Consider the following 51392-nt stretch of genomic DNA (forward strand, 5'->3'; position numbering starts at 1 on the left):
GTCTCCTCACCGAGGGAATTTCGTCAATCTGACGATAACGCCTCCCGAGGAGTGACCCGGCGGCGGGGTGGGCCCTTTGGGGGGGGTGGGCCCTTCGCGGAGGGTGGGCCCTTCAGGGGTGGGCGCCCGGGACCGGGTGCCAGGGACGGGTTAGCCGGGCAACGTGAGGTGGAGTGCCCGGAACCCCGGGCAGCCGTTGGGGGTTGACCGGGGCCGGGGTGTCGCCCAGGAATCCTGATTGGTCAGGAGAGGCGGAGGACGGCGTTGTCGATGAGGCGCGTGGTGCCGACCTTGGCCGCTACCGCGAGGATGGCCTCGCCCTGGTGGGACTCGCCCACCTCGGTGAAGGTCGCCGGGTCCACGAGGACGAGGTAGTCGAGGGCCAGGTCGGCCCCTTGGAGTTCGGCCAGGGCCGCCGCCCTGATCCGGGACGGGGTGGACTCGAGCGCGCCGGCGAACAGCGCCCGGGACAGGGCCAGGGCGGTGCGGCGGTCGGCGGGTGACAGGTAGCGGTTGCGGCTGGACAGCGCCAGGCCGTCGTCCTCGCGCACGGTCGGCACGCCGGCGATCTCGATGGGCAGGTCGAGGTCGCTCACCATGCGCCGGATGAGCGCCAGTTGCTGGGCGTCCTTCTGGCCGAAGACCGCGACGTCCGGCTGGACCAGGTTGAACAGCTTGAGCACCACGGTCAGCACGCCGTCGAAGTGGCCGGGCCGTACCGCGCCCTCGACGATCGCGCCCATGCGCCCGGACGCGACGCTCACCTGGCGGTCGGGCGGGTACATCTCGGCGGCCGACGGGGTGAAGACGACCGCGACGCCCTCCTCGCGGCAGGCGTCGAGGTCGGCCTCGAGTGTGCGGGGGTAGCGGGAGAAGTCCTCCGCGGGCCCGAACTGCAGGGGGTTGACGAAGATGCTGACGACCACCCGGGATGCCAGCGCCTTGGCCTCGCGCATGAGCGCGCGGTGTCCTTCGTGCAGGGCGCCCATGGTGGGCACCAGGGCCACCCGGCCCTCTCCTCGTGATTTGACCAGGTCTGCGCGATTGCGCGCGACGATCAGCTCCACGCCTCAGCCTCCTGTGCCGTGATCAGGGCCGCCTTCGGGTCCCTGTCAGGTCCATATGTTGCCTCCCAGCGCGTCGAGCAACCGCTCGGCCTCCTCCGGTTTGAGCAGTCCGGCGGCCAGCGCGCGGTCGGCGGTCAGGCGGGCCAGGGCGATGTAGGCGTCGGCGGCCTCGGGGGCGGCCAGGATGAGCGCGTCCACGTGTTTGCGCACGGTTCCGGCGTCGCCGCGCACCACGGGCCCGGTCAGCCCGGCCATGCCGAGCCGCAGGACGTTGTCGAGGGCGGCGCTGAGCAGCGGGGCGAGCATGCGGCCCGGGTGTTCGACGCCGATGCGGCCCAGGAGCTCGGCGGATTCGGCGATCAGCGTCACCATGTGGTTGGCCGCCCCGGCCAGCGCGGCGTGGTAGAGCGCCCGGTCGGCGTCGGCGATCCAGACCGGCTCGCCGCCCATCTCGATGACCAGCGCCTCGGCGATCGGGCGCAGGGGTTCCGGCGAGGTGACGCCGTAGGAGATGCCGGTCAGCCGGTTGAGGTCGTCGTCACGGCCGGTGAACGTCATGACGGGGTGGAGCGCCAGCGGGAGTGCCCCGGCCCGCGCCGCGGGGTCGAGCACGGACAGCCCGAAGGCGCCACTGGCGTGCGCCACGAGTTTGCCGCGCAGGTCGGCGCCGGTGGCGGCCAGGCCGGCGACCAGGTCGGGCAGGGCGTCGTCGGGGACCGTGACCAGGATCAGTTCGGCGGCGGCCACCACGGCTTCCGGCGGCGAGGTCTGCACGCCGAGGCGTTCGGCGGCCCGGCGCTGGGACCGGTCGGAGACCCCGCTGGCGGCCACGATGCGATGGCCGGCCTGGGCCAGTGCGGCGCCGAGCGCGGAGCCCACTCTGCCCGCCCCCAGCACGCCGACGGCCAGCCGCGCCGGGCGGTCACCTGCGTCCATGTCATCCCGTCCTGTCAACCCGTTTGGCACTGCCGACCAGCGTAACCGCAGCTCTGCCGGACACAGGTGACCGGCCCTTTACCGCACGTTGCGTTAACGACAAAAAGGACAAGGGCATACAAACCTACGCACCCCCTGTCGGGAGAGATGAGGAGAGGGGAATTTTCATCGCATGGCAGCGGGCGCCGAGCCCACAGTGGACCCGACGCCCGCAATGACGATGTGCTGCCCCCTTAGGAGGTGCACCACTGGCCGGCCATCCGCCGACTGGCCGGCCAGAAAAGAGCTCGGACCGGTTTAGCGATAAATCGGTCCGGGCTCTTCGCCTTCTCATCAGGTGTGGGCCGTGCCCTTGCACCCTGCGACCGCGACGCCGATGACGGCCACCGCGTTGCCGCAGATGACGATCGGGATGTCGATCGGCGCGAACACCTGGTTGCCGCCGAGGACGCTGTTGTTGCCACTGGTGTTGAGGTCGGCGTGGGCGGGGGCGGCCATGGACAGCATGGCGAGCACACCGGCGGCGGCAAGAGTCTTCTTCAACATGAGGGGGCTCCTCTCCCTCGATGGGGGCGTGTGGTGACCGTCTGTAACGGTACCGCAAAGCGAGCACAATGAGTAGTTGTGTAATCACTAAGTGTGTCGGCATGTCGCCGTGAGATAGTCCGAGACATGTGGCTCACCTGGCGTGCCGCGATGGAACACGCCCTCTACGGAGACAGGGGTTTTTACCTTCGCGAACGCCCTTCGGGCCACTTCCGCACCTCGGTCAGCGCCGGCGACGCCTTCGCCGGCGCGATCCTCACCCTGCTGCGCCGGGTGGACGCCGATCTCGGCCATCCCGCCCACCTCGACCTCGTGGACATCGGCGCCGGCGAGGGCGCCCTGGTCAGCCGCGTGCTCAGCACCGCCCCGCCCGAGCTGCGCGAACGCCTCAACGTCACCGCCGTGGACCTCTCGCCCAGGCCGGACCGGCTGCCCGAGCACATCACCTGGGCGACGCGGATCCCCGACGAGATCACCGGCCTGGCCGTCGCCAACGAGTGGCTCGACAACATCCCGCTCGACGTGGCCGAGCAGACCGCCGACGGCCCCCGGCTGGTCATGGTCGACACCGGGTCCGGCGAGGAGCGCCTCGGCGAGCCCCCGCAGCCCGCCGACGCCCAGTGGCTGGCACGCTGGTGGCCCCTGCCGCGCGTGGGCGCCCGCGCGGAGATCGGCCGCGCCCGCGACGCCGCCTGGACCGCGGTCCTGGTACGGCTGGCCCGCGGCCTGGCGGTGGCCATCGATTATGCACATCCTGTGGATAACCGCCCGCTCTGCGGCACGCTCACCGGATACCGCGACGGCTCGGTCGTTCCCCCCATACCCGACGGGACCTGCGACATCACCGCACACGTGGCACTCGACGCCTGTGCGGCAGCAGGCGAACAAGCGGGCGCGATATCCACAAGGTTGTCCACACAGCGCGACGCCCTGCGTGCGCTCGGCATCACCGGCGCCCGCCCGCCGATCGACCTGGCGAGCACCGATCCAGCCGGCTACCTGAGGGCGCTGGCCCGCTGCACCCAGGAGGCCGAGCTCATCGCTCCCCACGGCCTGGGCGGCTTCGGCTGGCTCGAGCAGGGCACCCGATGACCGCCATGGCCGATCACTCTCCGTTATGAGACGATCGCGCTCATGGATCTGCTCCCTGTGGCTCCCACCCCCTGGAACCTCGCCGTCACCCACCACCCCGCCGGCACCGTCGTGGCCACGTCGGCCGCGCACGTCCAGGAGGCGGTCCGCCACGCCGCCGCGCACGGCCTGCGCGTCCGCGTGCACAACACCGGCCACGGCGCCCTGCGCCCGGCCACCGGCGACGATCTGCTCGTCGTCACCTCGGAGCTGACCGGCGTCGAGATCGACCCGGTCGCGGGCCTCGCCACGGTCGGCGCCGGCGTCAGGTGGAGGGACGTCATCGCCGCCGCCGACCCGCACGGCCTGACGCCGCTCACCGGCTCCAGCACCGGCGTCGGCGCCGTCGGCAACAGCCTCGGCGGCGGACTCGGCTTCCTGTCCCGTCAGTACGGCCTGGCCTGCGACGCCATCACCGCGGCCCAGATCGTCACCGCCGACGGCACCCTGCGCCGCGTCGACGACGCCAGTGAGCCGGATCTGCTGTGGGCGCTGCGCGGCGGCGGCCCCAACCTCGGCGTCGTCGTCGAGCTGCGGATCAAGCTGGTCCGCGAGCCCCGGGTGTACGGCGGCGCCCTGCTCTGGCCGGTCGAGCTGGCCAGGCAGGTGCTGACCGCCTACCGCGACTGGACGGCGGACCTGCCGGTCTCGGTCACCTCGGCCGCCGGTGTCCTGCACTGCCCCGACGCGCCCTTCGTGCCCGAGCCGATGCGCGGGCGGTCGTTCGCGCGGGTGTGCCTGTGCGCCACGGGCTCTGACGCGGAGGCCCTGGTCGCGCCGATGCGGGCGGTGCCGGGGCTGGTCGGGGACACCGCCGGGCCGATCCCGTTCACCGCGATCGACGTGGTGACCCAGGATCCCGTCGAGCCGCTGCCCATCACGATCAGGGGCGAGATGGTGGCGGAGCTGTCGGACTCGGTGATCGACTACCTGGTGGAGGTGGCGCCGCGCGGGGCCGAGCCGTACGTCTTCACTCTGGCCAGGCACGTGGCCGGGATGCCGCACGCCGACGATGCCGGGCTGGGCTACTGGCAGGGCGGCTTCGCCGTGGGCGCCGTGTGCCTGGTGCCGGACGAGACGGCGATGGAGGCGGTGACGGGCTTCGGCCGGCGGTTCTCGGCCGGGCTGGCGGGCAGCGCGACGGGGTTCGTGCCGCTCAACTTCATGGGCGATCCCGAACAGGCGGCCCGGGCCTTCACGCCCGAGCACCTGCGGCGGCTGACCGAGGTCAAGAGGCGCTACGACCCGGACGGCATGTTCGGCGGCGACCGGTCGATCCCGGCTAAACGGTGACCTCCAGCTCGATCCCGGTCAGACGGTGACCTCCAGCGACTCCAGGCCGCGGATGACGTAGCCGGGGTTCCACACCGGCTCGCGCACCAGCTCCATCGCGGGCGCCTTGTCCAGCAGGGCGCCGAAGGACTCCAGGAGCTCGATCCTGGCCAGGGGCGCGCCGAGGCAGAAGTGGATGCCGGCGCCGAAGGAGATGTGCGGGTTGTCGGCCCGGCCCACGTCCAGACGGTCGGGGTCGGCGAAGACCTCGGGGTCGCGGTTGGCCGAGCCGAACAGCAGCGCCACCTCCACGCCCTTCGGGATGGCCACGCCGTTCACCTCGATGTCCTCCAGCACCCAGCGCTCGAACATCTGCAGCGGCGTGTCCCAGCGCATCAGCTCCTCGATCGCCGTGGGCAGCAGGGAGCGGTCGGCGCGCAGGCGCTCCAGCTCGGCCGGGTTGCGGAACAACGACCACCAGCCGTTGCCCGTGACGTTCACGGTGGCCTCGTGGCCGGCGTTGAGCAGCAGCACGCAGGTGCCGACGAGTTCGTCCTCGGTCAGCTCCTCGATCTGGGCCAGCGCGCTGACGAGGTCCTCGCCGGGGTTTCGCCTGCGCTCGCGGGCCAGGTCCTTCAGGTAGGCGGCGAACTCCGACGCCGCGCGGACCGCGGTGTGCTGGGCCTCGCTCGAGGGGTTCAGCTCGTACATGCCGCAGATCTCCGCCGACCAGGGGCGCAGCAGGTGCCGGTCGGACTCGGGCACGCCGAGCATCTCGGCGATCACCGTCACCGGCAGCGGCTCGGCCACCTCGGCCAGCAGGTCGCCGCCGCCTTTGGCGACGAAGGCGTCCACCAGGCCGGCCGCGATCGCCGCCACGCGCGGGCGCAGCGACTCGACCATGCGCGGGGTGAACGCCTTGGAGACCAGGCGCCGCAGGCGGGTGTGGACGGGCGGCTCGACGTCGAGCATGCCCGCGTTGACCACCCGCCAGAACGGCTCCTGGAAGTCCGGCGGCGCCGGCTGGCCGAACTCCTCGTGCGTGGCGGCGTGCAGGTAGGAGCGGCCGAGCCGGCGGTCGCGCAGCAGCGCGTTGACGTCGGCGTGCCGGGCGACGAGCCACTGGCCGGTCGGCTCGAAGAAGCTGACCGGGGCCTCGCGCCTCAGCTCGGCGTAGACGTCGTACGGGTGAGCGACGAAATCCGGATTCCAGGGGTCAAAGCGCACCAACTCATCCTACGAGGTGGTGTCCTTCTCGCTTTCCTTGGCGACCTGCTTGGCATGCCTGCCGCGCATCCGGATGTTGAGCAGTTCCACGATGACCGAGAAGGCCATCGCGAAGTAGATGTAGCCCTTGGAGATGTGCTGGCCGAAGCCCTCGGCGATGAGCACCACGCCGATCAGCACCAGGAAGGCCAGCGCCAGCATCTTGATGCTCGGGTGCTTGTCCACGAACCGGCTGATCGGGCCCGAGGCGAACAGCATGACCAGCACGGACACGACCACCGCCGCGACCATCACGCCGAGCTCGTTCACCATGCCCACGGCGGTGATGACCGAGTCGAGCGAGAAGACGATGTCCAGGATCATGATCTGGACGATCACCGAGGCGAACGAGGTGACCTTGCGCTGCTTGCCGTCCTCGCTCTTCAGCTCCATGCTGTGGCCGATCTCGGTGACGCTCTTGGCCAGCAGGAAGAGGCCACCGAGGATGAGGATCAGGTCGCGTCCCGATATCGGATGCCCGAAGATCGAGAACAGCGGTTCGGTCAGCCTCACCACCCACGACAGCGCGAACAACAGCAGCAGGCGGCTGATGAGCGCGGCCGCCAGGCCCAGGACCCGGGCTCTGTCGCGTTGGTGTTCGGGGAGTTTCCCCGCGAGGATCGAGATGAAGATGATGTTGTCGATCCCCAGGACGATCTCCAGGGCGACCAGGGTGAAGAACCCGATCCATATTTCCGGGCTGCTTACCCAATCCCACATCTCGGCACCTCCATACGTTGGGGGAACTATCTCCGGGTACCAACGACCTAACCCCCGCAGAAGTTCACGATCTCGCTTAGTAGTGAAACCTCCCGCCCCACCAGCGGATCGATCATCGAGACAGCCGCGCACCACGGAGGCGTCCGAATACCGGCTTGCGAAAACCGCCCAGGTGTCGCTTATAGTGCTGGCTGTAGGTCATGAGTGCCAGCGTCAAGCCCCGGCTTGCTGGCCGGCAACCCTCGCGTCCGCGGCGGGGTGCCCCGGGTGAAGACCAGGCCTGTCACGCAGGGTGACAGGCAAGCGCGGGCTCCGAGGGCGAACCAAGGGGTCCCGATGACCCTGGAGGGTTCCGCCGTGTCCACGCTGACCATCTTCAACTCCGTCCCCGCCCAGGCCCCGGCCGAGCAGCCCCAGCAGAACCCGGCGCAGGCCGTCCCCGCCGTGCTCGGCGCCGACCTGCAGGTCCCGGTCAAGGGCGGCAGGCTGGTCGGGTACGCCAACCTCGACTACGCCGCCAGCGCCCCCTGTCTCGAGCCGGTCAGCGCCGCCGTCACCGCCGCGCTCCCGGCCTACTCCAGCGTGCACCGCGGCGCCGGCTACGCCTCCCAGCTCACCACCGCCCGCTACGAGCAGGCCCGCCACACCGTCCGCGCCTTCGCCGGCGCCCGCTCCGACGACGCGGTCGTCTTCACCCGCAACACCACCGACGCCACCAACCTCCTGGCCGGCGTCCTGCCCGCGGGCACGACCACCGTCGTCTTCGACAGCGAGCACCACGCCTCCCTGCTCCCCTGGCAGAAGACGGTACGGCTGGCGCCGCCCGCCTTCCCCGGCGAGGCCGTACGGCAGGCCGACGAGGCCCTGGCCGCCATCGACGGCCCCAAGCTGCTGGTCGTGACCGCCGCCTCCAACGTCACCGGCGAGCTGTGGCCCATCGCCGCCCTGGCCCACATCGCCCACCGGCACGGCGCCCGCATCCTCGTCGACGCCGCCCAGCTCGTCCCCCACCGCCAGCTCAACCTCACCGCCCTGGACCTCGACTACGTCGTCTTCTCCGGGCACAAGCTGTACGCCCCCTTCGGCGCCGGGGTGCTGATCGGCCGCCGTGACTGGCTGTCGTCCGGCGAGCCGTACCTGAAGGGCGGCGGCGCGGTGAAGTCGGTCGGCGACGACGGCGCCGAGTGGCACGAGGACGCCGAGCCCCGGCACGAGGCCGGCACCCCGAACGTGATCGGCGCCATCGCCCTGGCCGCGGCCTGCGACGCGCTCAGCGCGACCGGGTGGGCGCCGCTGGTCGTCGAGGAGGAGCGGCTGATCGCGCGGCTGCGCGACGGGCTGGCCGCGATCGACGGCGTGCACGAGCTGTCACTGTGGGGCCCCGACCACCCGCGGGTCGGGATCGTCTCCTTCGTCGTGGACGGCTACACCGCCCGCGAGGTCGCCGAGGCGCTGTCCGGCGACTACGGGATCGGGGTGCGGGACGGCAAGTTCTGCGCGCACCCGTTCGTCCGGCACCTGCTCGGCACGCCGGAGCGCAGGAGCTCGGGAGAGAGCGAGGAACGAGCCAACGACGAGCGAAGCGGGCGCGACCATAAGCACGCCGGCGGCTGCGAGGACGGCACGGCCTCGGCGGTGCGCGCCTCCATCGGCATCGGGACCACCGACGAGCACATCGACCGGCTCATCGGCGCTCTGCGCGAGCTGGCCGGCCGTTAGTCAGGCCCGGTTGTCCGGCGGGTTCTTGCGAGGCTGGTCGTCGGACATCAGGGCGTCGATCGCCTTCATGTCGTCGTCGCTCAGCCTCGGGTTCCCGGGGTTGCCCGGGTTGCCGGGGTTCTGCGGCGGCTGCGGGGGCGTGCTCCCGCCCGCCGGTGGCGGCGGTGCGGGCTGGCGCGGCACGTCGGTCACCGTGCGGACGTTCGGCGAGACCGTCGACGACGGGGCCGCCACGGGCGCCTCCGGCAGGCTCAGCTCAGCCGTCCTGCGCCGCCGGAAGAAGGCGTTGACGATCCCGTCCACGCCGATCCGGCCACCCCCGGTGGCCAGCAGGAGCAGGCAGCACGCACCCAGCGCGCCCACGAGCTCCCAGCCCATGTCGGCGACGAAGATGCCGTTCTTGGCGTGCACGAAGATGATCGCCCCCGCCGACACCGCCAGCAGGGCCAGCGCGGCCACGCGCACCAGCATGCCCAGGATGAGGAAACTGCCGCCGACCAGCTCGGCGATGGTCGTGAACCCGGCCGCGAGCTCCGGGTACGGCACTCCGGACTGGGTGAACATCTGCGCGATCGAGCCCGGTCCTGCCTGCCACTTCTGCCACCCGTGGGCCACGAAGATCACGCCGATCGTCACACGCGCGATCAGGGCAGCTAGATCGAAGACTAGCCTCATGGTGGTTCTCCCCCCGTTGCGGCAATTGTCGCACCCCTTCTGACCTGCGAATCTTTCCCCTACCGTCTCTTGACCACCCCGTGGGGCAGGGTGGGCCGTTGCGGCGGGTCATGTGTCCGACGTGAGAAGCGACCCCCACGATCGGCGCCCGCCCACGGCGGCGGGTGGCGTGGGGGCGGCCTGCCGTACGGGAAGGGAGAAACGGAGAGCGGCGGGCGTGCGGAAGGGGGAGAAACGGAGAGCGGCGGGCGTGCGAGGTGGATCAGGAGGACGTGCGGTGGGAGCATGAAGGTTATGACTGAGCGCATTGTGGGGATTGGCGCCGGGGCGAAAGAGCTGGCGACCGAGGACATGATCCTCAACATCGGCCCCCAGCACCCCTCCACCCACGGCGTGCTCCGCCTGCGGCTCACCCTCGACGGCGAGCGCATCTCCAGCGCCGAGCCCATCATCGGCTACATGCACCGCGGCGCCGAGAAGCTGTTCGAGGTCCGCGACTACCGGCAGATCATCATGCTGGCCAACCGGCACGACTGGCTGTCCGGCTTCGCCAACGAGCTCGGCGTCGTCCTAGCCGCCGAGCGCATGCTGGGCATGGAGGTGCCGGCCCGCGCCGTGTGGGCGCGCACGCTCCTGGCCGAGCTGAACCGGGTGCTCAACCACCTGATGTTCCTCGGCTCGTACCCGCTCGAGCTCGGCGCGATCACCCCGCTCTTCTACGCCTTCAACGAGCGCGAGCGCATCCAGGCCGTCATGGAGGAGATCTCCGGCGGCCGCATGCACTACATGTTCAACCGGGTCGGCGGGCTCAAGGAAGAACTGCCGTACGGCTGGCTGGACCGCGTGGCCGAGACCGTGGCCGAGACCCGCAAGAAGGTGCCCGACATCGAGGACCTCATCCTGCACAACGAGATCTTCATGGCCCGCACCAAGGGCGTCGGCGTGCTCGACCGCGAGACGATCATGCAGTACGGCGTGAGCGGCCCCATAGCCCGAGCCTCCGGAGTCGACCTCGACCTGCGCCGCGACCAGCCGTACCTGGCCTACCCCGAGCTGCCGGTCAAGGTCGTCACGCGGACCGCCGGAGACTGCTACGCCCGCTTCGAAGTCCTGCTGGACCAGGTGAAGGTCGCCCTCGACCTGGCCGACGCCTGCGTCGACAAGCTGCGCTCCCTGCCGCCCGGCCCCATCAACCAGCGCCTGCCCAAGGTGCTGAAGGTGCCCGAGGGCCACGCCTACGCCTGGACCGAGAACCCGCTCGGCATCAACGGGTACTACCTTGTCTCCAAGGGCGACAAGACGCCATGGCGGATGAAGCTGCGCTCCGCCTCTTACAGCAACATCCAGGTTCTTCGCGAGATGCTGCCCGGCCACCTGGTGGCCGACATGGTGGCGATTCTCGGGTCCATGTTCTTCGTTGTGGGTGACATCGACAAGTGACGCGTGACAAGTACGTCGACTGGCTCCGGGCGGTCAGTCTGATCGTGGTCGTGGTATGGCATTGGGCGTTCACCATCCTCGAATGGGGGCCCGACGGCCCCTCACCCACCAGCCCTCTCGGCTTCACCTCCGGTCTCTGGATCCTCACCTGGCTGCTGCAGGTGCTGCCGTTGTTCTTCTACGTGGGCGGGCACGTCCACCTGATGTCCTGGAACCGCGCCTGCGAGCGGGGCGTCGGCATCGGCGCCTTCGTCTGGCGCCGCATCCGCGCCCTGGCCCTGCCCGCGCTCGGGCTGTCGGCCGTGTGGATCGGCATCGGGGTCGTCGTCGCCACGGTCTTCGACGCGCCCTGGATGGGGCGGGTCGTGCTCCTGGTGCTCAGCCCGCTGTGGTTCCTCGGCGTGTACCTGGTGCTGATCGCCCTGCTGCCCGTCGCCCTGTGGATGCACCAGCGCTTCGACGTGCTCGCCCTCATCTGGCTGGGCGGCGCGGCCCTGGTCGTGGACGTCCTCCGCTTCCGCTACGACGTGGAGTGGATCGGCTGGCTCAACATGATCATCGTGTGGGGCCTGGCCCATCAGGCCGGATTCTTCTACGACCGCCTGGTCGCCCTGCCCCGGCGCTACGACGTCGGCGTCCTGTGGACGGGGCTGTTCATGCTGATCGGCCTGGTGTACTCCGGCATCTACCCGGGGTCCATGGTCGGGGTGCCCGGGGACAAGTGGTCCAACATGGCCCCGCCCACCTTCGTCATCGTGGCCCTCCTGATCTTCCAGATCGGGCTGGTCGAGGTACTGCGGCCCGCGATGGAACGCGTGCTGGAGAAGCCCGGCTGGGCCCGGGTCAACGACACGATCAACCGGTTCGCGCTGCCGTTGTTCCTCTTCCACACCACCGGGATGGCCATCGCGCTCGGCCTGGCCTGGTGGCTGTTCGGCACCCTCGGAGGCAAGATCCCACCGGACCTCATCTGGTGGCTGGAGCGCCCCCTGGCCATCCTCGGGCCGCTGATCTGCACGCTTCCGGTCATCTACCTCTTCGGCCGGCGCCGCCGTACACCCAAGGAGGAAACCCCCGTCACCACGTGACCCGCTACTTGGGGGTCTGAGGGGGGTTGTCGGGGTCCTTCGGGATGCGGCAGGCGTGTTCCAGGAACAAGGCGGCGGCGATCAGCACGACGAAGGACAGGAACGAGCCCGTGGCGATGAAGAACTCCGTCCGCGGCGTCGCCTTCGTCAGCATGGACATCGTGTGCAGCGCGAACCCCGCGAACACCCCCGCGAACAACGCGCCCGCGTACGACGAAGCCTTGGCCAGGGCGGCCAGACGGGCCACGGCCAGCGGTTCCACCGGCTTGGTGCCCTCCTTGCGGGCGATGCGGGCGCGGGTCATCCACCCGCTGTACGCCTCCCCGACGGCCAGGAGCAGGACCGTGGGGATCGCGGTCCACGGGACCGTGGGCAGGGTGGCGTAGAACTGGCGGACCAGGATCCAGGTGAGCAGCGCCACCACGACGAGGACGCCCACCAGGACACCGGGTTTGGTGGGCTTCAAGCCGGCCCCTGCAGCTTCAGGTCGTCACGCAGCCAGACGCCGGCCCGGTCGAGACCGGCCAGCAGGTCGGCCACGCGGCCCCTGCCCGGGATCTCGCCGTCGGGGTCCACCTGCGACCACGGCACCAGGACGAAGGCCCGCTCGTGCGCCCGCGGGTGCGGCAGGGTCAGCTCCGGGTCATCGCTGACCACGTCCCCGACCACGAGCAGGTCGACGTCGAGGGTGCGTGCCCCCCATCGTTCCTCCCGGACCCGGCCGAAGGCGTTCTCGACGCTCTGCGCCCGGTCCAGCAGCATGCGCGGCTGCAGCTTGGTCTCGGCGACCACGACCGCGTTCAGGTACGGCTTCTGCCCGGCGGGCCCGCCCACCGGGTCGGTCTCGTACACCGGGGACGCCCCCACGAACTGCAGCCCCGGGGCGTCGAACAACGTGTCCACCGCCCCCTGCAACGTGTCGAAGCGCCGCCCCAGATTGCTGCCCAGCGCGAGGACCACCTTCATAGACGGCTCCGCTCGATCGTCACGACCACGTCGTCGAAGGGCACCGGCACCGGCGCCGCCGGCTTGTGCACGCTGACCTCGACCCGGTCCACCAGGCCGTGGGCCAGGCAGACGTCCGCCAGCCGCTGGGCCAGCGTCTCGATCAGGTTAACCGGCTCGCCCTCGACGACCTTCACCAGCGCCTCGGCCAGCTCGCCGTAGTGCACCGTCCGGGTGAGGTCGTCCCCCGCCGCCGCGTGGACGGTCTCGAGGAACAGCGTCACATCGACCACGAACTCCTGGCCCAGCTCCCGCTCGGCGGCCAGCACACCGTGCCGGCCCCGGGCGCGCAGGCCCTTCAGCGTGATGCGGTCAGTGGTCAAGCTCGCCTTCTTCCTCGTCGTCGTCGCCCTGCAGCACCGGCGAACCGTGGTGCATCCACAGCCGCCAGCCCTGCGGGGTGCGGATGTAGACGTTGCTGGCCACGACCTTCCCGGCGGCGAAGCTGGCCTCGCCCTCCTCGCCCGCCGTGAGAATGTTCTCCACGCAGGTCAGCACCGCCACATCACCCAGCACCACCGTGCTCACGTCGGTGAGCACGAACTGGATGTAGGTGGTGTTCGCCATGATCAACGCCCAGGAGCGCAGCACCTCCGAGCGCCCGCTCAGCAGCGACCACCCCGGATGCACGCAGCTCACCTGCTCGCTGAGGGTGTCCTCGGCCCAGATCTCCGTCATCTTGTCGAGGTCGGCGTTCTCGATCGAGGTGTAGAACGCCTGGTTGACCGTCTCGATGGCCGCGGTGTCGACGCTCATGCTCCGGCTCTCTTCCATGCGGCGGCCACGCGCACGGCGTCCGCGTTGGGCCCTACCTCGTGCACCCGCACACACCATGCCCCCGCATGAGCGGCCAGCGCCGTCACGGCGAGCGTGGCGTCGTCAGAACCGCTGAACGGCCGCGGCCTCCCCTCGGCGTCAGCCAGCAACCTGCCGAGGAAGCGCTTGCGCGAAGCCCCGATCAGCAGCGGGTAGCCGAGCTCGGCCAACCGTCCGATCCCGGCCAGCACCGCCCAGTTGTGCTCGGCGTTCTTCGCGAACCCCAGCCCGGGATCGAGCACCACCTGCTCCGGCCGGACTCCCTCGGCCAGCACGTAGTCCACCCGCTTGGCCAGCTCCTCGCTCACCTCGGTGACCACGTCCTCGTAGAGGGCCCGCCGATCCATGTCGTGCGAGTGCCCCCGCCAGTGCATGACGACGTACGGCACCCCGGTCGCCGCCACGACCTGCGGCATGTCCGGATCCGCCATCCCGCCGCTCACGTCGTTGACCAGCCGCGCCCCGGCCTCCACCGCCGCCCGCGCCACCTCGGCCCGCATCGTGTCCACGCTGACCGCGACACCCTCACCCGCCAGCGCCCGGATCACCGGGACCACCCTGGCCAGCTCCTCCTCCAGCGACACCCTGGCCGCCCCCGGGCGCGTGGACTCCCCGCCCACGTCGACGAGATCGGCCCCCTCGGCCACGAGCTCCAGCCCGCGCCGGATCGCCGTCCCCTCGTCGAACCACTGCCCGCCATCGGAAAAGGAATCGGGCGTGACATTGACGACACCCATGACGAGGCACCGATCCTCGGCAGGCAGTCCCGGCACCCTCATCATGCTCCCAAGCCTAGGCGTCTGCGCGCCCATCTTTTACGGCGGGGCCAGCGTAACGCCATCCGCCGTCCCGCCTTTCCGGCCTCCGGGGAAACGCACCGCTACGGCGGGCACGGAGTTTTACGGCGGGCAAGGCGGGCTCGCGTGCCCGGTAAAGCAGGCGCACGTAACGGCGGGTCAGCGGTGCGGCGGAGGAGCGTTTCCCTGGAGGGCCGGAAAGGGCGGGCGGCGGGTGGGGTTATCCGGGCTCCGCCGTAAAAGCTGGAAAGTCAGCGGCAGAGAATCAGCGACATCGCCTCGGCGCGGGTTTTGTCGCTGGTGCGGAAGTCGCCGCGGACCGCGGAGGTCAGGGTCTTGGCGCCCGGCTTGCGCACCCCGCGCATCGTCATGCACAGGTGTTCCGCCTCGATCACCACGATGACGCCGCGTGGCTCCAGCACCCGCATCAGGGCGTCGGCGATCTGCGAGGTCATGCGCTCCTGGACCTGCGGGCGGCGGGCGTACACGTCCACCAGGCGAGCGAGCTTGGACAGACCCGTCACCTGGCCCTTGTCGTTGGGGATGTAGCCGACGTGCGCCACCCCGTGGAAGGGCACGAGGTGGTGTTCGCAGGTGGAGTACACCTCGATGTCGCGCACGAGCACCATCTCGTCGTGGTCTACGTCGAAGACCTTGGTGAGCACGTCCTCCGGCTCCTGGTGCAGGCCGGAGAACTGCTCGGCGTACGCCCTGGCCACGCGGGCCGGGGTGTCGAGAAGGCCGTCGCGGTCGGGGTCCTCACCGATGGCGATGAGGATCTCCCGGACGGCCTTCTCGATCCGTGCTTGATCGATGTTCACGCACTGTCCCCGGACGGCAGGGCGTCCTGGTGGCCCGCGGTGAGCGAGCCGTTGGCCGACTGCTCCTTCGGGGTCAGGATGGGCGGGCGGTCGGAGGGCAGCCGCTTGCCGTACCCGGCGTAGGACGGGCGGTGCTCCTTGACGACCACCGGGGCGAAGATCTGGAGCACCATCTCTCGGGAGAGGGTCTCCTTCTCCATCAGCTCCAGCACCAGGTTGTCGAGGACGTCGCGGTACTCGACCAGGATGTCCCACGCCTGGTCGTGCGCCGTCTCGATCATCCGGCGGACTTCCTCGTCGATCGTCGAGGCGATCTTCTCGGAGTAGTCGCGCTCGTGGCCCATCTCGCGGCCGAGGAACACCTCAGCCTGGCCGGAGCCGAACTTACGGGCGCCGAGCTGCTCGCTCATGCCGTACTCGGTGACCATGCGGCGGGCGACGGCGGTGGCCTTCTCGATGTCGTTGGAGGCGCCGGTGGTGGGCTCGTGGAAGACGAGCTCCTCCGCCGCGCGGCCGCCGAGCAGCATCGCGAGCTGGTCCATCATCTCCGAGCGCGTGGCGAGGAACTTGTCCTCCATCGGCAGCGTCATCGTGTAGCCGAGCGCGCGGCCGCGGGAGAGGATCGTGATCTTGTGCACGGGGTCGCTGTTGGGCAGCGCGTGCGCCACGAGCGCGTGACCGCCCTCGTGGTAGGCGATCATCTTCTTCTCCTTGTCGGACATGACCCGCGTCTTGCGCTCGGGCCCTGCCATGACGCGGTCGATGGACTCCTCGAGGGTGTCCATGGTGATCAGCTTCTGGTCGGCGCGGGCCGTGAGCAGCGCCGCCTCGTTGATCACGTTCGCCAGGTCCGCACCGGTGAAGCCGGGGGTACGGCGGGCGATGACGTCCAGATCGACCTCCGGCGCGAACGGCTTGCCGCGGCCGTGGACCTTGAGGATGCCCTTGCGGCCCTCCAGGTCGGGGCGGTCCACCGTGACCTGGCGGTCGAAGCGGCCCGGGCGCAGCAGCGCCGGGTCGAGGATGTCGGGCCGGTTCGTCGCGGCGATGAGGATCACGCCGCCCTTGACGTCGAAGCCGTCCATCTCGACGAGCAGCTGGTTGAGCGTCTGCTCGCGCTCGTCGTGACCGCCGCCCAGACCGGCGCCGCGGTGCCGGCCGACGGCGTCGATCTCGTCGATGAAGATGATCGCCGGGGCGTTCGCCTTCGCCTGCTCGAACAGGTCGCGCACGCGGGAGGCGCCGACGCCGACGAACATCTCGACGAAGTCGGAGCCGGAGATCGAATAGAACGGCACCCCGGCCTCACCGGCGACCGCGCGGGCGAGCAGGGTCTTGCCGGTGCCGGGCGGGCCGTACAGGAGCACGCCCTTGGGGATCTTGGCGCCGATCGCCTGGAACTTGGCCGGGGCCTGCAGGAACTCCTTGATCTCCTGGAGTTCCTCGATGGCCTCGTCGGCGCCCGCGACGTCGGCGAAGGTGGTCTTGGGGGTGTCCTTGGTGATCAGCTTCGCCTTGGACTTGCCGAAGCTCATCACCCGCGAGCCGCCGCCCTGCATCTGGTTCATGATGAACAGGAAGATCAGGACGATGATGACGATCGGCAAGAAGCTCACCAGGAGGCCGACGAGGAAGTTCTCCTGCGGCACCTCGGTGTTGAAGCTCTTGGTCTTGCCGGCGGTCACCTGCTTCTGCAGCTCTTCGGTGAGGGTCGGGCCGTAGCCGGTGACCCAGTCCGTCTGGATCATGTTCGTCGCCGGGTCGCCCGGCTTCACAGTGATCTTGTTGTGGAGGGTCAGCTCGATCCGGTTTTCCTTGTCAACAATCTTGGCGTTGCTGACGTTGCCGGTGCGGATCTGCTCGAGGACCGTGGACGTGTCGGCCTGCTTGAAGTTGCCCCCGCCGCTCCAGAGCTGAGTGACGAGCAGGAGCAGCACGACGATGCCCAGGATCCACAGCAGTGGCCCACGTGTAAATCGCTTGAGATCCATCCGATGCGGAACCCCTTGCGGGCCCGTCCCTTCCTGACCATGGCCTGGAACCCCGGGCAGAGCCCGGGGCCGCGGCATCCGACGCCGCGACTACTGACTACCCGAAGGGGACACGCGGTCACCCTCCCGTCGTCAGAAGGTACACCGGACAGCGCGCGGTGGCATCGCCCGCTAGACCGGCCTTGCCCTACCAACGTACGTCAGGTAGAGCGATGTTCCCGGCCCCTGCCGACAATGTCGGATTCGCTACTTGTAGACGTGCGGCGCCAACGTCCCGATGAACGGGAGGTTGCGGTACTTCTCCGAATAGTCCAGCCCGTAGCCGATCACGAATTCGTTGGGGATATCGAACCCGACATACCGCACATCGATCGGCACCTTGACGGCATCCGGCTTCCGCAGCGCGGTGCAGATCTCCAGCGAGGCGGGGTTGCGCGACTTCAGGTTCTCCAGCAGCCAGTGCAGGGTGAGCCCGGAGTCGATGATGTCCTCGACGATCAGCACGTGGCGGCCCATGATGTCGTTGTCCAGGTCCTTCAGCACCCGGACCACACCGGAGGACTTGGTGCCCGCGCCGTACGACGAAACCGCCATCCAGTCCATCTGCATCGGCGTGTGCAGGGCCCTGGCCAGGTCCGCCATCACCATGACCGCGCCCTTGAGCACGCCCACGAGCAGCAGTTCCTTGCCCGCGTAGTCGTCGTCGATCCGGCCGGCGAGCTCTTTGATCTTGGCCTGGAGCTCGTCCTCGGGAATGAGGACCTTCTCGAGGTCATTGCCCATGTCGGCTGCGTCCACCTGGGGTTCCTTACGGGATGGGGCTGATGGCGAGTATCAGCCTGCCATATCGCCGTATGGCGATCAGACCCCCGGGCAGGTCAACGCCCTTCTGCCCGTGCCAGGCGGTGATCAGCCGCTCCACGGCCAGCACGTGCGCGGCCGACAACGCCGAAGCCGGGGCTCCAGCTTCGAGCGCCGCCTTCTTGATCACACGCCTGCGCACCGCTCCCGGCAGCTCCTCAAGAGGCGGTACGGCCAGCGTGACGCGACCCGGAATATCGCTAAGAGCGCAATCCAGGAACGCCTTCTCCGCCCACGCCTGAAGCGCGTCCGCGTCCTCCCGCGCCAATCCGGCCGTCCGAGCCAGCGCCTGCGCCACCCCCGGCCCCAGCTCCCTCTCCAGCACCGGCAACACCGCCCTCCGCACCCGCACCCGGGAAAACCGGTGATCCTCGTTGTGCGGATCGTCCCAAGGCGTCAGCCCCATGCGTTCACACGCGGCCACCGTGGTCTCCCGCCCCAGCCCCAGAAACGGCCGCCGGTAAATCCCCTGCACCGCCGCCATCCCCGACAACGACCGCAGCCCACTGCCCCGCGCCAGCCCGAGCAGCACCGTCTCGGCCTGATCGTCCCTGGTGTGCCCAAGCAGCACCACGGCCGCCCCCAGCCTGCCGGCCGCCCGCCCGAGCGCCTGGTACCGCGCCTCCCTGGCCGCCGCCTCCGGCCCACCCCGCCTGCCGACCTCAACGGTCAGCACCTCGGCCGGCTCCAGCCCCAGCGCCATCCCCGCCACCTGGCGCGCCCGCTCCGCCGACCCCTCCTGCAACTGGTGATCCACGGTCACCAGCCCACCCCGCAACCCCATCCGCGGCGCCACGAACCCCAGAGCGGCGGCCAACGCCAGGGAGTCGGCGCCCCCACTGCAGGCCGCCAGAACCAGGTCGCCTCCGGCCAGGTCACCAAGCGCCTCTCGAACCGCCCGCCGTACGTCGGCGACCGCGGGATGTGGACCCATGCCCGCCATTCTCCCGGACCGGCCCGGATGAGGACCTCAGTCACGCCGCGACCCGATGGGCCACACCACGTGGACAGGTACGCCGCGCCGCCCGGCCTCTGCCACCACGTCGGCGGTGCCGGCGTATCCACGGGCGGCAAGGCCGTCCCAGACGGCGAGAAGGCCGTCGGCGCCGTCGAGCATGCGGGCGCTCGCGACCATGTGGGACTCGGACGTGGACTCGATGTAGTCCAGTCGGTGGACCACGGCTGCCCGGCCGAGGAGTTCGTCGTATCTCGCACGGGAATCGCCGGGCAGGGCATCGCGATACCGCTGCGCAGGGATCACCGCTTCCAGGGCGCCGCCGAGATCCAAGACCGCTTGAGCGAAGATCTGGTCCGCGCCGTCGGCCAGGCACGAGAGCCCGACGAGAGGGGGCGCATGGGCTCTGAGCGTCTCGCGTATGGCCTCGTCAATGAGCGTCACAGTCCGAGGCGGCAGACCCCGATGCCCGGACACGGCGATTCGGGTCATGATCCTCCTACAACACCGGTGCCGACCCGCTCGTCGAAGGAGCGGCTTTGGCCGTAGCGATCTCCGTCATGGGCGAGCACTGCTGCTTGGCTTCAGCACGATCATCCCTCGTATGCCTGAGCAACACGACCGCCCCCAGCCGGCCTTCGACGGAGGCGCCACAGGCCATCAAGCAACGCGGCCTACGAGCAGCGATCGCCGGTGACGGGGCATGTCGCGAGTGTGTACTCCCGTGGAGTCAGCACGCGCCGCGCGACGTCCTCCACGAAGGGGAGTTGGTTCCGGGGGTCGATACGGCGAGCGATCACTACCACGGTGACCTCAGCCGCCCCTGCCTGGCGAAGAGCGGCGGCCACGGATTGGGCGTGCCCCCCTTTCACCCACGTGTCATCGAACACGACCACGTGCCGACCCGCGACATCCCTGGGAGATGGCAGCGAAAAGTGACGGGCGCGGATCTTGCGGCGCTCAGATTCAGGAACCCCTGGAGCAGCGGCGACTTCTACCCTGCGCCAATGCTCGGGCAGAACCGACGAGATGCGGTTGAGCGGATGCGCGCCCGCACGCCCGCTGAGCGATGGAACAGTCGCCAGGCAAGAGACCGGGGAAGTCGAGACGCGATCCAGGCAAGGTGCGTGTGTTACGGAAAAGCCTAAGGCGAGCAGCAGCACACGCTGAAACGAAGGATTCTGAGCCCGCAGATGCTCGCCCATCGCATCCTTGTAGCGATACATGTCACTGTCGGACTGGGCGCCCACCACCGAATAGGTCAGTGGGACGACCAACCGTGCGATGGCCGTACCGAACTCTCGCTGATCCCTGTTGCACTGGTAACACCATTCATACTGTGCACCGATCGGGTGCGTGCAGGTCGCACAGGTCACAGACGGAACCCTCCAGGGGTTCAGCATGATAGCTGCCAGCCGGTCGCGGACCGTTGCTTCGAACCCTGGTATCGGCTCCGGCACGACCATCAGCCAATGCCGGACAGCAAACGCTCAATCTGCTTCGGACGCTCGAGCACATCGTCGACGATCGTCATGGCCGCTTCGACGTCCCCGGCCACGTGCACGTCGGGCTTTCCCGCGTACTCTCTGCCCCACTGAGTACGCTCGACGACCGATCGCATCAGGATCACCGGCCGACCGTGCTCAACGGCTTTCCGGGCCTGTATTCGTGTGCCGCTTCGCTCGTTGGCCTCAACGATGATCGTCGCCAACGCATATCCCGACATTGTCCCGTTACGCAGGGGGAAGGTGGTTTTGTCGGGCGTTCGATCGGGCCAGAACTGGGAGACCACCGCCCCGCGCTCCGCGATCAGCGCTTGGAGCTCACGATTGGCTGCGGGGTAGGTTCTCTGGATCCCCGTGCCGATGACCGCTACCGTCCGCCCTCCCGCATCGAGAGCCGACGTGTGCGCCACGGTGTCCACACCCTGGGCCAGACCGGAAACGACCGTGAGATGACGCTCCACGAGGCGGGCGGCCAGCTCAGCGGCATCCGAGCACCCGCGAGGTGAGACGGAGCGTGAACCGACGACCGCGATCCCCGAGTCGCCGGCGACCACCTCACCACGAGCGAAGAGCACGGCGGGTCTGTCGAAGACGTCCCTCAGCCGATGAGGGTAGTTTCGATCCCCCATGGCGAGAACCTGGATTCCCTGGTCCTCCCATGCGGCGATCTCGGCCTGTGCTTGCGCCAGCGCTTCTTCCAGGGGGTCGGAGAACAAGTCGACAGGGTCAAGCCGCTCCCGAAGCACCACCGAGGCGGACCCGGTCTCGGTGATTCGCTGAACGAGGGCACGCTCGTCCTTCTCGGTGGGCGTGCGCCGGAGCAGGGCTACTACAGCGGCCCGCTCGGTCGCATCCCAGCGCATCATGAGGTCACACTACTGTCTTGCCCGCTACGCCGTCACTAGCCAATGTCGAACGTTTGTACCAATTGTGTGTAATGCAATGCTTCGCTGTGCCGCGTCGGTGGAGTCGGTTTCACCCGGGCGCGAGCGGATAAAGAAGGCAGCCTCGCGAAGCGAGACCTCCAGGGGCCGGGCCCTTGGCCCGGCTGGGAGGCGGCGCGAAGCACCTTGCTTTTGTGGCCTTTGTGGCGGCGTTTGCCTGGAAGCTCCTTGCCGTTGCTGGGTTTAGGACTCCAGGGCGGGCTGGCCGACGACGCGGTTGATCCAGGTGTCCGGGTCGGCTATCTCCGCGATCGTGGGCAGGGTTTCCGGGGAGGTCCAGACCTTGTTGAAGTTGTCCATGCCCACCTTGCCGACCACGTGCCGGACGAACGCGGACCCCTCGGCGTACTGCTTCATCTTCAGCTCGATGCCCAGCAACTTGCGGACAGTCCGGTCGAACTTGGAGGTGCTCTCGCGGCGGGCGGCGAACTTGGCGCGGATGTCGGCCACCGACGGGACCACCGAGGGCCCCACCGCGTCCATCACGTAGTCCCCGTGGCCCTCGACCAGGGTCATCACGGCCGTCAGGCGGTCGAGGATCTCCTTCTGGGCCGGGGACTGGATGACGTCGATCAGGTTGCCCTCGCCGCCGCGGACCACGTCGGCCACGGTGTCGGCGGCGCTGCGCAGCCGTTCCAGGATCGTGGGCAGGTCGAGGTCGGAGGCCAGGAGGAACTCGGTCATCTGCGAGCGCACGTACTCCCGCAGCCACGGCACCCCGGTGAACTGGACCCGGTGCGTCTCCTCGTGCAGGCAGACCCAGAGGCGGAAATCGCGCGGGTGCACGTTCATCTCGCGCTCGGCGTTGACGATGTTCGGCGCGACCAGGGTCAGGCGGCCCGTGGGCTCCTGGCCGGTGGGGTCGGGCGGGAGGAACAGCTCGTACTGGCCCAGCACCCTGGAGGCCAGGAACGCCAGGACGGCGCCCACTTCGACGCCGGTGATGCGGGAGCCGACCGCGGTCACGATGGCCGGAGGCGGGTTGTCGTTGTTGCCCATCCGCTCGGTCAGCGGTTCGAGGACGACGCGGAAGCCCTCGACGTTGGCCCGGATCCAGCCGGGACGGTCGACGATGGTCGCCGGCTGCGGCGGGGCCTCCGTGTGGATCTTGGTGAACTCGCGCACGTGGCCCTCGGCTTCACGGGAGAGCGTGCGGAGTTCCGTGACCGCCTGTCTGGCCTCCTCACGGCTTACCTGCGGACCGGGGCGCACGAGGCGCGTGCCGGTCGATACGGCCAGATCCCAGTCGATCACCTGCATGCCTCCACCGTACGTGGTCGGGCGGACATGTGCGCTAGGAGCGTGCGACTATCGCGGCCAGCCGGTCGAGCACCGGCTCGGCCGAGGCCGGCACCTTGTCGGCCATGAAGGCGAAGGTGACCAGGCGGCCGTCCTTCGTGGTGGCGAAGCCGGCCAGGGTGTTGACGTTGTTGAGGGTGCCGGTTTTGGCGCGGACCAGGCCGACCTGGCCCTTGCTGTCGGAGGTGGTGAAGCGGCGGCCGTTGCCGAGGGTGCCGGAGAATCCGGCCACGGGCATGCCCGAGGCCACGGCGTGGAGTTCCGGGTGCTGCGGGGAGCCGGCCAGCGCGACGAGGCGGGCGAGGGCGTCGGCGCTGATGCGGTTCCTGGTGGACAGCCCGCTGCCGTCGGAGATCTGGATGCCGCGGGTGACGCCCAGGCGTTTGAGTACGGCGAGCACCGCCTGGGACCCGCCCTCGAAGGAGGCGGGCCGGCCTTCCTTGACGGCGACCTGCCTGGCCAGCGCCTCGGACAGGTCGTTGTCGCTGAAGGTCAGCGCGTGCTCGACCAGGGCGTAGACGGGCGGGGAGTCGACTTTGCCGAGTTCGGCGGCGCCCTGGGGGGCCTTGGCCGGGGCGATGGACTTCGAGACGGCTATGCCGTACTTGCCGAGCAGTTTGGCGAACGCGGCGGCGGCGACCTGCGGCGGGTTGGAGACGCGGGGCTGAGAGCGCGCCGGGTTCTGCTTGGCCTCGTCGATGGTCAGCGCGTGGATGGGCGCGACGTTGCCGTCGGGGATGTAGCTGGGCTTCCAGCCGGGGGCGACGGGTGAGCCGGTGTACAGGGAGGTGTCGTAGCCGAGGGTGACCTTTTTGACGCCCTTCGCCTTCAGGGCTTCTGCGGTACGGCCGGCCAGCGTGGCCAGGGAGGCGGGTTTGGGGTAGGTCGTCGGCTTGGCCGAAGGGCCCGCCAGTGTGGGGTCGCCGCCGCCCACGAGGATGACCGATCCCGGCGTCTTGCCCTGCACGACCCTCGTGGACAGGCGGGCGTCGGGGCCGAGCGAGGCCAGGGCGGCCACGGTGGTGACGACCTTGGTCGTGGAGGCGGGGACGATGCCGGCGTCGGCGTTCGCGGCGAAGATGCGCTGGCCGGACCGGGCGTCGAGGACGACCGCGCCGACGCTGCCGCCGAGCGCTTTGTCACCCAGCGCATCGGTGAGTAGTTCCGCCAAAGTACCCTTAGTCGGGAGAGGTCCGTCTCCACCCGAGGCCAGCACAGGTCCTGCGGTGATCACCGGGACGGAAGGAGACGCGGTCGGCCGCTCGGCTGGGTGCGGGGCCTGCCTCGTCAGGGCCGCCAGGCTGAATTCGGTCTGCACCGCGTAGACGCCGGTGATGATCGTCATGGCCTGGAGCAGGGCGAGAGTGGTCACCACCACCCACCGCTCACGCCGTGCCACGTCGCCTGACCCTCTCTCGCTAGTTCACCTACGAGACATTAACGCCCAGCCGGGGGTGCCCGGGGGCCTGAGCGGAGGAACCGCGGTGGAGTTCGACGTTGTCGTTGAGATTCCCAAGGGGCAACGGAACAAGTACGAGGTGGACCACGAGACCGGGAAGATCCGGCTCGACCGGCTCCTGTTCACCTCCACGCAGTACCCCGCAGACTACGGCTTCATCGAGAACACCCTCGGTGAGGACGGCGACCCCCTCGACGCGCTGGTGCTGCTGCAGGAGCCGACGTTCCCCGGCTGCTACATCACCTGCCGGGCGGTCGGGATGTTCCGCATGACCGACGAGAAGGGCGGGGACGACAAGGTCCTCTGCGTCCCCGCGACCGACCCCCGGATGGAGCACATCCGCGACATCCACCACGTCCCCGAGTTCGACCGGCTGGAGATCCAGCACTTCTTCGAGGTCTACAAGGACCTGGAGCCGGGCAAGTCGGTCGAGGGCGCCAACTGGGTCGGCCGCGTGGAGGCGGAGGCCGAGATCACGCGCTCCTTCCAGCGCCTCAAGGACCAGGGCCACCACTGACCCCCAGAACACCCACCCTTTTCGGTAGCAGGATCGGTGGTTGCCTAAAGAGGGGTGGGGCGTTTTGGTGGCCGAATCGGTGGTTGCCTAAAGAGGGGTGGGGCGTTTTGGTGGCCGAATCGGTGGTTGCTAAAGAGGGGTGGGGGGTTTGGTAGCCGAATCGGTGGATGCCCAAAGCAGGCGGCCGGTAGCCGAATCGGTGGGTGCCCCATAGCAAAGGGTGAGTGTCAGGTGGGGCGGGTGGCGCCGACCAGGTCGCGGCGCCACATGGAGGCGATCCTGACCACGTCCCCCGTCTGGGGGGCGTGCACCATGAGGCCCCGGCCGATGTACATGCCGACGTGGTGAATGTCACCGGGATTGCTGGTGATCCGGCCGAAGAACAGCAGGTCGCCGCGGCGTAGCTGGTTCAGCGGGACGTGGGGCCCCGAGGTCCATTGGGTGCCGGTCCAGTGGTCGATGCGGACCCCGGCCCGCTCCCACGCCCGCATGGTCAGCCCCGAGCAGTCGTAACTGTCCGGCCCGTCGGCCGCCCACACGTAGGGTTTGCCCAGCTGTGTCAGCACCCAGTTGGCGGCGAGGTCGCCGTTGGTCGACCCCGTTCCGACGTACGGCCTGGCCCCCGCGCTGAAGCCGGCCCGTTCGACGGCCGCGGCGCGTTCCCTGGCCAGCCGGTCGGCCAGGCTGCGCGCCGCGTCGACCTGGTCCTGAAGCTTGCTCTCCCGGACCCGCAGCGCCTTGGTCTGCCGTGTCTGCTCGGCGACGGCGGTCTCGGCGGCGGCCTTGGCCTTGGCGGCGTTCTCCATGGCGGCCTGCTGGACGGTGAAGGCGTCGTCGGCCTGGGCGCGCAGGATCTCGGCCACCTTCTGCGCGGCCCGCATCCGGTCGAGGATGATGGTGCGCTCGCCGCCCATCTGCTCGAGCACCGAGGCTCGGTGCAGGAACCCCTCGCTGTTGTCGGTCATGAGGGTGAGCATCGGCCCGCTGATGGTGAAGCCGCCGTAGGCTTCGGCGGCGATGGCCGCCACGGCCGATCTGGCCTGCTCGAAGTGCGCCTCGGCGCTGAGCAGCCGGGCGCGGGCGTCGACTGCGGCGGCCTTGGCCGCGGTGAGCTTCACCAGTTCCCCGTTGTACGCCTCGATCAGCCGTTCGGCGGTCGCGGCCAGTTCGTCGAGCCTGCCTTGGGCGGCCGCCAGCTTGGCGGTCGCCGCCCCGAGCGCCTTGTTCTTGTCCCGTACGGCGTCGCGAGCCTCGGCCACGTCGTCCGCGGATGGTCGCGGCTCGGCGTGGGCAGGCGGGCACAGGGTGGCGATCAGGCAGGCGACCACGAGTCCAGCTCTGACGGAGTGCATAGATCCCCCTCGCTCATGGTCACTCTATGCACACAGTTCCCAGTCGCTACTCGCTGCACACATGAACCACACGCAACGTAGTCATCGCAGGCGAAACAGGCGTTCTATCCAGGGCCGGACACCAATGGGGGGAGGTGTCGCAGCACGGGGGTAGGTGAAGACAGGTGTCTGGCTTCCGTACGCAGCGTGAAGTTCGGCGGCTTTACACCAGTCGGCCCCGACCCGGGCGGCGGCCCAGGCGGCGGCGATGGCCGGGCGTGACTCCTGGTGCCGGGCGTAGGTCTGGTAGAGGGTCATCGTGGCGGCGGCGGCGAGGTGGCCGTCGCCGGGGTAGGCGGTTCCGGCCAGGTAGGGGGCGGTGACCCGGCCGCCGTGGCCGGTGTCGAGTGCCCAGGTCCAGTTGGCCAGGACGAGGCCGAGCACGGCGTCGGGGACGGTGGCGGCCGCGCCGTACATGCGCTCCTGACGTGAGCCGGTGAGGCGGCGGGAGGTCCACAGCCAGTCGAGCTCGGCGGGCGGCTGGCCGCCGGCCAGCCAGGACAGGACGGCCAGGCCGCGGGCGGTGCGCAACCGGCACAGTTCGAGCAGGTCGCGCTGCATGCGAGGGCCGGTGTCGAGCCAGGTGGGCCAGGCGATGCGGTGGCCCTTGTCGACCAGGGCGAGCAGGTCGTCGCGCACGGGCAGCGGGCAGACGCGGCACCCGCGCAGCTCGAACGCCTCCACCTGGCTCAGCTCGCGGACGGGTCTGGGGCGGCGGGCGGCGTGTCGGCGGTTCGGGGCGGGGTGGGTTCCGGGCTGGCGCTCGGCGTCACCGGGCTGGGGGTGGCCGGGGGCGGGGTCGTGGGGCAGGGGGTGCGGGTGGGGCGGCCTTGAGGGTCCCGGGTGGGGCGGCCATGGGGGTCGCGGGTGGCCTGGCCGCCGCCGGGGATGCCCGGCTCGGCGCCACCGGGCGATGACGGGGCAGGGGTGGGCGCGGCGGATGAGGTCGGAGAGCGGGTGGTCCGGGAGGGGGACGGAGCGGGTGAGGAAGGGGTGCGGGTCGCGGGCGGGGCGGTGACGGGTGGCGTCACGGCCGGGAGGTCGGTCGCGGCGATCCCCTGGATCGGGCGGGTGGTGGCGTTGTCGGGGATGGGTTCGACCCGGATCGTGGTGTCCTGCGGGTCGGGGGCCCAGGGGAGTCTGATGCCGGGTGGCTCCCCGGTGGCGGGGAAGGCGCTGGTGGCCAGGCCGGACAGGTCACCGCTCCCGGTGCCGAACTGGTAGAAGACGATCCCGATGGCGATCACTGTGACCACGGCCGCCAGCGCGCCAGCCAGCGCACGATGGCGCTTACCGCCCTTCTTCTCCCCCGGGCGGGGAAAGCCGGCGGCGTCCAGGATGCCGGCGCGCCGGGCGACGTAGCGGCGGTAGGGCACGAGTTCGGGATCGACGAAGCAGCTCATCACCCGGACCCGCAGCGATTCCGGCAAGGGGGCGGCGGGCAGCAGTTCGAAGACCTTCGCGGCCGAGATCGCCCGGGTGTGGTGCGGCGCGCACAGCTCGCAGTGGGCGACGTGCCTGACGAGGTGCCGGCGCATCTCGACGGTGAGCTCGCCGGCGAAGCCCGTCAGGATGCGGGCGCGGCGCGGGCAGTCGTAGGGGCCCTTCCTGGCCAGGAACTCCGCGGTCACGGCCTCGCGCAGCCGCTCGCGGGCGGCCTCCTCGGCCAGTTCGACCTGCCGGGGCGCGAGGCCGAGGATGACGGCGAGGTCGGCGGTGGGCAGTTCGTGGCGGGTGCTCAGCTCCAGCAGCTCGCGGTCGCCGGCGGGCAGGCTGTGCGTGGCGTTCCACGCCATGATCCGCAGGTCCGCGTCGCCCGGGTCGGCGGGCTCCGGCGCCTCGGTCGGCGCCGGGGAGGCGTCGGGCGGGGCCGACAGCCGGCGGACCGCGCAGGCGCCGCGGGCCAGCGCGTACAGCCAGGGGCGCAGCCGTTCCGGCTCGGCCAGCGCGAAGATGTGCGCTTCCGCGGCGATAAGCGTGTCGCGAAGCGCCACCTGCGCGCTGTCGGAGCTGAGAAGAAGGGACCAGCAGTATTGGTAGATGCCCTCGGCGTACGTGTCGTAGAGCGCGGCCAGAGCACCCGGGTCGTCGGCACGGAGGGCCTCGACCAGCAGGCGGTCATTCATGTAGCCGAAGGTAATGGATTGGTAACTAGCAGTTCTACCGATTCAGCGCTAATGACAGAAAGGCCCCTGGATCATTTCCGATATTCCCGAGAGTTTTGACATCTGGGGCGTGAGTAATATTTATCGTAAATCGGTCAGGGCTTGTCGCCCGGCAGCACGGTCCGGCCCCGGTCCACGGCGAACGGCTCGGTCGTGGGCAGCACCGTGTGCACCGGCACCGCGCCGCCAAGCGCCAGTTCCTCGTACGGCCGGCCGGTCGAACCCCAGGTGCGGGCGACGACCTCGGTCCTGGCCACCCGCGCCCCCTCGGGCAGGCCCTCGACCGTGAGGATGAAGCGCGGCGGCTCGCCCGCCCGCACGTCGTCCACGAACGCGTATCCACCGCCGACCAGCTTGCCCGCCGCATCGCGCAGCAGCGCGTTCACGACCAGGCTGCTCGCGGGCAGCGAGTAGGGATTGTCCACATACCCGGTGATCAGGTAGGAGCCGTCCTTCTGCTTGAGCGTCTGCACGCCCGAGACCGGGAACTGCCGGAAGGCCGAGGCGATCCGGGCCGCCGGCCGCCACTGGGCCGGACGGTACTCGATCGTCACCTTGGCCGGCTTCTCCGACGCGCTCGCCTGCCCGGAGAAGGGCAGCGACCCGCCCGGCGGGACGGCGTCCAGCGGCTGATCCATCCGCACGACCTCGGCGCCCGCGGCGTCGCGGCCCACCACCGTGGCCACCACGTGCTCGCCGAAGTGCCACGGGTTGGCGTTGGTGAGCACGCCGGCCCAGGCCACGGCGTAGCCCGAGGCGGTCTTGACGGTGGTCGAGACCTGCTCCTTGAGCGTGAGCGGCTTGAGCTGGGTCGGCTCCGCTTCGGTTGAGCACCCGGTCAAGAAGATCGCGCCGAGTGCGAGGACAGTGACGGTTCGGCTACGCAGGATCACTTTGCCGTGATAGCCGGTGCATGGGTAGGTCATGCGCGGGACACGCGCAGGACCTACCCATTCTTTAAGAAGGGCCCCTTATCGAGGACGTACGACCCGCGTCTCGTCCCAGACCGGTTCCGCGGCCTCGTACACGCTCCCGTCGGCGCCGAAGACCAGGTAGCGGTCGAAGTCGGCGGCGAACCAGCGGTCGTGGGTGACCGCCAGGACCGTGCCGTCGAAGGCGTCCAGGCCCACCTGGAGCGCTTCCGCGCTGGCCAGGTCCAGGTTGTCGGTCGGCTCGTCGAGCAGCAGCAATGTGGCGCCGGACAACTCCAGCAGCAGGATCTGCAGCCGCGCCTGCTGCCCGCCGGAGAGCGTCTCGAACCGCTGGTCGGCGATGAGCCCGGCCAGCTCGTAGCGGGCCAGGATCTTCATGGCCTCGTTCTTGAGCCTGGCGTGCTCGGTCATGACGATCTCGACCGAGCTGCGGCCGTGCAGGTCGGGCCGGGCGTGGGTCTGGGCGAACAACCCGGGCACGACGCGGGCGCCGAGCCTGGCCCCGCCGGTGTGGCGCACGTCCTCGCCGGAGATCAGGCGCAGGAAGTGCGACTTGCCGGACCCGTTGGAGCCGAGGACCGCGACCCGCTCGCCGTACCAGATCTCGGTGGAGAAGGGCTTCATCAGCCCGGTCAGCTCGAGCTCCTCGCAGATGACCGCGCGCTTTCCGGTGCGCCCGCCCTTGAGCCGCATGCGGATGTTCTGCTCGCTGGGCGTCTGCTCCGGCGGCCCGGCCTCCTCGAACCTGCGCAGCCGCGTCTGCGCCGCGTGGTAGGCGGGGGCCATGCCGTCGTTGTAGCGCGCCTTGTTCTTGAGCATGATGACCAGGGCCTTGAGCTTGGCGTGCTCCTCGTCCCAGCGCCGCCGCAGCTCTTCGAGCCGCTCGTTGCGGGCCCGCCGGGCGTCGGCGTAGGTGGCGAAACTTCCGCCATGGATCCAGATATTTCCGGACTCGACGGTCACGATGCGGTCGGCCGCGTTGGCCAGCAACTGCCGGTCGTGGCTGACCAGCAGCACCGTCTTGGGCGTTTCCCGAAGCTGCCGCTCCAGCCACTCCTTGCCCGGGACGTCCAGGTAGTTGTCCGGCTCGTCCAGCAGCAGCGTCTGATCCGGCCCGCGCAGGAGCGCTTCAAGCACCAGCCGCTTCTGCTCGCCACCGGACAAGGTGGCCACATCACGATATTTCACGCTGTCGTACGGCATGCCGAGCGCGGCCACCGTACACGTGTCCCAGAGCACCTCGATGTCATAACCACCGGCATCGGTGTAGTCGGTAATCGCCTGGGCATACCGCAGCTGCGTCTTCTCGTCCTCGCGCTCCATCATGGCCAGCTCGGCCTTCTCCAGCCGCGCCGCCGCCTCCCGCACCGCCGGAGGCGCCACGCTGAGCAGCAGATCATGCACACTGGACCCGTCGCGCACGCTCCCGACGAACTGCCGCATCACGCCCAGCCCACCGGAACTGGCCACACTGCCCTCGACCGGCTGCGCATCCCCCGCGATCAAGCGCATGAGCGTGGTCTTCCCCGCCCCGTTGGGCCCGACCAGCGCGGCCTTGACACCGTCCCCGATCCTGAAGGACACATCGTTCAGCAACGGCCGCCCGTCCGGCAGCACGTACGTCAGGTGTCCGACCTCGACGTGTCCCACGACGATTCCCCTCCCTAGGCTCTCGCGCAGGCTACATGCCGCTCCAGCCGGGAGGCATTCCGTTTTTCAGCCCATACGCCCAGCCACACCGCCGCTAGCGGAGCCTCAGAAGCCAGGCAAAAGAGTGAGCGCCGGCACGTGAGACGGGCGGACGACAGAGAAATCCCTCGTGTCCAGTGTGAGCACGTCGGCGATGTGGAAGCGCTCGGCCACAGCCACGACCGAGGCGTCGGCGGCACCGAGCGGGAGGTCGCTATAGCGCTCCACCAGCGCCGCGATCCGCGCCAGGTCTCCCCATCAATGTTCTTGCCCGTACCCTTCGCGAAGGATTTCTTCCGTGGCCTGAGCGGCATCCGTACGACCCGCTCGGTAGCGGCCGAACCACGAGGGAAGGTCACTGTCATCGGCTTCCGTCTGAGACCGGACCAGACTGAGGACTTGCGCGTGCGCGACCCGCACCTGGTCTGGTGTCAGTTCGTCGACCAACCGGTGCAAGTCCTCATAGTCCGAAGCAGCGGTCATGGGTCCGAGTGTACGTGCCGCTCCATGATCAGAACGGGTCAACCGTTATCGGAGGGGTAGACAGTAAGTCATTTGATGACTAGAACTGTACCCAGCTCACCTCCTCCCCCCTGGATGTGTGATGAAACGACTGCGTCTGGCCATCGTCCCGCTCCTTCTCGCGTTCCTCCTGCCCCAGCAGGCCATGGCGGCAGGCACGGCCGCCTGTGCCCCCGAGTTCCAAGGGTCTTCGGTCAACTCCCGGCTGACCAGCCTGTTCACCAACTACGGCAACGACAACTCCCGCTTCGACGACTGGACCGGTGCCGACGGCACGTACTCGGTCCGCCTGCCCAGTGGCAAGGAGCTCTGGGTCTTCTCCGACACCTTCCTCGGCCAGGTCAACGCCGACGGCAGCCGCCCGCCGGTGGTTGAGGAGGGCGGGACGACCGTGTTCCTCAACAACACGTTCGCCCTGGAGCGCGACGGCCGGCTGCGGACCATCACCGGCGGCACGCCCCGCCGGCCGAAGGCGATCATGCCGCCCCGCGACAAGCAGCACTGGTTCTGGGCCGGGGACGCCACGCTGGCCGGTGGGCTGGTGGAGGTGACCTACCAGGAGTACGAGAAGTTCGGGCCCGGCCAGTGGGACTGGCGGTGGCACCGCAACGTGGTGGCTGCCTTCCCGCAGGGCCGCCTGGAACGGCCGATCCGCGTGCGCGACCTGCCCTCGGGCAACGGCGTGGCCTGGGCCTCGGGCATTCTCAAGGACGGGCGGTACACCTACGTCTACGGCGTGGAGGACAAGGACGCCACCAAGTACATGCATCTGGCCAGGGTCCGCGGGCAGAGCCTGCTGGGGCGCTGGGAGTTCCTCACCGCCGGTGGCACCTGGTCCTGGAACGAGAAGGACTCGGCCCGCCTGATGGACGGCGTCGCCAACGAGTACAGCGTGACCCGTGTCGGCGACGGGTACGTGCTGATCACCCACGACACCACCGAGCCGCTGAGCGCCAAGATCGTGGCGTACTCCTCCTGCTCCCCGTCCGGCCCGTTCACCGGCAAGCAGGTGCTGTACACGACACCCGAGACCAGCGGGAACATCTTCACCTACAACGCCCACGCCCATCCCGGCGTGGCCGGCGACGGCCTGGTCGTCTCCTACAACGTCAACAGCTTCGAGAACACCGACCACTACCGCGACGTGTCGATCTACCGCCCGAGGTTCATCGACGTGAGGTTCGGGTGAGGCGTAACTGGGCTGCCCGGCTGCGCCGGTTCACGCTCGACGGCATGGCGGCGGTGACGCTGGAGAACGAGGTTCTCCGCGTCACCGTCCTGCCCGGCAAGGGCGGCGATGTCGTGGAATTTCTGTACAAGCCCACCGACACCGATTTCGTCTGGCTCTCCCCGCAGGGCCTGCGCAACCCGGCACACCATCTCCACGGCGCCGCCGACGACGTGGCCCGGTTCGTCGACCACTACGAGGGCGGGTGGCAGGAGATCTTCCCCAGCGGCGGCACCCCCAGCGCGTACCGCGGCGCCCGGCTGGCCCAGCACGGGGAGGTGGCCGGGCTGCCGTGGGAGTGCGAGGTGGTCGCCGACTCCCCCGAGCTGGTGTCGGTACGGCTGAGCGTGCGCACCCGGCGCCTGCCGTACCGGCTGGAAAGGACGCTCACGCTCGCGGCCGGGACACCCGCGCTGGAGGTGGAGGGACGCGCGAGCAACGACAGCGGCCTGCCGCTGCACGCGATGTGGGGGCAGCATCTGGTGTACGGCCGGCCGTTCCTCAAGCCGGGGCACCGGATCAGGCTGCCGGAGGGCGTCAGGGTGGTGCCGCACCACAGTCCGATCAACGACGCCGGGCGGCGGGTCAGGGCGGGCGGGCCGTGGGAGTGGCCGGTGGTGCCCGCCGACGACGGCGGCACGACGGATCTCAGCATGGTGCCACCCCAAGGCGCGCCGAGCGACGTGGTGTACATCACGGGCTTTCCCGAAGGGTGGTATGAAATTTCGGGGGAAATCGGTGTGCGGATCCACTGGGATGCCACGCTCCTGCCGTACCTGTGGATGTGGCAGGAGTTCGGCGCCTCCACCGCGTACCCGTGGTGGGGGCGAGCCTATGTGCTGGGGCTGGAACCGTTCGCCGGCATGCCGACCGACGGGCTGGCGGCCGCCGTGGCCAACGGGACGGCGCTGACGCTGGAGCCGTACGAGAGCAAGGTGCTGAGATGGCGCGCGGAGGTGCTGGCATGAGTGACTTCGAGGGCAAGGTGGCCATGGTGACCGGCGGGTCGGCCGGCATCGGCGGGGCGGTCGTGGAGCGGCTGGCCGCCGGCGGCGCCTCGGTGGTGTTCTGCGGCGTCGGCACGGGCGTGCCGGTGGACGGCGAGCGGGTCACGGGAGTGGAGGCGGACGTGCGCGACGGCGCCCGGATGCGCGAGCTGGCCGAGCTGGCCGTCTCCCGGTACGGCGGCCTGGACGTCCTCGTCACCTGCGCCGGAATCCAGCGCTACGGCACGGTCGAGGACACGCCCGAGGAGACCTGGGACGAGGTCATGGACGTCAACGTCAAGGGCGTCTACCTGGCCTGCCAGGCCGCCGTCCCACACATGCGGGCGAGGGGCGGCGGCTCGATCGTGGTGGTGGCCTCGGTGCAGTCGTTCGCCTCCCAGACGAAGGTGGCCGCCTACGCCGCCAGCAAGGCCGCGCTGCTGGGGCTGACCCGCTCGATGGCGCTCGACCACGCCGCCGACGGCATCCGCGCCAACGTCGTCTGCCCCGGCTCGGTGGACACGCCGATGCTGCGCGGGGCCGCCGACCTCTGGCGGGGCGAGCGCACCCAGGAGGAGACGGTGGCCGAGTGGGGCCGCTCCCACCCCCTCGGCCGGGTGGCCAGACCGGCGGAGGTGGCCGAGCTGGTGGCGTTCCTGGCCGGTGAGCGGGCCTCGTTCGTCACCGGCTCCGAGCACCGCGTGGACGGCGGCCTGCTGGCCGGCGTCCCGGTGGCGCTACCGGAGTGACCTCCTGACGAACGCGGCCAGGTCCGCCGACTGCCGCAGGCGGCTCGGCTCGTGCACGTACATCATGTGACCGGCCTCGTAGTACTTGAACTCGACGTTGCCGGCCAGCTCCTTCGGGATGCGCAGCTGGGCGAAGGTGTGCTCGGCGGCGAAGTACGGCGTGGCGCCGTCGTGGTAGCCGCAGGCCACGTGCACGCGCAGGTGGTGGTTGTCGCGCATGGCCGCGCTCAGCTTGCTGGTGACGTGCACGTGCGCGCCCTCGAACTCCTTGTACGACCAGGGGTGGACCCGGCCGGTGAGGATCTCGTAGGGCAGGTCGCTGGTGAAGCCGAGCTCGGCGCGCAGGTAGTGGTTGAGCGCGGCGCTGTAGGGGCCGACGATCGCGCTCATGCTGGGGTCGCGCTCGAACTGCTCGCGCCCGCTGTCGGCGTCCCAGCCGGTGAAGCGGCCGTCGAGGCGGCCGACGATCTGGCGGCGCGAGCGCAGCAGCTCGGTGAAGAACCGGATGTGCTCCAGGCGCAGGTCCACCTGGTCCACGTACTCCTCGCTGAGGCCGGTGAGCGCGGCGACCTTGGCCACGGCCGCGGCACGCTCCTCGGCGGTCAGCCGGTTGCCCCTGGCCAGCGCCCACAGGTAGTCGCGCCCGGCGTACTCCTCGGCCTCGCGCAGCACCTCGGCCAGCGGCCGGTCGCCGTGCAGCCCGTGGTGGTGGGCGATGGCGGCGTAGGTCGGCAGGTAGAGGGCGTAGGCCAGGTCGTTGCCCGGGTTGAAGTCGCCGGTGATGAAGTCGAGCACCGAGGAGATCAGCATGAGCCCGTTGAGGTACATGCCGTAGCGGGTCTGCAGGTGGTCGGCGAGCGCGGCGGCCCGGAGCGTGCCGTAGGACTCGCCGGCCAGGAACTTGGGCGACATCCACCGCCCGTTGCGGGTGGTCCAGAGCCGGATGATCTCCCCGACGGACTCCACGTCACCGGTGAAGCCGTGGTAGGCGTCGGGCTTCTCCCCCTCCGCCGCCCGCGAGTAGCCGGTGGAGACCGGGTCGATGAAGACCAGGTCGCTGTCGTTGAGCAACGTCTCGGCGTTGTCGGCCAGGCCGTACGGCGGAGGCAGGAGCGCGCCCGCGTCACCCATGACCACGCGGCGGGGGCCGAGCACGCCGAGGTGGAGCCAGACGCTCGACGAGCCGGGGCCGCCGTTGAAGGCGAAGGTGACCGGCCGGGTCAGGGGGTCGGCGCCGTCGAGCGTGTAGGCGGTGACGAACATCTCGGCCTTGGCCTTGTGCCCGTCGAAGGCTCCGTCGGTGAACGTCTCCTCCCGCAGCACCATCGTTCCGGCCTTGGTGGTGTACGGCTGGCCCGAGGGAAGGGCGTGCCAGGTGGTGACGAGGTTGTCGGCGGGAGTGTCGTTCGTCATGGGAAGAGATTATGTCCGGACTTGAACTGAAATGGCGGGGTCGGCGAAGCGCTCATTCGGCACCCGGGCGTACCAGTCCGGCCGTCCCGGATCCCGGTCGTAGGGGTAGCCGCCCACCTCCCGGTAGAACTCGGCGTACCGCTCGACCTTCTCCTTGTCCAGCCGCACCCCGAGCCCCGGACCCGACGGCACCGCGATCGCCCCGCCCGAGTAGCCCAGCTTGCCGCCCTCGATGACGTCGTCGCGCACCTGGTGGTAGTGGGCGTCGGCCGCGTAGGTGAGGTTCGGCAGCACGGCCCCGAGGTGCAGCATCGTCGCCAGCTGGATGCCGAGCTCGCCCGAGGAGTGCACCGCCACCCCGAGCTGGAACGTCTCGCACACCCCCGCCGCCTTCACGCACGGCCGGATGCCGCCCCAGAACGTGGTGTCCAGGAGCACCACGTCCGCGCTGCGCCGCAGCACGTTCGAGGCGAGCTGCTCGAAGTTGACCACCACGGTGTTGGTGGCCACCGGCACCCGGACCTGCTCGCGCACCAGCCGCAGGCCCTCCAGACCGAAGACCGGATCCTCCAGGTAGTCGTTGTTCAGCCCTTCGATGGCCCGGCCGAACCGCAGCCCCTCCCCCAGCGACAGCACGGCGTTCGGGTCGTAGCGCAGCCGGTCGCCGGGGAAGGCGGCGGCCAGCGCCTGGTAGCACTCCAGCTCGTAGTCCGGCGGGAAGACCCCGCCCTTGAGCTTGTGCACGGTGAACCCGTGCGCCCGCTTCAGCTCCCGCGCGTGCTCGACCAGTTGCCCGGGCGTCCTGATCTCTTCCTGCCCCTCTCCGGCGTAGCGGAAGAACAGGTACGAGGCGAAGGGCACCTCGTCACGCAACCGCCCGCCGAGCAGGTCGTGCACCGGGACCCCGAGGTGCTGCCCGACCAGGTCGAGACAGGCGAACTCGATGGCCGCCAGGAGCTGGGTGCGGTTGTTGTAGAGCGAGGCCGTCGGATTGGCGATCTTGAACCGCAGCGCTTCGAGCTGGAAGGGATCGTGCCCGGCCAAGTAGGGCACCAGCGCCTTGAAGGCCGCCTCGGCGCTCTCGCCGCCGCCGCCCATCTCCCCCAGCCCGACGAGCCCGTTGTCCGCCTCGACCTCGACGATCGTGCGGATGAAGCGCCCCCAGTGGGCGCCGTTGCTGTGCCGCAGCGGTGCCTCCAGCGGCACGGCGACCGTGGTCGCCCGGATGTCAACGATCTTCAAGGGTCCCCCAAACGGCCGCCACCCCGCACGCGGGCAGCACGACCTTGACCGACTCTCCGTCAACCTCACCCGGCACCAGGCCGGTGCGCAACCCCGGGCTGACCCGGGCCGCACGCAGTCCGGGCACCGTCACCCGGACCTCCACCGGCTCGGGCGCGAGCGACTGCAGGCGCACCACCAGGCCGTCCTCCGAGCGGCCCAGCGAGGTCACCAGCACGTCGGGATGATCCACCCGCACATAGTCCCGTACGGCGGAGCCGCCGCCCAGAATCCCGATGAACGGCTCGGTCAGCCCTGCCGCGGCCCGCGCGCCCAGCCGCCTGGCCTCGACCCCGGCCGCGGAGGTGACCGCGTACCGGAACGTGGTCTCGCCCTGCTGCTGGGCCGGGAAATTGGTGTCCCAGATGTTGTTGAGCGCCCACGAGTACACGGTCCCCGGCTCGTCCTCCAGGGTCGGCGGGAACGGCGCGTAGGGCATGTGGATGGTCCCGAGCTGCACCAGCGGGGCCTCCAGCGTGGCCCAGGCGATGGTCAGCTCCGGGTCCTCGTAGCCGATCCAGTGCCGGATCGGCAGCATGTACTCCGCCGACCCCGGCACCCTCGGCACCCCCGGCCCGCCGACGCCGCCGGTCAGCTCCCAGGCCGCCGGGGCGCCCGCGGCGAACGGGAAGGCCAGGAAGACGGCTTCCTTGGCCGGGGTGCCCTGCTTGGCCAGCTGGTAGGTGAGGTCGAGGCGGGGCACGCCCCGGTGCAGCTCGATCGTGGTGCGCAGCCAGTCCACGCCCTTGCCCTGCAGCTCCACGACCAGTTTCTCGCCCACGGCGGTCCGCTCGGCCTTGACGAGGGCGGCGTTCCTCGCGATGGCCCGGTCGCCGAGGAGTGTGCGGTCATGCGCCCCCACATGTCCCGACATGTGGTTGAAATGCGGGGCGGTGGCATAGCGGTCATACACGTACTGCCCGAACCCGGCCGCCGCATCGGCGTTGACCAGCTCCCGCCCGGCCACCTTGTCGAAGATCGACCGGATGTACCCCTCGCGCAGGTCATAGGCCACCCGGTAGAACTCGTTCTCGATCACCGGCTCCGGCCCCAGCTCGACCGGCTCCGGCGCCTGCGTCCCGGCCGGCACCACCTCGACCCGGGCATAGCCGTACCCGGGAACGTCCGGCACGACCGCCCGCAGGTGGCGCCCGATCGGCCGCGTCGGCCAGTCGTCCGGATGCACCACCTCCTCGTGGTGCGGCAGGATCGCGCCGGTGCGCGCGTCCCTCAGCGCGATCGGCCGCTCGATCGGCACGATGTCACGCGGCAGGAACGCCTTCACCACGTCGGTCCTGGCGTGCGTGCCCGGGTTGAAGACCGCGAACGCGGGCGCATCCTGATCACCGAGCGTCGCGCCGAACCGGCGGATGCCCGCGTGCAGCAGATCCGCCGCGTCGTCCTGGGCGTCGTAGGCGCCGGCCGACTTCCTCGTCCACTGCAACCCGCCCGAGTCACCCGCCTCCTCGGCGTCCTCCCACGGGTTGGCCGCACCCCAGGTGTGCTCGTTGAACAGCGCCACCTTGTCGTAGGCGGCCGAGATCTGCTCGGTGGCGTCCACCCCGGCCAGCGTGTGCAGGGTCTCGGCCGCCCTGAGCGACGACTGCGCCCGCCGTACATAACCCAGCGGACGCGCGCCCGAGCCCAGCCCGTCGGCCCACCAGTCGGTCCAGTCGCCTTCGTGTACGGCCAGCCGATCGCCGTACCGCTCCTCCACGTGCTCGAAGAAGTCGCTGTTGACCGCCGAGCGCAGCCTCGGCCAGGCCCACTGCTCGTTCCAGCGCCGCGCGATCGACGCCGGCACGATCGACGGCCCCGCGTTGTCCGCGTGCGCGCCCTGCACCCGCAGGTGCAGAACGTCCAGCTCGTACGGCTCGCGCGGCGCGTCAGGCCCTTGCCAGCCGAACGTGCCCGGCCCGTACGGGTAGCCGCGCGTGGCCAGCGCCGACAGGTAGCGGGGCAGCAGGTCGTCGGCGAGCTCGTAGGAGTCGGTCAGCCCGACCGTGTTGCCCTCCATGTACGCCATGCCGTGCGGGGTGTCGGTGAACCAGACCAGCACCCGCCTGCCCGACGGCGCCTGCCACCAGAACGGCCTGGTCAGCTTGTCGCCGCCGTGCAGATAAGGCACCGAGCGGCCGGCCCAGTTGTGCGCCGCGGCCAGATAGAGCACCCCGGCCGCGTTCAACGCGTCCACCAGCCCGACCACCGCGCCGGGCACGTCGGTGTGCATCGCCGAGCGCACCGGGAAGTCGAAGACCTGGCGAAGCTGCCGGTACAGCTCCTCGGTCGAGCACGCCTCGGTGTGCAGCTGAACCGGGAACGCGGTGACCTCGATGATCCCCTCGCGCGCCGCCTGGTTGAAACGCTCCACCTGCTCCTTGGGGCGGGCCGCGAGCCACTTCGCCGCCGGCATCGAGGACTCGACCGTCCAGCGGAACCTCGCGTCGTCCGGCCACGAGGCGGTCTCGCCGGCCAGCCGTACCGCCGCGTCGAGGTACTCCAGATGATGGCGCAGGACCGTGCCCTGCGGGTCGGTGTAGCCGATGTCCAGATGCGAGTGGTGCACGACGAACACGCTCCACTTGCGCTGCGGCGTCACCGTGACCTCGGCGGTCCCGATCACCCCCTCGGCGTCACGCACCTCCAGCGTGAACGTCCGCGGCTCGTGGACCTCCGGCACCAGCAGGGTGACGTCGGTGCCGGTCTGGGAATCGACGTCCTTCAGGGAGATCTCCAGATCGGAGCCGATCAATCCGGTGCACGACACCCTCACCGCCTGCCGTCCGTCATGGGTGAACAACGGCAGTACGGCCAGCCGTACCTCCAAGCCGCGCACGCTGATCACCGGGATCGAGGTGTCGTGCCGCAGAGCCTGCCTGATCCCGTCGTAGTCCGGGGAGCCCAGGCTCCGCTGCAGCAACCGGCTCGTCATCACACACTCCCTAGAGAAAGGCCCCTGGCGAAGAGGCGCTGAGTGGCCAGGAACAACACGACCGTCGGCAGCGAGACCATCAGGCCCACGGCCAGGCCCACGGGGACCGGGGTCCCGGCGTAGACGTCGGTGATCAGGCCGGACAACGCGACCATGACCGGCCGCACCGTCGCGGTCTGCGTCAGCACCAGGCCGAAGATCAGGTCGTTCCAGATGAAGGTGAACTCGAGGATGAACACCGCCGCCAGCGCGCTCACCGACAGCGGCAGGTAGATGCGGAAGAAGATGCGCAGCGTCGAGGCGCCGTCCATGCGGGCGGCCTCGAAGATGGAGAACGCCACGCCGGAGTAGAAGTTGCGCAGCACGAACGCGGCCAGGGGCACGTTGATCGCCGTGTAGAGCAGCAGCATGCCGAGGCGGTCGTCGTAGAGGCCGGTGTCGCTGTAGCCGATGAACAGCGGCACCAGCAGCATCTGCGACGGGAAGATCGTGCCGCCGAAGATGAGCATGAACCAGAAGAAACCGTGGCGGAGCCTGAGCACCACGATCGCGTACCCCGCCATGGCGCCGACGAGCACGCCGAGCAGCGGCGAGACGACGGCGTACAGCGCGGTGCTGGCCAGGCTGCTGGTGAGATCCGCCTTCTCCATGGCGGCGGCCACGTTGGCGAACAGGGAGAAGTCCAGCGACGGCACCCACGCCTTCGCCGGGTCATAGGCGTCCGCCGGACGAGAGGCGTTGACCAGGAGCAGGTAGGTCGGGCCAAGCCAGATCAGACCCAACACGACGAGAACTGTGCGGCGGATCATCGCACCTGCCTCCTCAGATACCACCAGGAGGCCAGTCCCGCGACCACGGTCAGCAGCACCGCGGTGGCCGAGCCGTAGCCGTACTTGGTGGCCACGAACGTCTCGCGATACATCATCACCGCCAGCGTCTCGGAGTTGCGGCCCGGCCCGCCCTGGGTCATCACCCAGACGATGTCGAACGTCTTCAGGCTCGCCACCAGCGCCAGCCCGACCACGACCGCGGTCAGCGGGCGCATCAACGGCCAGATCACGTACCGGAACAACGACCAGCCGGAGGCGCCGTCCAGCCGCGCGGCCTCGATCGGGGCCTTCGGGATCGACTGCAGGCCCACCACGAACAGCAGCGTGTTGACGCCGAGCTGCTGCCACGTCCACACCAGCAGCATCGCGACCGTGTTGTACGGCGCCACCTGCATGTACGCGGTGTCGGTGCCGAGCAGCAGGTTGGCGATGCCGTCATGGGACAGGATCGGGCTCCACACCATGCCGAGCCCGGCGCCGCTGAGCGCGTACGGGAGCATGAACGGGACCCGGAACCACGCGCCCCCCTTGATGTCGTAGGACAGCACCGCCACCAGCAGGCCCAGGCCGACCGGCAGCACCATCGTGCCGGCCACCCAGAGCAGCGTGTTGCGCGTCGAGGTGAGCAGCGCCGGGTCCGCGAAGAGCCTGGCGAAGTTGCGCAGGCCGGTGAACTCGGGGTCGGCCAGGCCGTCGTAGCTGGTCAGGCTGAGGTAGGCCGTCCACAGGAAAGGCGCGTACAGCAGCCCGGCGACCAGGAGGACCGCCGGGGCCACGTAGCCGTACCTGAACCGCCCGAGGATGGGGGCGCTTCTCACTGGTGCGTGCTCCAGTACTCGTCGGCGGCCTTCTGGATCGTCTCCAGCACCTCCTTGCCGGTGCTCGGGTCGGAGACGAACTTGCCGAAGCCGTCGAGCGCGGCCGTCAGGATCGGCGGCGGCGTCGCCTCGAAGTAGCGGTTGACCAGGCGGTACTTGCCGCTGCCCGCGTCCTTGGTGATCGCGTCGAGCGCCGCGTCCTTGACCGTGACCTTGGGGTTGGCGCTGACGTCACCCCGGCTGGCGGCCCACTTCTCCTGGGCGCTCGCCGTCGTCCACCACTTGAGATACTGCATCGACTCCTGCGGGGACTTCTGGAGTGCGCAGAGGGGGCCGCTCTCGAAGATGACCGAGGTCTTGGGCAGGCTCGCGTTGACGTTGGGGATGACGAAGAAGCCGTAGTCCTTGCCGGAGACCATGGCGCGGGTGGTCATGCTGGTGGTGAAGAACGTGCCGAAGGAGACCATGGCGGTCTTGCCGGTCTTGAGCAGGTCCGCCGGATCGGTCTTATCACCCGCATTCACGAAATATCCGGCGTCGAGGAGCTGCTTCCACTTGTCCATCACCGCGACCACGCCCGGGTCGGTGTACTTGGCCTTGCCGGTGGACAGGCGGTCGTAGAGATCCGGGTCCATCCCCGCCATGAGCTGCTCGAACCAGACGAAGGAGAACAAGACGCTGGTGTGGTAGAAGGGCGTGACCCCCGCCTTCTTCAGCTTGTCGGCGGCCTGGATCAGCTCGTCCCACGTGACCGGAGGCTTGATCTTGTGCTGGTCGAAGACCGGCTTGTTGTAGAACATGCCCCAGTAGGCGACGTTGAGCGGGACGCAGTACTGCTTGCCGCCGATCGTGTAATAGGGCGCCAGATCCTGCGGGAGGTCGCCCGCCTTGATCGCCTCCTGCCAGACGGCGGTGGTGTCGGCGACCTGCTTCTGCTTGACGATCTCCTCGAGCATCCCCCCGGTCTGCCACGTGAACAGATCCGGCTTCACGTCCGTGCGGAACGAGGCTTTGATGAACGCCTGGTACTGCGCGGAATCGGTGTAGCCCACCGGCTTCATCGACAGGCTGATCTGCTGCTTGGACAGGGCGCCCATGTCCTGGAAGTACTTGCTCCACGCGCCCTTGTCGTTGTAGAGCGACAACTCGCTCTTCTTCTGTTCCGGTGCCGCGGCGTCGTCGCCGCAGGCGGCCAGTGCGAGTGTCATGGTCAATCCGAGCGCGGCCAGGGTGCGCATGCCGGACTCCTTACTCAAAGGGGGGTTGGTGCAGCCTCGTCTCGATGACGTTCTTCACGTCCACGAGATGGGCTTTCATCAGCCGCTCGGCGGCCTGGGGGTCACCTGCCTCGATCGCCTCGAGGATCTCCAGGTGCTCGTCGTAGTCACGCCGCCGGTCATCGAAAATCGCCAGTATCTCCCGCTGTTCGTTGGCGTGCACGGTGAGCAGGGAGTCGACGACCTCGTGCAGGACGCCGTTGCCGGCCAGCCGGGCGGTCACCCGGTGAAAGGTCATGTTGGCCTCGTGCAGCTCGGCGTCCTCGCCGCGCAGGTGCTGTGCCGCCTCGCTGAGCAGGCGGCGCAGCTCCGCCCTGCCGGTGGGGGTGGCACGTTCCGCGGCCATGGCCGCCAGCGGGGGCTCGATGACGATCCTCGCGCCCAGCAGCTCCAGGAGCTGGGTGGCGCGCATCTCGCGCATGTTGGGGTTCGGGAGCACGACACGCTCGATGGCCGGGCCGACGTAGATGCCGGAGCCGTGGCGCATCTCGATCGCGCCGGTGGCCTCGAGCCTGCGCAGCGCCTCGCGCAACGTCGGGGTGGTGACGGCGAAACGCTGGGACAGCTCCCTGGTCGAGGGCAGCCTGTCACCCGGGCGATGGTCGCCGGTGCGGATGAGCTCCAGCATGCGCTCGGTCAGCGCGTCGGACAGGGTAGGACGGGTGACTTCGGGTGACATATCAAGTCATCTAATCACCTTGGGGCACGGTCCGTCTACGGGCATTTACCGAGTGCGCGTCAGGCCGTCTTGAGCAGGGACATCATCTGATCGATCTGCGCCTCACGGGACTTGCCGACCTGGTCGGCCCACGCCTTGACTTCCGGATTGATGCCGTTCATCGTCTCGATCCTGGCCATCTGGACGGCATCGTCCTGGTGAGCGATGAGCAGGTTGAGGAAGTCCCGGGGAAAGTCCTTGGACCTGGCGAGGCGGCCGATCTTCTCGCGATCGGTCTCCGGCATGCCGCCGTGACCGGCGTGCGCACTGGTGGGAGCCACGGTCGGCTGGTCCCATGACCGTAACCAGCCCATCATCTTCTTGACCTCGTCACCCTGGGTCGTCTCGATGGCCGCCGCCAGCGTCTTGAGCTGATCCGGGACGGTCTTGCCACGCGCCTGTTTGACGATCTCGATGCCCTGCTGGTGATGCGGAATCATCATCTGCAGGAACATGACGTCTTCGGAGTTGACCGGCGGGGCGGTCTCCGGGGCGGCACAGGCTGCCGCGAGTAGCAGGAGCCCCAGGGCAAATGCTCTTTTCATGTCGTCCCGAGAGTGACACGTTACGGCTTCCGCGTCGAGACCTGACATAGGCCCTTAATTCCGCTTAACCCTCTCTTAAGCCACGAATACCCCTCCCTCCGCGGCCGACCCGGCGGCCAGGTTGCGCTCTACAGCCTGTAGAGTGTCCGCAAATCTGGCGAAAGGGTGCATAGTGCTGCGCTGGTTTCGACTTGTGGCGGTAGCCGAAGCCTGCTCGTGGGCAGGGCTGCTGGTCGGCATGTTCTTCAAGTACATAACCGAGACCGGCGAACTGGGCGTCAAGATCTTCGGCCCCATCCACGGCGCGCTGTTCGTGCTGTACGCGGCCGCGGTACTCCTCTCCGCCCGCGAAGCCGGCTGGAGCCGCGGAACGGTGCTCCTCGGCCTGGCCTGCGCGGTGCCACCGTTCACCTCGATCTGGTTCGAACGCCGCATGGCCAGCACCCAACCCACCGAAGCATAGAGAGCCTCCACCCAAGCCCTCCAAGACAGCGTGACCACCACCCACCCGAAGCCCATGGGAACTGCAACCGGAAAAGGCCCCCGCGATCTTCGCGAGGGCCTTTGACCTGGGAGCCGCCTTGGGGATTCGAACCCCAGACCCATGCGGCAGCCGATCGCCCCAGCCACCAACAGCGGGAACCGAAGTCAGAGATCGTCACGGCAGCAACCGAGCCAGTCCGCAGAGTTCGAAAGCACCCGCTTCAGAAGAGCGTGGGCGAAGTAGTTCGGAACCAGCCCCGACCTGCCGAAACAAGGCGATGATCTCGTATGGCGAGCTTGATCATCCCGCATATGTCCCGCGCAACCGCTGCCCACGGTCACCACGTCATCCGGTGGCAAGCCGACCCGGAGCGCAGGGTCGTCAGGCCCGAGTGCCGGAAGCGGCGCGGCAGATCAAAGCGCAACGTGAGGGGCTGTGCGTGGGCGGAGGTATTGGAGTGCGCAGCGTCGTCCAACCGTAGATAATCCGATGAATCTTGGGCGAACTTCACGGAATGATCACTTGATCCTGTGGCGGGAGTGATCTGTGGTATTCGTGCACGATGACCTTCGACTCGACTGAGCGGCTGCGCCCAGCAGACCTGCCCGCAAGCGTGTTCGCGATCCTTGCCCAAGAGTTCTTCGACACCACCGGTGCACCCGTCCCATTCTCTCTCGCTGGCAAGGGGAATACCCAAGACGACCCGTTCGACCGCCACGTAGCAGAGATCCTCAAGGATCGACTGCCGGCGGACTCCCTCGTCGTCTCGGCACACAAGCCACTGGTCAGTCCTGATGTGGTGATCGCGCGTCCGGAAGAATATGACCTCCTGACACAGGGTGGTGCTGATTACGACACTCGGGCGATCTTCGGGCTTGAGGTGAAGAAGGTTAATTTGACCGCGAATCGCACGTCAGCCAGAGGCTCGGGGATGGACTACAACACGACCCCTCCCTGCGCTACCATCCGCGTCTATACGAACAGAGGCAAAGAGATCAGAATTCCAGGCTTCTACCTCTTTGTGGTATTAGAGAAAGCCCTGTCTCCAGGTGACGTGTTCGTGCATTCCCTCGCCCTTGTCGCGGGCGCGGCTCTCAATAAGGATGTAGAGCTCTACGATAAGGTCACTGGTAGGCGCAAAAAGGCGATCGATCTCGGCACGTATGGCGACGGCCTGGATCGTCAGCGCCCTATGTTGGTCTTCTCCAACCCTCTCGGCTGGTCATGGATGCTCAATGCAGCGACTTTGATCAGCGAGCGGGATGACCTCGCGATGGAACAGCCCATTACTCTGGTGCGTGAGATCGTTCGGACAACGCGCCTGCCCGATGTGGCGGAAACCTTTCACTGCTATCGGCTCAGCGCACTGCACCCTGCTCTGGAGGAACCCGCGGTGGATCCTTTCCCGCAACCGAAGAACCGGACGGAAGAGACGACTCCCCGAGGGCGTTTCGTAGTTAACATGGGATCATTGATGATCGAATCGGAAACGCTCACGTTCGATTAGAGCGGATCTCCAGAGCAGCGGCAGCTCGCGAAACAGCTCCATCGGCTGCCGTCGCCAAGGCATCCAGCGGTATTTCGTTTGCAGGGGAAGTATAGAGCGAGAGAATTGAACCTCTAACGACCGATTCCACATCAGCGAAGCCGACCTTAACGTTGGCCTGCTGGCATTCTCGTAGCCCGGATACGGCTCGCAATTCGGCCTGTTCGATGTTCTTTGCTGCCGGATCGGCATATCCGACTGGGCGGCACACCACAATCGAGTCCAGGTTGGAGGGATCGGCGGCGCTTGATTTTACGGTACTCGTGCTCATCTCGGCCTTAACCGGTTGCACGGCAGTCACTACGAGTCCAGCTGCCTCTAGTGCCTTGACGAGTTCCAGCCAGCCCGCGATCCGCGCCTGGTGGAACGTAAAAGCCAAAATGCCGCTGTCCTTTAGGAGGCGAGAGCACTCCTTCCACACCGACGCAATGGCCTTACCAAACTCGACGGGATCGGCAGATTGAACCTCTTCTGAATTGCGTGTAGTGTCGATATCATTGGGATAGCCCTCAAACGGCCTGATCTGCTGAAGCCACGCATGAAAGAAGTCAGCCAGTTCGCTGTAGTGGACATTGTCCATAAACGGGGGATCCGTGATGACGAGGTCTACCGAGGAGTCTGGCAGGTCAAATGATGCTGAAGACCCGTGGCTGACGTAGATGTCCACGGCCCCGGAGGTGAATTCATCGGCGGTCCCTAGATCAAATTCAAGCGGGCCGGACAAACCGAAACGTCTGTCTGATCCGTCGCCATCGGGGATTAGATCGTGAGGTCGCTGCTTGTATTCCAAGGCTCGAATTATACGCGACTGGTAAAGCGTGGAAAAAGCTCCTGATGAAGCCGGAGTTCCCCACGGGTGTGCCTCAAGAGGAGTGCGCTCGGGTTTCAGGATATGATGGGAGAACATGTGCCGAACGGCGCCGGTTCCCTCACCCTTGAAGCTACAGAAGAGGTTGTTGAACTCGAGAACCCCTGAAAAAAGTGCAGCGAGCGCTTCTCGCTCCGGGCTTGGGGAGAGGTCCCGGATTGAGGCGCCCAAAAGTCCGAGGCTATACAGCTGGCGAGCGTTGAAGAACTGTCCCCAAGAGCGGTAATTCCACCGAGTAGCCTGGCGTGTGTTGTGACCATCGTCCAGTTCTCCGCGAGGAAGAACCAATTCTTGACGTCGCTCCGCAAGCCTACCTTCTGCGATCTTGTACAGCTCTCGATCGAAGTCGTCGATGGGCTCATAGAGGCGTGTTCCATCTGCGCTCAGGACCTGCTTGGCATACATTCTGAGGGCAGGGGGCCTGTCACCTAGTGCATCGAGAATCTTAGAGACATGGCCTTGTGGGCAAGTCATTGTGGCGCGGTTTACTGGCCCATCAATACTTGAAGTTATTCCACATGAGTGGCAGGTGAAGTCTCTGTCTTCGACGATGTTAACGACAATTACAGCATGGCATTTCGGGCAGGTCGCCCTGCTGGTTGGAAACCTCTTCGGATAGGCGTGCTGGGCGAAGATGTAGCGACTAAATAGTTCTACGGGCGGTACCCCAGGCGGGCACTCTTGACATTGTGCGAGAGTGACCCAGAAATAGTACAGAACTGGACGACCGTGCTTATCTTTATGAAGCTCATCAATTTCTCGCCGAACGCGCGACTCGACAGCCTTGAATGCGCTCTCTAGTGCGGCTCTATCCCATTTCGCTAGAGCCTGTCGCTGGACAAGCGTTGCTACGGGATTGATGTCTCTCCCAATAACTCTGGCACCGAGTTTCGCTGCCTCAGCGAGCGTCGTTCCTGATCCGGCGAATGGATCGCACACGACTAGGCCCGGAAGGTGGAGTGCGTTGGAATAACAGTCAACAGCGTCCGTCTTATCGTGCGAGATAGCGGAAGCTAGGATTCCTCGGAAGACTGATCCGAGACGCTGTGCCCACCACTTATGCGTGTGAGTAGCTGGTCTGTGGACTTCCTTCCGCCAGGACTCCCGTTCAGCGGCGGCCGACACGAGTCCAGCAGGAAAGCCTCTCTCTAGAGCGGTGCTGGCGGGGACCTCGCTGCGCGTGATCCGCTGCACCCTCTCCGGGGAGGTGCTGAAGATCGGCTCCTGCTCAAAGATGGCTACTTGCTGTTCTGGCACATGCGCAAGTATCCACGCTTCGTGGAGGGTGTGTGGCCGACTCGAGGTTCCCTGTGGATAACATGACCTCTCCGGGGACGCCTGTGGATGCCTAAGCGTGCGAGGTGGCTGTGCGCTGCTGCGACGACAGGTGGGCAGTCAGGTGGCCAAAAGGGCTGATGCGAGTGATGGCGGGTGAACTGGTGGTGCTGGCGGGGAACGAACTCGGGGCCTTGAACACTCGCAGGACTCTGTGCGCCATCCTGTTGAACCCCGCTTTGAGGCCGCTCGAGAGTACGACCACGTTTCGTAACGTTCGCTCAGCACTCCCGGTGGTCAGCTGCAACGAGTTGGTCGTCGCGAATCTGCTCAACATCCCCACAAAGGATGCACTCGCGTTGAACCGGACCAAGATCGATGATCAGGAGCTGCGCGAGGCCCGAGCACTGATTTCGCCGAAGCTGCAACAGGCTGATGTGGTGATCTTGGCGTGGGGAGTCGGCGGCATGAGCGGGCAAGCGCGTCTTGCGCTCCAGCGGCAGACAGCATGGTTGCGAGACATGCTCAACCGGACGAATCACGATCAAGTGTGGACAGTTACTGGTAGGCCACGCCACCCATCTCGCTGGCGGCAGTATGTGGGACCGGAGAAGCGGAGAGTATCCGGAAGCTGTTTTGAGGAGCGTCTAAGCATGGTGATGACCCCAACTCGCATAGATAGTGAGGCTGGTCGCCTCCTGTTCGAGCGAGCTTTCTGAGGGGTGGGAACGCTGGAGGCTAGTCGTGTTGGTCGCTGGATAAGGCGTAGAGATATTTGGCTTGCAGCTCAGGGAACGCCAGGTGCCGGGCTCGCTGCCGTCCATATGCGTTCGAGGCCGGCGAGGTAGACGGCGGTGGTGCCGTGGGGCTCGATGCAGCGAAGGTGGAAGACCGGGGCCTCTGATGCCTTGGTGCCGTAGGCGTGGGTGTTGACCAAGAGATCGTTGTCGCCGAGTACCAGAGGCGAGGCGTCGTCCATTTCCACGCGATCTTCCGCCTCGACCGCCCCGGTGGACCCACGCAACCCCCACCGTCCCGGGCCACAGCCGAGATCCTGGCACAAGCCGTACAAGACGCAGCAACCGCGATCACCGCAACCACGGCCGGCAGAACCCTGCAATGGGGCACCCAACTCGACATCCGCCCCGTCACCGAACACGCCGCGTCCTACGTCGCCAAGTACGCCACCAAAGCCGCCGAATGCGTCGGCGTCCTCGACCAGCGCATCAGACCCCTCACAGACCTGACCACACTCCCCATCCCCGACCACGCCCGCCACCTCATCGCCACCTGCCTCAAGCTCGGCACTCACAACGACCTGGCCCACCTCAACCTCACCCACTGGGCCCACATGCTCGGCTTCGGCGGCCACTTCTCCACCCGCTCCCGCCACTACGGCCCCACCCTCGCCGCCCTCCGCACCGCCCGCCAGGACCACGTCAAGCACGAGGGATATGTCGTCGCCCACTGGCAGTACGCCGGCCGCGGCCACTCCGAAAGCGACGCCATCCTTGCCGCCGCACTCATCCCGGGCGGTCCGCAATGACCGGCGACGCCATGCTCACCGTCCCCGACGCCATGACCTTTCTCCAGGTCAGCCGCTGGACCCTCGACAACCTCATCCGCTCCGGCGAACTGGAGTCCGTCATCGTCTCCCGCCGCTGCCGCCGCATCCCCGCATCCGCCTTGGACGCCTACATCACCCGCCTGAGAGAGGAGGCCGCGTAAATGCCGACCAAGACACCACTAGCCACCCCCGAGGAGCCCAAGCGCCCCCGAAAGCCACGCACCCGTGCCAACAACGAGGGCTCGATCTTCCCCTACAAGAACGGCTGGGCCGGCTACGTCTGGGTCACCACACCGGAAGGCAACAAGACCCGCAAATGGGCCTACGGCAAGACCCGCGAGGAAACCCACGACAAGTGGCTCAAGCTCCACGAACAGGCCGCCAAAGGGCCAGTCGCTACCAACCACGAATCCATGACGACGTATCTCAAGCGCTGGCTCAAGGAAGTCATCAAGCCCAACCTCGAACCCGCCACGTACGCCACCTATGAGGCCCTCGTCCGGCTCTATGAAACCCCGGCATCGGCAAGATCCGACTCGACAAGCTCACCGTCCGCGACGTTCAGACCTGGCTCAACAAGCTCCCCACGCTCTGCACCTGCTGCGCCCAGAAGAAGGATCACAAACGCCCGGAGAACGAACGACAATGCTGCGCAAGAGGCGAGTGCTGCACGGACGCCCCTTCCCGCGGCACTCTCACCAGCATCCGCCGCATCCTGCGTTCAGCCCTCTCCAATGCCGTCCGCGAGGAACTCATTTCCAAGAACGTCGTCAGCCTCACCCTGCTACCGAACCCAAGCAAGTTCACCAAGAAGGAACGCAAGCGTGGAGCCTGGAGCGTCGATGAAGCCCGCCGCTTCCTTGAGCACCTCCGCGCGGTCGAAGAGCCCCTGTATGCCGCCTACGTCCTGGTGCTTCTCCTCGGCCTACGCCGCGGCGAAGTACTCGGCCTCACATGGGACAGCGTGGACTACAAGGCAGAAGAGCTGACCATTGGTCACCAACTCACCCGCGTTCACGGTCAGCTCCTCCATCGCGACAACACCAAGACAGAGGACTCGTCCACCTCGCTCCCCCTCATCGGCCTCTGCGTCACCGCCTTGAAGGACCGCGCACAGTTCCAAGACCAAACCCGCGAGGACGCCGACAAGAGGTGGCACGCGAGCGGCCTCGTCTTCACCACGAGGTACGGCACGCCGATCGAACCCCGCAACTTCAACTGAGGGGCCTAGCGTTTTCCGGACAGCCAGCTTGCGGGCGTAGCCTACGCGGCCATCTGGGATGAATCGTGTTCGTTGAGGACTTCCTGGGGCGGCCGGTAGCCCAATGCGGAGTGCAGTCGGCGGC

The 51392-nt window shown here is 68.3% G+C and carries 50 protein-coding genes, 1 pseudogene and 1 riboswitch; of the genes and pseudogenes, 15 read left to right on the forward strand and 36 right to left on the reverse strand.

Going from position 1 to position 51392, the window contains the following annotated elements:
* Window positions 1-242 precede the first annotated feature (242 nt).
* The 3 genes from panC to FVE25_RS36280 form a co-directional block, all read right to left on the reverse strand.
* On the reverse strand, window positions 243-1067 hold the full coding sequence (gene panC / locus FVE25_RS36270; RefSeq protein WP_157251908.1) for a pantoate--beta-alanine ligase: 825 nt from the start codon (window positions 1065-1067) through the stop codon (window positions 243-245).
* Between the two features lie 45 nt (window positions 1068-1112).
* Window positions 1113-2003, reverse strand: coding sequence for a Rossmann-like and DUF2520 domain-containing protein (locus FVE25_RS36275; RefSeq protein ID WP_157251910.1), 891 nt, complete (start codon window positions 2001-2003; stop codon window positions 1113-1115).
* Between the two features lie 333 nt (window positions 2004-2336).
* Window positions 2337-2549 carry a chaplin family protein gene (locus FVE25_RS36280; RefSeq protein ID WP_157251912.1) on the reverse strand — a complete coding sequence of 71 codons (213 nt, stop codon included), beginning with the start codon at window positions 2547-2549 and terminating at the stop codon, window positions 2337-2339.
* A gap of 126 nt (window positions 2550-2675) precedes the next feature.
* Here FVE25_RS36280 and FVE25_RS36285 point away from each other — a divergent pair, with 126 nt between their 5' ends.
* Window positions 2676-3641 carry an SAM-dependent methyltransferase gene (locus FVE25_RS36285; RefSeq protein ID WP_157251914.1) on the forward strand — a complete coding sequence of 322 codons (966 nt, stop codon included), beginning with the start codon at window positions 2676-2678 and terminating at the stop codon, window positions 3639-3641.
* Window positions 3642-3683: 42 nt separating this feature from the next.
* Entirely contained in the window at window positions 3684-4973 is a 1290-nt protein-coding gene (locus FVE25_RS36290; RefSeq protein ID WP_157251916.1) for an FAD-binding oxidoreductase, read from the forward strand.
* Window positions 4974-4991: 18 nt separating this feature from the next.
* Here FVE25_RS36290 and FVE25_RS36295 read toward each other — a convergent pair whose 3' ends face one another.
* Both FVE25_RS36295 and FVE25_RS36300 read right to left on the reverse strand, forming a co-directional pair.
* Window positions 4992-6179: a cytochrome P450 gene (locus tag FVE25_RS36295; RefSeq protein ID WP_157251918.1), complete on the reverse strand. Its 1188-nt coding sequence runs from the start codon at window positions 6177-6179 to the stop codon at window positions 4992-4994.
* A 9-nt stretch (window positions 6180-6188) separates the two neighbouring features.
* Entirely contained in the window at window positions 6189-6938 is a 750-nt protein-coding gene (locus tag FVE25_RS36300; RefSeq protein WP_157251920.1) for a TerC family protein, read from the reverse strand.
* Window positions 6939-7134: 196 nt separating this feature from the next.
* Window positions 7135-7250, forward strand: a riboswitch (SAM riboswitch).
* 24 nt (window positions 7251-7274) lie between these two features.
* Between FVE25_RS36300 and FVE25_RS36305 the strand changes: the two genes are divergently transcribed.
* The gene (locus tag FVE25_RS36305) at window positions 7275-8657 is read left to right on the forward strand and encodes an aminotransferase class V-fold PLP-dependent enzyme (RefSeq protein WP_157251922.1); all 1383 of its coding nucleotides are present in this window, start codon (window positions 7275-7277) and stop codon (window positions 8655-8657) included.
* Here FVE25_RS36305 and FVE25_RS36310 read toward each other — a convergent pair whose 3' ends face one another.
* Window positions 8658-9332: a DoxX family protein gene (locus tag FVE25_RS36310; protein ID WP_157251924.1), complete on the reverse strand. Its 675-nt coding sequence runs from the start codon at window positions 9330-9332 to the stop codon at window positions 8658-8660.
* A gap of 294 nt (window positions 9333-9626) precedes the next feature.
* Here FVE25_RS36310 and FVE25_RS36315 point away from each other — a divergent pair, with 294 nt between their 5' ends.
* Both FVE25_RS36315 and FVE25_RS36320 read left to right on the forward strand, forming a co-directional pair.
* Complete coding sequence (locus FVE25_RS36315) at window positions 9627-10772, forward strand: NADH-quinone oxidoreductase subunit D (protein ID WP_157251926.1); 1146 nt, start codon at window positions 9627-9629, stop codon at window positions 10770-10772.
* Window positions 10769-11860 carry an acyltransferase family protein gene (locus tag FVE25_RS36320; RefSeq protein ID WP_157251928.1) on the forward strand — a complete coding sequence of 364 codons (1092 nt, stop codon included), beginning with the start codon at window positions 10769-10771 and terminating at the stop codon, window positions 11858-11860. Before FVE25_RS36315 ends, FVE25_RS36320 begins: the two co-directional genes overlap by 4 nt.
* A gap of 4 nt (window positions 11861-11864) precedes the next feature.
* On the opposite strand, the gene FVE25_RS36325 is transcribed toward FVE25_RS36320, so the two are convergent.
* From FVE25_RS36325 to dacB, 14 genes are all read right to left on the reverse strand, one after another.
* Window positions 11865-12326 (reverse strand): DUF3180 domain-containing protein, encoded by a 462-nt coding sequence (locus FVE25_RS36325; RefSeq protein WP_157251930.1) that lies wholly within the window; start codon window positions 12324-12326, stop codon window positions 11865-11867.
* Window positions 12323-12826 (reverse strand): 2-amino-4-hydroxy-6-hydroxymethyldihydropteridine diphosphokinase, encoded by a 504-nt coding sequence (gene folK / locus FVE25_RS36330; protein ID WP_157251932.1) that lies wholly within the window; start codon window positions 12824-12826, stop codon window positions 12323-12325. Before folK ends, FVE25_RS36325 begins: the two co-directional genes overlap by 4 nt.
* The gene (gene folB / locus FVE25_RS36335; RefSeq protein WP_157251934.1) at window positions 12823-13188 is read right to left on the reverse strand and encodes a dihydroneopterin aldolase; all 366 of its coding nucleotides are present in this window, start codon (window positions 13186-13188) and stop codon (window positions 12823-12825) included. Before folB ends, folK begins: the two co-directional genes overlap by 4 nt.
* Window positions 13178-13621: a nuclear transport factor 2 family protein gene (locus FVE25_RS36340; RefSeq protein WP_157251936.1), complete on the reverse strand. Its 444-nt coding sequence runs from the start codon at window positions 13619-13621 to the stop codon at window positions 13178-13180. The genes folB and FVE25_RS36340 overlap by 11 nt, the downstream gene beginning before the upstream one ends.
* Window positions 13618-14463, reverse strand: a complete 846-nt coding sequence (gene folP, locus FVE25_RS36345) for a dihydropteroate synthase (RefSeq protein WP_484549356.1) — start codon at window positions 14461-14463, stop codon at window positions 13618-13620. Before folP ends, FVE25_RS36340 begins: the two co-directional genes overlap by 4 nt.
* 266 nt (window positions 14464-14729) lie before the next feature.
* Window positions 14730-15299, reverse strand: a complete 570-nt coding sequence (folE, locus tag FVE25_RS36350) for a GTP cyclohydrolase I FolE (RefSeq protein WP_157251938.1) — start codon at window positions 15297-15299, stop codon at window positions 14730-14732.
* Window positions 15296-17290, reverse strand: a complete 1995-nt coding sequence (gene ftsH, locus FVE25_RS36355; RefSeq protein ID WP_157251940.1) for an ATP-dependent zinc metalloprotease FtsH — start codon at window positions 17288-17290, stop codon at window positions 15296-15298. The genes folE and ftsH overlap by 4 nt, the downstream gene beginning before the upstream one ends.
* Before the next feature lie 246 nt (window positions 17291-17536).
* Entirely contained in the window at window positions 17537-18088 is a 552-nt protein-coding gene (gene hpt / locus FVE25_RS36360; RefSeq protein WP_181019827.1) for a hypoxanthine phosphoribosyltransferase, read from the reverse strand.
* Between the two features lie 10 nt (window positions 18089-18098).
* Window positions 18099-19085, reverse strand: a complete 987-nt coding sequence (gene tilS / locus FVE25_RS36365; RefSeq protein ID WP_157251943.1) for a tRNA lysidine(34) synthetase TilS — start codon at window positions 19083-19085, stop codon at window positions 18099-18101.
* A gap of 36 nt (window positions 19086-19121) precedes the next feature.
* Complete coding sequence (locus FVE25_RS36370) at window positions 19122-19550, reverse strand: hypothetical protein (protein ID WP_343046173.1); 429 nt, start codon at window positions 19548-19550, stop codon at window positions 19122-19124.
* Between the two features lie 230 nt (window positions 19551-19780).
* On the reverse strand, window positions 19781-20572 hold the full coding sequence (locus FVE25_RS36375) for a hypothetical protein (protein ID WP_157251947.1): 792 nt from the start codon (window positions 20570-20572) through the stop codon (window positions 19781-19783).
* Window positions 20572-21477 carry a DNA-processing protein DprA gene (locus tag FVE25_RS36380; RefSeq protein ID WP_157251948.1) on the reverse strand — a complete coding sequence of 302 codons (906 nt, stop codon included), beginning with the start codon at window positions 21475-21477 and terminating at the stop codon, window positions 20572-20574. The genes FVE25_RS36375 and FVE25_RS36380 overlap by 1 nt, the downstream gene beginning before the upstream one ends.
* Before the next feature lie 261 nt (window positions 21478-21738).
* Entirely contained in the window at window positions 21739-22815 is a 1077-nt protein-coding gene (locus FVE25_RS36385; protein ID WP_181019828.1) for a zinc-dependent metalloprotease, read from the reverse strand.
* Window positions 22816-22849: 34 nt separating this feature from the next.
* Window positions 22850-24253, reverse strand: coding sequence for a D-alanyl-D-alanine carboxypeptidase/D-alanyl-D-alanine endopeptidase (gene dacB / locus FVE25_RS36390; protein ID WP_157251950.1), 1404 nt, complete (start codon window positions 24251-24253; stop codon window positions 22850-22852).
* An 85-nt stretch (window positions 24254-24338) separates the two neighbouring features.
* Here dacB and FVE25_RS36395 point away from each other — a divergent pair, with 85 nt between their 5' ends.
* The gene (locus FVE25_RS36395; protein ID WP_157251951.1) at window positions 24339-24830 is read left to right on the forward strand and encodes an inorganic diphosphatase; all 492 of its coding nucleotides are present in this window, start codon (window positions 24339-24341) and stop codon (window positions 24828-24830) included.
* Window positions 24831-25057: 227 nt separating this feature from the next.
* On the opposite strand, the gene FVE25_RS36400 is transcribed toward FVE25_RS36395, so the two are convergent.
* The 6 genes from FVE25_RS36400 to FVE25_RS36425 form a co-directional block, all read right to left on the reverse strand.
* Complete coding sequence (locus tag FVE25_RS36400) at window positions 25058-26182, reverse strand: C40 family peptidase (RefSeq protein WP_157251953.1); 1125 nt, start codon at window positions 26180-26182, stop codon at window positions 25058-25060.
* An 81-nt stretch (window positions 26183-26263) separates the two neighbouring features.
* Window positions 26264-26905, reverse strand: coding sequence for a hypothetical protein (locus FVE25_RS36405; protein ID WP_157251955.1), 642 nt, complete (start codon window positions 26903-26905; stop codon window positions 26264-26266).
* Between the two features lie 5 nt (window positions 26906-26910).
* A complete protein-coding gene (locus FVE25_RS54035) occupies window positions 26911-28347 on the reverse strand; it encodes an RNA polymerase sigma factor (protein ID WP_181019829.1) in 1437 nt (478 codons plus the stop codon).
* 134 nt (window positions 28348-28481) lie between these two features.
* Entirely contained in the window at window positions 28482-29279 is a 798-nt protein-coding gene (locus FVE25_RS36415) for a hypothetical protein (RefSeq protein WP_157251956.1), read from the reverse strand.
* Window positions 29280-29357: 78 nt separating this feature from the next.
* Complete coding sequence (locus FVE25_RS36420; protein WP_157251958.1) at window positions 29358-30968, reverse strand: ABC-F family ATP-binding cassette domain-containing protein; 1611 nt, start codon at window positions 30966-30968, stop codon at window positions 29358-29360.
* A 297-nt stretch (window positions 30969-31265) separates the two neighbouring features.
* The gene (locus FVE25_RS36425; RefSeq protein WP_157251960.1) at window positions 31266-31490 is read right to left on the reverse strand and encodes a hypothetical protein; all 225 of its coding nucleotides are present in this window, start codon (window positions 31488-31490) and stop codon (window positions 31266-31268) included.
* Window positions 31491-31611: 121 nt separating this feature from the next.
* Here FVE25_RS36425 and FVE25_RS36430 point away from each other — a divergent pair, with 121 nt between their 5' ends.
* The 3 genes from FVE25_RS36430 to FVE25_RS36440 are packed head-to-tail and all read left to right on the forward strand — an operon-like array spanning window position 31612 to window position 34492.
* Window positions 31612-32718, forward strand: a complete 1107-nt coding sequence (locus FVE25_RS36430) for a glycoside hydrolase family 183 protein (protein ID WP_157251962.1) — start codon at window positions 31612-31614, stop codon at window positions 32716-32718.
* Window positions 32715-33725: a DUF4432 family protein gene (locus tag FVE25_RS36435; protein WP_157251963.1), complete on the forward strand. Its 1011-nt coding sequence runs from the start codon at window positions 32715-32717 to the stop codon at window positions 33723-33725. The genes FVE25_RS36430 and FVE25_RS36435 overlap by 4 nt, the downstream gene beginning before the upstream one ends.
* Window positions 33722-34492: an SDR family NAD(P)-dependent oxidoreductase gene (locus tag FVE25_RS36440; RefSeq protein ID WP_157251965.1), complete on the forward strand. Its 771-nt coding sequence runs from the start codon at window positions 33722-33724 to the stop codon at window positions 34490-34492. Before FVE25_RS36435 ends, FVE25_RS36440 begins: the two co-directional genes overlap by 4 nt.
* Here the strand turns inward: FVE25_RS36440 and FVE25_RS36445 are convergent.
* Genes FVE25_RS36445 through FVE25_RS36480 form a run of 8 tightly spaced genes read right to left on the reverse strand, consistent with a single transcriptional unit; the run spans window position 34481 to window position 44306 of the window.
* Window positions 34481-35905 (reverse strand): S10 family peptidase, encoded by a 1425-nt coding sequence (locus tag FVE25_RS36445; RefSeq protein ID WP_157251966.1) that lies wholly within the window; start codon window positions 35903-35905, stop codon window positions 34481-34483. The two genes, FVE25_RS36440 and FVE25_RS36445, sit on opposite strands and share 12 nt — an antisense overlap.
* Before the next feature lie 9 nt (window positions 35906-35914).
* On the reverse strand, window positions 35915-37147 hold the full coding sequence (locus FVE25_RS36450; RefSeq protein ID WP_157251968.1) for an enolase C-terminal domain-like protein: 1233 nt from the start codon (window positions 37145-37147) through the stop codon (window positions 35915-35917).
* Window positions 37134-40118, reverse strand: coding sequence for a glycoside hydrolase family 38 N-terminal domain-containing protein (locus FVE25_RS36455; protein WP_157251970.1), 2985 nt, complete (start codon window positions 40116-40118; stop codon window positions 37134-37136). The genes FVE25_RS36450 and FVE25_RS36455 overlap by 14 nt, the downstream gene beginning before the upstream one ends.
* Window positions 40118-40903 (reverse strand): carbohydrate ABC transporter permease, encoded by a 786-nt coding sequence (locus FVE25_RS36460; protein ID WP_246267963.1) that lies wholly within the window; start codon window positions 40901-40903, stop codon window positions 40118-40120. Before FVE25_RS36460 ends, FVE25_RS36455 begins: the two co-directional genes overlap by 1 nt.
* A gap of 20 nt (window positions 40904-40923) precedes the next feature.
* On the reverse strand, window positions 40924-41766 hold the full coding sequence (locus tag FVE25_RS36465) for a carbohydrate ABC transporter permease (RefSeq protein WP_246267966.1): 843 nt from the start codon (window positions 41764-41766) through the stop codon (window positions 40924-40926).
* A complete protein-coding gene (locus FVE25_RS36470; RefSeq protein WP_157251974.1) occupies window positions 41763-43004 on the reverse strand; it encodes an ABC transporter substrate-binding protein in 1242 nt (413 codons plus the stop codon). Before FVE25_RS36470 ends, FVE25_RS36465 begins: the two co-directional genes overlap by 4 nt.
* Before the next feature lie 10 nt (window positions 43005-43014).
* Window positions 43015-43722, reverse strand: coding sequence for a FadR/GntR family transcriptional regulator (locus FVE25_RS36475; protein ID WP_157251975.1), 708 nt, complete (start codon window positions 43720-43722; stop codon window positions 43015-43017).
* A gap of 59 nt (window positions 43723-43781) precedes the next feature.
* Window positions 43782-44306, reverse strand: coding sequence for a DUF305 domain-containing protein (locus FVE25_RS36480; RefSeq protein WP_157251977.1), 525 nt, complete (start codon window positions 44304-44306; stop codon window positions 43782-43784).
* Between the two features lie 172 nt (window positions 44307-44478).
* Here FVE25_RS36480 and FVE25_RS36485 point away from each other — a divergent pair, with 172 nt between their 5' ends.
* Window positions 44479-44769: a DUF3817 domain-containing protein gene (locus FVE25_RS36485; protein WP_281367946.1), complete on the forward strand. Its 291-nt coding sequence runs from the start codon at window positions 44479-44481 to the stop codon at window positions 44767-44769.
* A gap of 583 nt (window positions 44770-45352) precedes the next feature.
* The gene (locus FVE25_RS36490; RefSeq protein WP_157251979.1) at window positions 45353-46297 is read left to right on the forward strand and encodes a hypothetical protein; all 945 of its coding nucleotides are present in this window, start codon (window positions 45353-45355) and stop codon (window positions 46295-46297) included.
* Here FVE25_RS36490 and FVE25_RS55590 read toward each other — a convergent pair.
* Entirely contained in the window at window positions 46284-47609 is a 1326-nt protein-coding gene (locus tag FVE25_RS55590; RefSeq protein WP_246267968.1) for a hypothetical protein, read from the reverse strand. The two genes, FVE25_RS36490 and FVE25_RS55590, sit on opposite strands and share 14 nt — an antisense overlap.
* Before the next feature lie 459 nt (window positions 47610-48068).
* Window positions 48069-48461, reverse strand: a pseudogene (locus tag FVE25_RS57120) (DNA methyltransferase); the annotation flags it as partial.
* A 167-nt stretch (window positions 48462-48628) separates the two neighbouring features.
* On the opposite strand from FVE25_RS57120, the gene FVE25_RS57125 reads away from it, so the two are divergent.
* From FVE25_RS57125 to FVE25_RS36515, 4 genes are all read left to right on the forward strand, one after another.
* Complete coding sequence (locus FVE25_RS57125) at window positions 48629-49198, forward strand: DUF1643 domain-containing protein (protein WP_157251982.1); 570 nt, start codon at window positions 48629-48631, stop codon at window positions 49196-49198.
* A gap of 203 nt (window positions 49199-49401) precedes the next feature.
* The gene (locus FVE25_RS36505; protein ID WP_157251984.1) at window positions 49402-50025 is read left to right on the forward strand and encodes a replication initiator; all 624 of its coding nucleotides are present in this window, start codon (window positions 49402-49404) and stop codon (window positions 50023-50025) included.
* The gene (locus FVE25_RS36510; protein WP_157251986.1) at window positions 50022-50207 is read left to right on the forward strand and encodes a helix-turn-helix domain-containing protein; all 186 of its coding nucleotides are present in this window, start codon (window positions 50022-50024) and stop codon (window positions 50205-50207) included. Before FVE25_RS36505 ends, FVE25_RS36510 begins: the two co-directional genes overlap by 4 nt.
* 803 nt (window positions 50208-51010) lie before the next feature.
* The gene (locus FVE25_RS36515; protein ID WP_157251988.1) at window positions 51011-51268 is read left to right on the forward strand and encodes a hypothetical protein; all 258 of its coding nucleotides are present in this window, start codon (window positions 51011-51013) and stop codon (window positions 51266-51268) included.
* Window positions 51269-51392: the final 124 nt, after the last annotated feature.

Source organism: Nonomuraea typhae, assembly GCF_009760925.1.
Classification (GTDB): Bacteria; Actinomycetota; Actinomycetes; order Streptosporangiales; family Streptosporangiaceae; genus Nonomuraea; species Nonomuraea typhae.

Excerpts from the sequence above, each read along its gene's own strand:
- FVE25_RS36455 (WP_157251970.1), bottom strand. The coding sequence starts at position 40,118 with ATGACGAGCCGGTTGCTGCAGCGGAGCCTGGGCTCCCCGGACTACGAC.
- FVE25_RS36480 (WP_157251977.1), bottom strand. The coding sequence starts at position 44,306 with ATGAAAAGAGCATTTGCCCTGGGGCTCCTGCTACTCGCGGCAGCCTGT.
- FVE25_RS36290 (WP_157251916.1), top strand. The coding sequence starts at position 3,684 with ATGGATCTGCTCCCTGTGGCTCCCACCCCCTGGAACCTCGCCGTCACC.
- FVE25_RS57125 (WP_157251982.1), top strand. The coding sequence starts at position 48,629 with ATGGCGGGTGAACTGGTGGTGCTGGCGGGGAACGAACTCGGGGCCTTG.
- folK (WP_157251932.1), bottom strand. The coding sequence starts at position 12,826 with ATGAAGGTGGTCCTCGCGCTGGGCAGCAATCTGGGGCGGCGCTTCGAC.
- FVE25_RS36510 (WP_157251986.1), top strand. The coding sequence starts at position 50,022 with ATGACCGGCGACGCCATGCTCACCGTCCCCGACGCCATGACCTTTCTC.
- FVE25_RS36300 (WP_157251920.1), bottom strand. The coding sequence starts at position 6,938 with ATGTGGGATTGGGTAAGCAGCCCGGAAATATGGATCGGGTTCTTCACC.
- FVE25_RS36375 (WP_157251947.1), bottom strand. The coding sequence starts at position 20,572 with ATGGTCGTGCCGGAGCCGATACCAGGGTTCGAAGCAACGGTCCGCGAC.
- FVE25_RS36305 (WP_157251922.1), top strand. The coding sequence starts at position 7,275 with ATGACCCTGGAGGGTTCCGCCGTGTCCACGCTGACCATCTTCAACTCC.
- FVE25_RS36440 (WP_157251965.1), top strand. The coding sequence starts at position 33,722 with ATGAGTGACTTCGAGGGCAAGGTGGCCATGGTGACCGGCGGGTCGGCC.
- FVE25_RS55590 (WP_246267968.1), bottom strand. The coding sequence starts at position 47,609 with ATGTATGCCAAGCAGGTCCTGAGCGCAGATGGAACACGCCTCTATGAG.
- FVE25_RS36315 (WP_157251926.1), top strand. The coding sequence starts at position 9,627 with ATGACTGAGCGCATTGTGGGGATTGGCGCCGGGGCGAAAGAGCTGGCG.
- FVE25_RS54035 (WP_181019829.1), bottom strand. The coding sequence starts at position 28,347 with ATGAATGACCGCCTGCTGGTCGAGGCCCTCCGTGCCGACGACCCGGGT.
- FVE25_RS36310 (WP_157251924.1), bottom strand. The coding sequence starts at position 9,332 with ATGAGGCTAGTCTTCGATCTAGCTGCCCTGATCGCGCGTGTGACGATC.
- FVE25_RS36425 (WP_157251960.1), bottom strand. The coding sequence starts at position 31,490 with ATGACCGCTGCTTCGGACTATGAGGACTTGCACCGGTTGGTCGACGAA.
- FVE25_RS36385 (WP_181019828.1), bottom strand. The coding sequence starts at position 22,815 with ATGCAGGTGATCGACTGGGATCTGGCCGTATCGACCGGCACGCGCCTC.
- FVE25_RS36490 (WP_157251979.1), top strand. The coding sequence starts at position 45,353 with ATGACCTTCGACTCGACTGAGCGGCTGCGCCCAGCAGACCTGCCCGCA.
- tilS (WP_157251943.1), bottom strand. The coding sequence starts at position 19,085 with ATGGGTCCACATCCCGCGGTCGCCGACGTACGGCGGGCGGTTCGAGAG.
- ftsH (WP_157251940.1), bottom strand. The coding sequence starts at position 17,290 with ATGGATCTCAAGCGATTTACACGTGGGCCACTGCTGTGGATCCTGGGC.
- FVE25_RS36475 (WP_157251975.1), bottom strand. The coding sequence starts at position 43,722 with ATGTCACCCGAAGTCACCCGTCCTACCCTGTCCGACGCGCTGACCGAG.
- folP (WP_484549356.1), bottom strand. The coding sequence starts at position 14,463 with ATGATGAGGGTGCCGGGACTGCCTGCCGAGGATCGGTGCCTCGTCATG.
- FVE25_RS36380 (WP_157251948.1), bottom strand. The coding sequence starts at position 21,477 with ATGATGCGCTGGGATGCGACCGAGCGGGCCGCTGTAGTAGCCCTGCTC.
- FVE25_RS36445 (WP_157251966.1), bottom strand. The coding sequence starts at position 35,905 with ATGACGAACGACACTCCCGCCGACAACCTCGTCACCACCTGGCACGCC.
- FVE25_RS36470 (WP_157251974.1), bottom strand. The coding sequence starts at position 43,004 with ATGCGCACCCTGGCCGCGCTCGGATTGACCATGACACTCGCACTGGCC.
- FVE25_RS36285 (WP_157251914.1), top strand. The coding sequence starts at position 2,676 with ATGTGGCTCACCTGGCGTGCCGCGATGGAACACGCCCTCTACGGAGAC.
- FVE25_RS36275 (WP_157251910.1), bottom strand. The coding sequence starts at position 2,003 with ATGGACGCAGGTGACCGCCCGGCGCGGCTGGCCGTCGGCGTGCTGGGG.
- FVE25_RS36340 (WP_157251936.1), bottom strand. The coding sequence starts at position 13,621 with ATGAGCGTCGACACCGCGGCCATCGAGACGGTCAACCAGGCGTTCTAC.
- FVE25_RS36280 (WP_157251912.1), bottom strand. The coding sequence starts at position 2,549 with ATGTTGAAGAAGACTCTTGCCGCCGCCGGTGTGCTCGCCATGCTGTCC.
- FVE25_RS36400 (WP_157251953.1), bottom strand. The coding sequence starts at position 26,182 with ATGCACTCCGTCAGAGCTGGACTCGTGGTCGCCTGCCTGATCGCCACC.
- FVE25_RS36430 (WP_157251962.1), top strand. The coding sequence starts at position 31,612 with ATGAAACGACTGCGTCTGGCCATCGTCCCGCTCCTTCTCGCGTTCCTC.